The sequence below is a fragment of the Nitrosospira multiformis genome, from assembly GCF_900103165.1.
Lineage (GTDB): Bacteria > Pseudomonadota > Gammaproteobacteria > Burkholderiales > Nitrosomonadaceae > Nitrosospira > Nitrosospira multiformis_D.
In genome coordinates, this window is the sequence record NZ_FNKY01000001.1 from 1,557,129 (window position 1) to 1,614,512 (window position 57,384).

Below are 57,384 nucleotides of genomic sequence, written 5' to 3' on the forward strand. Positions count from 1 at the left end.
ATTATATTTTGGCCATGGCCGCAGCATGCAAGAAATACGTGAATTTTTTCAATATATTATGTATTGCTTGCAGCCGTTTTTGCCGCTCACCCGGCGTCCGTAGACCCAGTGATGGACTTCTCCCAACTGGCAAAACTATCTCGCAACCTGCCTCACCATCATCTCGCGTCCTGATGGATTATCTGGGTCCTCATCAGCATTGCCGGGCTGCCAAAGCAAAGTCGCCAAGTGTGGGCCATCCTGCCCCGGTTCCGGTAGAATTGGGCGCTGGATGGCACATCTCCCGGGTCTACCGGAACGCGGGAGTCCCATAGCATTCGCATCTCTGATAAAATTACCCGGTTAAGAAAATTAAGGAGTATGACGTGGCATTCTTGCAAAATAATATTATGCTGGTTGTGGCCGCCCTGATGAGCGGGGGTATGTTGTTATGGCCGTTGTTGCGGCGTTCCGGCAATGAGATAGACACGCTGGTGGCGGTTCAGCTCATCAATTATAAGGACGCGCTTGTTTTGGATGTGCGCGAGGGGAGTGAATACAATGCGGGCCATGTACCTAATTCCAAGCATATTCCCGCTGACAAGCTTGAGGAGCGCCTGCACGAACTGGAAAAATTCAAGAGCAAGCCGGTCATATTGATACATCGCAGTGGCGTTAATGCCACGGGTAAAGCCGGCTCGATTTTGCGCAAAAAAGAGTTTGCGCATGTACATAACCTTCAAGGTGGCATCGACGCATGGCGTCAGGCGAATTTGCCGATAGTGAAGAAATGAAGGTGGTCATGTACGCATCCGGTTTTTGCCCCTATTGCACAAGAGCGGAAAGCATGCTGCGTGCCAGAGGTGTGACAGAAATCGAGAAAATCCGTATTGATCTGGATCCTGCCATCCGCGCCGAGATGATAGAAAAAACCGGTCGTCGCACCGTTCCCCAAATTTATATTGGCGACACGCATGTGGGTGGTTATGACGATTTGGCGCGACTCGACCGCAATGATGGATTGGTAAAGCTCCTGGCGATCTGATTGCCGGCTGATCGGTTTGAGAATAATTGTATCCCCCGTAGTTCAGATTTTGTACGGTAACCTCCCATTTTGACTACTCCATATGGAATCCAACATGAGCGACCAGCAGCCGGTTTTCGGTATTGAAAAAATCTATGTCAAGGACTTGTCCCTGGAAATTCCAAATGCGCCAAGAATTTTTCTTGAGCGCGAAACACCCGAAGTGAACATACAGCTGCATACCAAGGGAGAGCGCGTCGACGAAGGTATGTATGAGGTATTGTTGACGGTAACAGTCACCGCGAAAGTCAAGGAGAAGACCCTGTTTCTGGTGGAGGTGGGCCAGGCGGGCATCTTTCAGATTCGCAATGTGCCGGAAGCTGAAATGGATCCCGTATTGGGGATAGGGTGTCCCAATATCCTTTTCCCCTACTTGCGCGAAGCCGTTTCGGATATCGTTACCCGCGCCGGATTTCATGCGGTCATTCTAAACCCGGTAAATTTTGAAGCGCTTTACCATCAGGGAAAACAGCAAGCCGAGATGAATGCCGCGGCGGCGGAGAAACTGGAAGAAGAGCAGAAAACAACGCACTGAAAATGAAACACGCCCACGACGCATGCGTCACAAATCCATTCCTGCGGTGCCGGGTTCTTGGGCTATTGATTGGCATACTGTTGTGTCCGGCGCATGCCATCGCGGCGTTTGAGTTCTTTTCGATAGCAGAGAATGCTACCGTCATGTATGACGCGCCATCGCTCAAAGCCGATAAATTGTATGTGGTGAGTCGTCATCTGCCCGTAGAGGCGGTAGTGAAAGTCGAAGGTTGGGTCAAGGTGCGCGATAGCGGGGGCGGGCTTGCCTGGGTGGAAGAAAAGGCATTAAGTGAAAAACGTTATGTAATTGTTACGGCGCTGCAGGCCGAAGTTTATCAGGCGGCGAATGCAAGTTCGACGCTGGTATTTCAAGCGCAACAAAACGTGGTGATGGAACAGCTTGAGCCTGCTGTGAATGGTTGGGTCAAGGTGCGCCACCGCGATGGACAAACGGGTTACATCAGAACGCAACAAATCTGGGGTTCATGAGAATAGGTGTTCTTGGCGCGGGCGCGTGGGGTACTGCGCTGGCCATCAGTCTCGGCACCAACACCCGTTCAAGCCACCAGGTGACGTTGTGGACCCGCGATCCGGTGCATCTTGCCGAGCTTGTTTCCCAGCGTGCCAACCGGCGCTATTTCCCCGGCTTTTCGTTACCGCCTTCTCTGCAGCTGACGTCCGTTCTCGATGTTGCCATCGAGGCTGCTGATCTTGTTTTGATCGTGGTCCCGGTTGCCGGATTACGTGAGACATTGCGTGGAATTGCTGCTTGCGGGAAAGGCGTGCCGGTGGTGTGGGGCTGCAAGGGATTCGAGGCGGAATCGGCAGCATTGCCTCATCAGGTAGCACAGGAGGAATATGGCGGGGTGGCGCCCTGTGGCGTATTGTCGGGCCCCAGCTTCGCCCAGGAAGTCGCACAAGGACTTCCCACCGCTTTGACCCTGGCATCGCATGATGAAGAATTTTCTCGTAGCATTGCGGCACAGTTGCACACCGCCCGGCTGCGGATTTACTCAAGCAGGGATGTTGCCGGCGTGGAAACCGGTGGCGCAGTGAAGAATGTCATATCGATTGCCGCTGGCATTTCCGACGGCATGGGTTTTGGTCACAACGCTCGCGCAGCCTTGATTACGCGGGGTTTGGCGGAAATTACGCGCCTGGGACTAAAACTCGGTGGTTGTATGGAAACGTTCATGGGGCTAGCCGGAGCGGGAGATTTGATACTTACCTGTACCGGGGATTTGTCACGCAATCGGCGGGTAGGTCTGTTACTCGCGGCGGGCCATTCGTTACCGGACATCCTGCGGGAGCTTGGACACACCGCCGAAGGCGTCCATACGGCGTCTGCAGTATTGCGGCTAAGTCAGACACTGAAAATTGAAATGCCGATTACACAGGCGGTATGCAGCGTACTCCACGATGGGGTGCCGGCGAGACTGGCGGTGGAAGCGCTACTTAACCGGGAACCGAAGGCGGAAACTTACTGATCTGAAGCTAATTGGTTTTCCGCAAAAGTTTTATGTACCTTTCTCGAAGCTCATCTGCCGCCACGCTTCGTAGACCACCACCGCGACTGTATTGGATAAATTAAGACTGCGATTGCCGGACACCATCGGTACGCGGATACGGCGTTGTTCAGGAAAACTCTCCAGTATTTCAGTCGGGAGCCCACGGCTTTCCGAGCCAAAAAGAAATGCGTCTCCTTTGGCATAAGCAGTCAAGTCATAGCGTTGCTTGCCCTTGGTTGAGACGGCAAAAAGACGATGCCCTTGAAAGTGTTCCGCACAGTTTATCCAGTTTTCATGAACTGTCATGCTGGCAAACTCGTGATAATCCAGTCCGGCGCGTAGTAATTGCTTATCTTCCAGGATAAAACCAAGCGGCTTGACAAGATGGAGTCTCGCACCGGTATTGGCGCATAGCCGTATAATATTACCGGTGTTGGGCGGGATTTCGGGTTGGAATAAAATTACATCGAGCATAAGCTTATCAACGGTCCGATTTTTGTTTTGTGATCCGAAAGTAGCGGATATTTCCGATCTGGAATCCAGGGCAGTTAGGAGTCGTGCGGCAGCACACGAGGCAGCGTTCTGGCGACCACCCATCCACTTACGTGCACGGCGCCATGTTTGCGTAGTACCTTTGCCAGTTCATTCAGGGTTGCGCCGGTGGTCATCACATCATCCAGCATGGCGATGTGCTTGCCGGTAAGGTCCGTTTCGCATGTGAGTGCTCCTCGTATATTTTTCTCGCGTTCTTTCCATGGCAGTTCAGCCTGCGAGACGGTGTCCTTGATACGTTTGCAGGCATCCGGCAATAGCGGAATACCGCATCGTTTTGACACTTTACGGGCGATTTCCAGCGCCTGATTGAAACCTCTTTCACGTAATCTAACGGGATGCAATGGCATTGGCACGATGAAGTCCGGGAAAGAGTCCTTATCAATCCGCGCCAATAGCAGATCAGCCAATACTGGCGCCATGGGAAGGTTTGTCTGGTATTTGAGTGAATGAATGAGAGCGTTCACCGGGAAAGCGTAGCTTAATGCCGCTACGGTACGATCAAATGCCGGCGGTTTTGCGAGACAGGCACCACAGACGCAAGATTCCGCCATAGGCAGCGCACATACCATACAATGATTAAATGGCAGGTGAGGCAGGCTATCGTGACAAGGTGCGCACAGATTTCCATTGCTGGCGGTACCGCAAAGCAGGCAGTATTTCCCGAATAGGGTCTGTATAATATTTGATCTGTCGTTCAATGATATAGATAAAAAAATTGACAACAATAATGGAATTCGTGATTATTCGTATTCCACGATGCGACTGATTCCAAATTATCGCGCTCATTGTAGCGCAGACCGATCAGCCAATCGCTTTACCCGAACAATAGCGATATATGGACAGGCTATGAGTCAGCTTTCCGGCGTGACGGTTAATTCCGGCATAACCACTGGGGGGAACGGTTCTCATACAGGCGGAATTTCAAGCGGAGTTACGCAACGACGCTTAGCCGGTTTCTTCCCTGGCAGGAAAGCGGCAGCGCGCGATGCGACAACGGTGCTGTCACAGTTGCGTGGACTCGGATGACAGCTTTACCTTGTATGACAAAATGATTTTTACAGTTACTTTTTAAATTCGAATCTCCAGTAAGTTCATTCTCCAACCGAGGAAGATGACAAAAGGTTATTTCATCACCGGCACCGGAACGGGTGTGGGCAAGACCCTGGTCAGTTGTGCCTTGCTGCACGCTTTTGGCGCGCGCGGCAGGACTGCCGTGGGTATGAAGCCGGTGGTGGCAGGATGCGATAACGGGCAATACCTGGACGTTGAATCACTCCTGGCGGCAAGCACTGTTACTGCCCCGCGTGAACAAGTGAATCCGTATGCGCTGATCCCACCGATTGCCCCGCATATCGCGGCGAGACAGGCGGGCATCATTATCGACGTGACAACCATTTGCAGCGCTTGTTTCGAATTGCAAAAAATAGCTAACCTGGTAATTGTCGAAGGTACGGGTGGTTTTCTTGTTCCGCTCAACGAGTATCAGGACGGTGCCGACATGGCGAGGGCTTTAGGTTTTCCCGTAATACTGGTGGTGGGAATGCAATTGGGGTGTCTTAACCATGCGCTGCTGACCGCAAAAGTGGTGCGAGAAACGGGACTGTTGCTTGCTGGATGGGTGGCGAATCGTATTGATCCAGAAATGGCTGCATTCGATGAGAATGTGCTTGCATTGGAGCAGAGGCTGAATTGTCCGTTGGTGGGGGTGTTACCATTCGAGCAAAATGCCGATGCGAAAATATTGTCGATGCTGTTGAATATCGAGGCGCTGGACCAAGGCTAACCTCATGAATGCTGATCGTATGTGGGGACGCTTCCGAACCAGATCAATGCTGACATGTTCACATGTTATCTTTTCCGTACCTTATCAGATCATCACACCTTGGCGCGCAGGAATGCTTATCGGATATTCTCCAGATTGGAATATGAACATACCCACAAATAAACTGAGAAATGTTACGAAAATGCTCGCAAAGAATGCCGTCCAGAATCCCGAAATTTTGAATCCCGGCACAAGTGACGATACCAGAAGCATCATAAGCGCATTAATCACCAACAAGAAGAACCCAAACGAAATGAGCGTTAATGGAATCGTTAAGATGATGACAATGGGTCTGATTACGGCATTAGCGAAACCCAGTAGCAGTGCCGATACGAACAACGATTTTTTACTGGAAAATGAAATGCCGTGAAAGATAAAGCCGGCAAGCCACAGAGAGAGGGCAGTTATGCCCCAATGCGCCAGAAATTCCATCATGTTATACAGCATGCTCGCCCTTGGTTTTCCTTGAAAATATTATTGTAAACACGCTTGCATATAATATTGGCGCAGATTATCGATAAATTTTACAACAGTTGTTCCTATTCCCGATAAATAAGCCACCTACACGTGCGGGAAGCCTCCCGCCAAGTTTTTCGTGGAGCGCATTGCTGCCAAGATGGGGATCCATATAAGACGTATAGAGAGATAATAAGATCATGGATTCGTTTAACGCAGCGGGGGTTAAGTTTCATGGAAGTCCTTATAAGACGGCATTTTGCGCGTGATCTTCTTTCCCGGCGTGCCAGAAAAGGTATCAGCCATTGATGCCAAATACTCCCTGGTTTCGGGTATTCAGTCTTACCGTATTCCCGCTGCTAATCCGAGGGTTTTATTCAGAGGTTCTGTGGACCCCATACTTTTTTAACCATTGGCACGAATCATGCTTATTGAATGTTAGGGCCGCTCGGGACATAAATGAGTGGCTAAGAGAATGTTCTGTGGTAACCCCGTTCTTGAACAGGGAGCTTTGGTTCGAGGACTAGCAATAATGACTATTTCATTAACGAATTTCTTTAGCAGGAATATTTCTCGAAGCGTACCATCCTGCTCAATCATGGAGTCGATAAGGATGAGTACGTATGGTGGATGGCATTCCTTGCGAAGCGAAGACAGGCGATGTGACTGTGTTGTGATGATAAAATGAGAAATATCAAGCATGAATGACATGATGTATCGTAAGGAAACTGACCAGCGATTACCGCAGCTCGCGCGTTATGATGCGCTTACCCGTCTTCCCAACCGCGCTCTATTTTATGAGTCGCTGAGAAAGATTATCAAACAGGCCGAAATAAATCAGCGAATTGTTTCGATTCTGTATCTTGATATTGATAACTTCAAAAGTATAAACGACACACTGGGACATGCTCTCGGCGATGAGCTGCTACGCCAGTTTAGTCTGCGCTTGCTGGAATGTTTGCGCATCAGGGATATGATTGCGCGCCTGGGTGGAGATGAGTTCGGGTGTATTCTGATTACTCCTGATGGCTCAGGGGATGCCGGAATTGTTGCAAGCAAGATCAGAGAAGCATTACGCGAGCCCTTCATGTTGCCAGGTCACCAGGTGACCGTGACCGCGAGTATCGGGATCAGTGTTTATCCGACGGATTCGCTTGATGCGGATACGCTTATCAGAAACAGCGACACAGCCATGTGCCGGTCAAAAAGCTCAGGCAAGGATACATATCGCTTCTTTACAGCGGAAATGAATGTACGCGCGATCAAGAAGCTGGATCAAGAAAATGCGTTGCGGCAAGCGCTCGATCGAAATGAATTCGTTTTATATTACCAGCCGAAAATGGAACTCTCGGAGGGAGGGAGAATCACGGGAGTGGAGGCGCTGATAAGGTGGAATCGTCCCGGATATGGATTCGTCGCACCTCTGGAGTTCATATCCGTCCTCGAACAAACAGGATTGATCAACCGGGTGGGGGCATGGGTTATTCATAGCGCGTGCAAACAGATCGCCGAGTGGAGGCATTCGGGAGTAGGAGAGATCCCCGTATCGGTCAATGTATCCGGAAGGCAGTTTTCACAAGGTAACCTGAGTCGCGATGTTATTCGAGCCACCCAGGAGAATAATGTCGAGCCGGAATTACTCGAATTCGAACTCCAGACGGAAAGAGCATTGAGGGAGAACAGCATTGGCTCTGATATGCTGGAATTGGAACTGACGGAAAGCTCGTTGATGACACATGCAAAAAAGACGATCGATATCCTCAGGAGGTTGAAAGCAATTGGTATCCGGATTTCGATTGACGATTTCGGGACAGGTTATTCGAGTCTGGCCTATCTGAAACGATTTCCTGTCGATGTGCTGAAAATCGATCGTTCCTTTATTATGGACGTGATGACAAATCCTGCGGATGCCGCAATTGCCACAGCAATTATTGGCATGGCGCATAGTCTTGACGTTAAAGTGGTGGCCGAGGGTGTGGAAACCGTCGAGCAGTTCAATTTTCTGCGAGTGCGAGGTTGCGATGAAATCCAGGGTTACTATCTGGCGCAGCCACTTCCCGCAATTGAGATATCCAAGCTATTTTTGAGAGGTAACAAGGTCCTCAAGCCGGTAAGATCCCCCATTCTGTAATATACAGCAAGGCGATTCGAGCTTGTCTTGCGTCGGGTCATAAGGACCGTGATCCCTTGTGGCCAAATGTTAATGAGTATTTTGATGGGGGTCGCAGCAGTGATGGTAGAATTTCAGATATGCCCTCACACAACGGTAGAATGTTTTTCCCATCGTCAGACTTGTTCATTGCAACATGCGCTTTGCCTGTTTAGGTAGCGGTTCCCAGGGAAACGGTCTCGTGGTCGAAGTGGCGAAGACCCGATTGCTACTGGATTGCGGCTTTACCCTGAGAGAAACCGTCGCTCGTCTTTCACGGCTCGGTCTCGATCCCACCATGATAGATGGAATTATAGTCACTCACGAACACGACGACCATATTGGCGGCGTGGCGCGGTTTGCGCGTAAATTCAATATCCCGGTGTGGTTGACGCATGGCACGCTGCGTGGTGTGGGGAAAACATTTTCCTTGTTGCCGGTGATAAACATCATAGATGGCTATCGACGTTTCTCCATTGGAGATATCGAGGTAGAGCCTTATCCAGTCCCGCATGATGCACAGGAGCCTGCGCAATTTGTATTCGGCGATGGTGCGTTGCGATTGGGCGTATTGACGGATACCGGATGTTCCACACCTCATATCGAGGCAGTCTTAAGCCATTGCCACGCGCTGGTGCTGGAATGTAATCATGATGCCCAAATGCTTGCGAACAGCGATTATCCGCAAAGTCTCAAACAACGCGTTGGCGGCCGTTTCGGGCATCTTGAAAACACCGCTTCCGCAAAACTTCTTGCAAGTCTCGATTGCACTCGCCTGCAACACATTATTGCGGCTCATCTGAGCCAGAAAAATAACACTCCGCTACTTGCGCAAACCATGTTGAGTGATACCTTGAACTGTGAGATAGATTGGGTCGGGGTGGCTGACCAGAGCGAGGGCTTTGGCTGGCGCCAGTTGATATGATTTTCAATCCCTTGAAAGATAATTAAGCTGGCTTCGTTTATCGTACTGTAAATACTCAAGCAATAAAAAAGGAAAAGCCGCTCCGGAGATAACGGGAGCGGCTTTTTAATGGCGTGTTCGGATTATTTCTTCAATGCGTCCAATGCGCCTTTTTTCGCATCAGCTGCGGTGTCTTTTACGGCATCCGCTCCCGCGCTCGTTTTCTCGCTTGCCGCATCTTTAGCATCTACTGCTTTCTCCTTGGCGGAGTCATATGTTTCTGCTGCTTTTTCCTTGGCGGAGTCGTATGTCTCTACCACTTTCTCCTTGGCGGAGTCGTATGTCTCTGCTGCCTTCTCCTTAGCGGAATCATATGTCTCTGCCGCCTTCTCTTTGACGGTATCAACGGTAGAAGGGGTGCTACTCGTATCAGAGGAGGTTGTGCCGCTGGCATCGGAAGCCGGCGCAGCGGGCTGGGAGGTAATTTTCTCGAAGTTTTTCTTTTCTTGTTCGGGGAGCGCCTGATTTGGCTTGCCGCAGGCAGTCATTGTCAGTGCCACCAGGGTAGCAGTGAGGAGCGTAAGTCTCATTATTTGTTTCCTCTAAAGAGTTGGTAAAAACGCTTAGTATATAACGAAGCTGCTTGATTCCTCAAAGCAGAAACTGGACGCGTTAAATGATGCGGTTGAATTGCTGCACCCAAGAAACGTGATTTACAATTAATCTACATGAGCCGTTCATTTGCAACAAAAAAGCCACCACTAAGGGTGGCTTTTGCTTCTACTCTACTGCCTTAGTGGCCAGCCGGGATGGCGCTTTGCCCTGGTTTTATGGGATTGCCGTTGCCATCAAGCGCATGTCCGGGAAGGACAGCCTGTCCCGAATATTCGTCCTCGTCATCCGCGGCCGCACTTTTTTCCTCTTTGGGAGTACCGGAGGCAGCACGTTCTTCATCCATTGTAGTGCCTTCTTCCGTTCTGGTTCCATATGTGGTTGAATTCTCGGGCAATGCCTGCTTGGGTCGATCACATGCTGTTAGTGTCAGAGCCACCAAAGCAGCGGCGAGGAGTGAAAGTTTCATATCTGGCTTCCTTAAATAAAATATTAAATAGGTTGTGACGGACCATAGTATATAACAAAAATACTCCGGACTAAAAAAAATACCCCGGACTACTCGAATTTGAAACAGTTAGTTGCTGCGCCCGCTTATTTGGTCTTATTTCGAGCAATAAAAGGCCACTCGAAGGAATAGCCTTTCATCCTCCGTTACTTGCTCGGTTCTTGCTTGTTAGCGCTGGTGCCAGCGCCGCTAGCCGCATCAGTCGCAGGCTTATCAAGTTCGTCAAAATTCGGGGCTGACTCACGTTCGATCGAGGCGGAGGGCGGAGGCTTGTCCATGGGATGTTTTTTGCCATCGCAAGCGGTCAATGTTAACGCCGCCAGGACGACAGCGAGGAACGAGTATTTCATTATTCAATGATCCTATAGTTCATTACAGGGAGTCATAGTATAACAAAAGCTTCGAGGTCATTCAAATCCGAAACCGCAAGCTGATGTGATTTCCCTTCACCTGCAAGCAGCATTCAATAAAAAAAGCCGCCCCGGAGGACGGCTTTCTTCAACGTTAGTTTATTCTTATTAATATATAAGCCCATTATTTCGGGGGTTCATTTTTCTTTGCCTCTGCTGCAGCTGCAGCTTCAGCCTCAGCCTTTTGGGCCGCTTCAATGTCCGCATCACTTACCTGTCCTTCACGTTTCTCCCAGAGGCTCGGGGGATATTGTCCCGGCTTCCCTTCTCCGGGTTCTTTCTGTCTCAGTTGGTCACATCCGGTTAGTACTAGTACCAGGGCGGCAGCGAGGAGCGAGTACTTCATTTTTTTAATCTCCTTTATATGGTTTATAACGAGTCACGGGTAAATATCAAAACATTTCGGCCATTCAAATCTGAAAAGACCACTATCTTAATAGCAGAATTAAGATATGTTGTCCAGTTTTTATGGCCCATCCCAGAGCCACGGGTGATAGTGGCAATGGCCAAGGGATAAGGCTTTCAGTGAATCATTAAAACAGTAGCAGATCATTTTTTCACCTTACGGCCACGAGGCGGCTTATTTGCCGGCTGAATTACGAACCATCGAAGTGAACATAAGTCAATGACAAAATTATGCGTCAATCCCGCCGGGTTGGCTTGCTATTTCAATATAACCATAGAGATACCATTGGTAGCACAGTGCAAGAGCCTCATCGTTAAAATGCTTTGCTGTCGGCAATATGAGGCGATCAGCGAGTTTTTCCAATGACCGGCGGGCGGTAGCACCGGGTGCATAGCTATCTCCATTCAGAAAAATAGTTTTCTTCCTGTACAGCATACGACTTTTTAGATCCAGTTGTAATCCGTTTTCTTTAATCTCATAAACAAATTTTTTCTCCGGTAGAGGATCCGATGGCGGCACAAAAAAAATGTGGGGTTTGGGTTCGGTAAGATAGGTCCCCATAAAATGTTCCACATCCATGCGGTTCCATTTGATTTTATCGAGTGCCGCGCCAGCTTGATCCACCATGGGCGAACCAATATGTCCCGGACGCGACTGCAAAGTGATATCGGGGTCACGATACATGCCTCTAATCGCGGCATTATCCTGCAGGTAAACGAGAAACTGGGTGGCAAGCTCCTGGTGAGCGGGTGCGCGAAAGCCGATCGAATAGGTCATGCAATCGTCTTTTGCCACGCCATTGTGAGCGTAACCGGGAGGTAGATACAGCATGTCGCCTGGTTCCAGCACCCACTCTTGTTCCATTCTGAAATCACGCAGGATTTTTACCGGTGCATCCTCAACCAATCTTTTGTCCCGCTGGGCGGATATCTGCCAAACCCTGCGCCCCATTCCCTGCAGTAAGAAAACGTCGTATGAATCAAAATGGGGTCCAACCCCACCCTCGCTGGGTGCATAGCTGACCATCAGGTCGTCGAGCCGTGAGTGAGGGATAAAATTGAATTTAAGCAGTAGTTCGCGGGCTGCTGGAAGGAAGTGATTGATATCCTGTACCAGCAGCGTCCATTGTTTCTTTGGCAGACGTGAAAAAGATCGAAGTGCAAAAGGACCGTGCCTGACTTGCCATTTGCCATTCTGCTGTGTGATCAGCCGCGATTGCGCATCGTCCCGGCAGGCGAGATCAATAAGCTCGCTGCGAGTCAGCAATCCCTGAAAGTCGGGCAGGGCGCCACGCACCAGCAAAGGTTTTTTCTGCCAGTAATCGCGTAGAAAATTTCTTGGTGAAAGACCACCCAGGAGCGCGGTTTTCATCTGCCTCGCATAAACATTTTATCGAGATCGGCAAGACTGATTTCAAACCATGTAGGCCTGCCATGATTGCATTGGCCGGAGCGTGCGGTGGCTTCCATTTCACGCAACAGCGCGTTCATTTCCGGAATAGTCAACATGCGATTGGCGCGAACCGCACCATGGCAGGCCATGGTCGAGAGAAGTTCGTTACGCCTGCTGGTCAACGCCTGACTGGCGCCAAATTCCCGGATCTCGCTGACTACATCATGCGCGAGTTTTATCACGTCGGCGTCCTTGAGCGTGGCTGGAACCGCTCGTACCACCAGCATGGTGGGGGAAAACACCGAGATTTCAAACCCAAGCTCACACAAGACGGCGCTGCTTTCCTCAACTGTCGCGATATCCAGGCTGTCCGCCTGAAATGTTGCGGGAATCAGCAAGGGTTGCATCGAGAGTTTGTGGTTGTCGAGCGCCGATTTGAGTTTTTCATACAGTATTCGCTCGTGTGCCGCATGCATATCCACAATCAATAAGCCGCGATCATTCTGCGACAGGATATAAATGCCGAGTAGTTGTCCCAGGGCAAATCCGAGAGGCGGAATTTCCTGTTTTTCGTCAACGATCGCCGCTGCCATCGAATCAACTGACGATTCCGTGCCGGTGCCAAACAGGGTTTGATAGAACGCTTGTGGTTGGGCCACCATCCCGGGAAGCGCAGGTGGCGCATCGGGCATTATCTGCGGCGCGAGCGGTATGACGCGCTGCCGTGCATAGGCGGAAAATGGGGCAATCGCCGCCCGGCTCCTGTTCCCCGGCACCTGATCCGGACTCGGAGATATGGAGGCCGCGGACACCAATTGCGGCGATGCCAGTGCTTTGTTGATTGTATGAAAAATGAACTGATGCAGTGCGCGCGAATCGCGGAATTTAACCTCGGTTTTAGTGGGATGCACATTCACATCCACGCCATCGGCATTCATCTCCAGGAAGAGCGCAAAAGCCGGATGCCGATCCGGATGGAGGATATCGCGATAGGCTTCGCGTAACGCATGAGTAATCAGTTTGTCGCGTACGAAGCGGCCATTGACAAAAAAGTACTGGTTATCGCGGGATGATCGTGAGTAGTTGGGCAACGCTGATGCACCCCACAACCGTAAGTCCGCCGCTCGTTCGTCGACGAATACCGAGGTCTGGGCGAACTCATCTCCCAGCATCGCCGCAATGCGGAGCCGTGCATCCGCGGGGCGCAAATACCTGCGTATGGTTCCGTTGTGTTGCAGGGTGAAGCCGATGTCAGCGCGTGACAACGCAATCCGCTTGAATGCTTCGTCACAATGAGCGTATTCAGTGGCTTCCGTCTTCAGAAATTTACGCCGTGCCGGCGTATTGAAGTAGAGGTCATGTATTTCCACCGTGGTGCCTGAGGCAAGAGCTGCGGGCTCAGGTGATGACAAATGACGATCTTTTGTTTGTATCTGCCAGGCGTGTTTTTCCCCCGCCCCACGGCTTGTCAGTGTCAAGCGCGATACAGCTGCGATACTTGCCAGCGCTTCACCGCGAAAGCCCAGGCTTGCCACTTTCTGCAGATCTTCCAATGTATTGATCTTGCTGGTTGCATGGCGGGTAAGCGCGAGCGGCAGATCATCCCGGGAAATTCCGGTTCCATTATCCGCGATACGGATCAGTTTGATCCCACCCTGGAAAAGCTGCACCGTTATTTCCGTTGCACCTGCATCCACGCTATTCTCCAGCAACTCCTTGAGTGCCGACGCTGGCCGCCCTATTACCTCTCCGGCGGAGATCTGGCTGATAAGCAGGTCGGGAAGAAGCTTGATCGCGTTCATGGCGGAAATGGAATGAAGATAAGTCGCATTATACCGTCCCGAGTTTCCTCATGTTATGCGCAAGACACCCGCAGCGCCGTCTTCAAGAACCGCCGCTTCATGAATGCTGTTTCATCGCGGTCTTAATTGCCGCATGGTCAAGGTGAGGTGCGAAGGTTTCTATAAAATCATAAACATAGCCTCGCAAGTAACTATTGCGGCTGATGCCGATGCGAGTGGTGCTCGACTCGAACAAATGGCTTGCATCAATGGATCGGAGATGCTTGTCACGCTTTGGCTCGAATGCCATTTGCGCCAGGATACCGACGCCCAACCCCAATTCCACATACGTCTTGATGACATCCGCGTCAATGGCCGTAAGCACCACGTTGGGAATCAGGCCTTTTGCGTCGAACGCCTGGTTGATCTTCGAGCGGCCGGTGAAAGCAAAATCGTAAGTAATGATCGGATACTGAGCGATGGCTTCCAGCGTCAATTTCTCAAGTTTAAGCAACGGATGTCTCGGCGTGACAATGATGCAACGATTCCACTGGTAGCATGGCAGCATTACCAGTTCCTCAAACAACTCGATCGCCTCGGTGGCGATCGCAATGTCCGCCTCCCCCGAGGTAACCAGTTCCGCTATCTGGGTCGGATTACCCTGTCGCAAAATTAATTTTACCTTTGGGTAACATGCGGTAAAATGTTTGATGGCGGCGGGTAGCGCATATCGTGCCTGAGTATGGGTTGTGGCGATAGTGAGAGAGCCGGTGGCTTCGTTAGCGAATTCCTGGCCAACCTGTTTCAGATTTTTTGCGTCTCTTAGCATTCTTCCGGCAATTTCCAGGATGGCTCGTCCCGGCGGCGTGACTCTAACCACGCGCTTGCCGTTGCGTACGAAGATATCCACTTCAAGCTCGTTTTCCAAGAGACGAATTTGTTTGCTGATTCCCGGTTGCGAAGTGTGCAGCATTTCCGCGGCCTTGGATAAATTCAGGCCCTGATTGGCAACTTCGCATAAATAGCGCAATTGTTGCAATTTCATGATTTCTACTCTAATAACGTTAGGTTATAATAATCTAACATAATATTCTTTCATGATATATATGTCCGTTGCTATTATGGTGTTTTCTAGGCACCATATCGAGTTATCCGCCCGGTAGGCGGCGGATGGATGCACGCGGACGTTATAGGGCCGGATTATGTTTAAGCAAAATGGCGAATTCTGTCTGACCTGACAGTTCGTCCCGGATTGGACACGGCCAATGCCGGATCGGTATATTGCAATAGTTATCGGTAATCTCTTGCCGCCGGCATCAAGATGATATGGCCATAAATTGTGGAGATTTCAGATGAGTCACTTGAATTACCTTGCCAACGATGAGGAAATAAATTCGTTCGATCAGGCGCTGCAGGATTATCAGGGCCTGCGCATGGATGTTGATCGTTTTACCGCTGCCCGTCTACAAATGGGGATTTATGGGCAGCGGCAGGAAGGTGTCAATATGGTGCGGATCAAGCTTCCGGGAGGGCGCGTGAACGGCCCGCAATTGAGCGTGATCGCCGATATGCTGGAGAAATATGTACGCCACGATGTCGTGCATATCACCACGCGTCAGGATATCCAGATGCATTACGTACCGCTGGAGCATACGCCGGCGGTGCTCCGCCATCTTGCTACAGCCGGATTGACGACGCGCGAGGCCTGTGGCAATACAATACGTAATGTCACGGCCTGTCCGCTGTCGGGCGTATGTCCTCGCCAGCATGTCGACGTCACGAAGCATCTCGACGGGGCGGTTCAGCATTTTCTGCGCAATCCGCTGACTCAGCAAATGCCGCGCAAATTCAAGATCAGCTTCTCGGCCTGTGAATCCGATTGCGCGCAGGGCATGATGCACGACATGGGAATCGTCGCGGTGCGCAACGGCGACCGCTTCGGTTTCAAGGTTCTGGCCGGAGGGGGTCTCGGACATAAGCCGCACGAGGCTATCGTCGTGGAAGAATTCGTGGAAGAAAAGGATTTGTTGCTTGTGATGGAGGCGGTTGTTTCATTGCACAATCGCTATTCCGATCGTATTAAGCGTGCCAAAGCACGGATTAAGTTTCTGGTTGACAAATTCGGTCCCGAAGGTTTCATCGAGAAGTATCGCGAAGAACTGGCTCGCACTAAAACGGCACTGGCAACCCAGGATTATCCAACGGGTGAATGGAGCGGTGGCGCTGACAGTGAAGTTCCCGGTATTGGTGCCCCGCGCCGTGTGTTCGCGCAAAAGCAACCCGGTTATCACGTATTTCCGATCAGTGTGCCGATGGGTAATTTAAACGTGGCGCAACTGCGCGGTCTTGCCCGTATTGCCGAGACTCACGAGTTGCATGAAATTCGTGCAACGCAGGATCAGAACATGTTTCTGCCGAATGTGCCGGAAGCCAAAATCGGGTCTCTGCGCGCTGCCCTGGCTGCGTTGGGTCTGGGTGAGCCCCTGGCAGGTGATGATGTGGTGGCTTGTCCCGGCACTTCAACCTGCCGTTTAGGGATAACTTCAAGTACGATCCTCGGACCCAAACTGAATGGCGGCAAACATGATCTGAAAATACGTGTTTCAGGGTGCCATAACGGCTGTGCTCAGCCCGAGACCGGCGACATCGGCATTTATGGTGAAGGCAAGCGCATGCATGGCAAGCTTGTGCCGCATTATCAGATGTATTTCGGCGGCGATGGCATGGCGCGCGGCGCGCTGGCGATCAAAGGTCCATCGATCCCTACGGCACGTGTCGAGACGGCGGTGGAACGCGTGAAATCGGCTTATGCATCCAATCGCGAAGCGGATGAAACGTTCTTTTCCTGGACCCGGCGTGTGGGCAAGGTCTATTTCACTGATCTGCTCGCGGATCTGGGCGAAGTAAAACCGGAGGAATTGGAATCGGTCTTGCGCGATCATGGCCGGGATGGTGATTTCAAGGTGTTGCAGCTGGGCGGTGGCGAGTGCGCGGGAGTGAGTCAGGTGAAGATCGGCTCAAGTTTTTTCGAAGCGGCTCACGAGCGAAATTACCGGGATGCGCTCAAGTTTCAGCGAAAATTCGAAGATTCGGTTAAGTGTGCCGAAGAGATCGCCCGCTTGATCGGCCAGGGTGTGACCGAACTGCTCAGTGGCCAGAAGCACGACGATTTGGCTGAGCAGGCGGAGGAGTTGCGCCGGGTATTGCCTACCAAACCGCGTTTATCCGGGCAGTTGGCTAAATTCGCGGAGGATTTTTCGAGTCCGGTCGAAGGGTTGAATGATGTTCGACTGACCGAATGGTTTTCCGACCTGGATGCGTGGACGATGGAGGTCGCGGAATTCTGCATCGGTTTCGACCGTCAGCTTGATCTGACTGGCGCGCTGCCGCTAAAGGCTTCAGCCAAGTCATTCCAGCAGACACAATCATCGGTCATGTTGTAATAAATCTTGATACCTGTTATTGAATCGGTACCATGAGCCTGGATCAAAAGATTGCTGACGTGCGGACACTGTTGGATAGGGTGCAGGCGGATTATGCACCGGCTGTTTTCGCCAACAGTTTCGGTGCCGAGGATATGGTGTTGACGGATATCATCGCCCGGCATTATCCCGGCATTGGAATGTTTACACTGGATACCGGCCGCTTGCCGGAAGAGACTTATAGTCTGATGAAAGAGGTGGCGGAGCGCTATGGCATTCGTGTTCCCGTATATTTTCCCGAGTCCGCCGCCGTGGAAGCATTTGTTGCGCAGAATGGCCCCAACGCGTTCTATGACAGCGTGGAGTTACGAAAAACATGCTGCCATATTCGCAAGGTGGAACCGCTGAAACGTGCCTTGCGTGGAAAGCGCGCGTGGGTCACTGGTCTGCGCCGTGATCAGGCACCGACCAGAAAGGATCTGACTGAAACGGAGTTTGATACCGGAAATGGCTTGCAAAAAATAAGTCCATTGCTGGATTGGAGTCTATCCGACGTTTGGGCCTATCTCAAACAATTCGATGTCCCTTATAACGCGCTGCACGACAAGGGATACGCAAGCATCGGTTGCGCACCCTGTACGCGTGCCATTACTCCCGGTGAGGATGTCCGTGCCGGACGATGGTGGTGGGAAAATCCAGAAATCAAGGAGTGCGGCTTGCATCCAGACAAGCGGCGTAAGGCTGCGGTAGTGACTCGTTTGGCGGTGGACTCGGCGGTATCGGGCCAGGCTCTAAGTGAAAAGAAAGAGAGTAGCCAGGCTCTGATAAAGCCCCGTGGTTCGTGAGATTATCAGGATTGAGCGATGGATACCCTATTGAGAAATGTGCAAGAATTTATTACTCCCGTTCCGGGTTCTATGATGAGAAGTGAACCGGCGGCCTCTAAACAACGTATCGCAAGGCAGTTGGGCCATCTGGATGCGTTGGAAAGTGAAGCTATTCATATTTTGCGGGAAGTAGCGGCCGAGTGCGCCAATCCTGCGCTATTGTTTTCCGGTGGAAAGGATTCCATCGTGCTATTGCGGTTGGCGGAAAAAGCCTTTCGTCCAGGGCGCTTTCCGTTTCCGTTGCTGCATATCGACACCGGCCACAATTTTCCGGAAGTGATTGAATTTCGTGACCGCCGGGCCCAGCAATTGGGTGAGCGGTTGATTGTGCGCAGCATGGAGGATTCCATCCGGCAGGGGAGAGTAGTGCTTCGCTCTGAAAATCAGAGCCGTAATGCGTTTCAGTCGATAACGCTGCTGGACGCCATTGCCGAATTTCGTTTTGATGCCTGTATCGGCGGTGCACGCCGCGATGAAGAGAAAGCGCGGGCCAAGGAACGTATATTTTCCTTCCGCGATGAATTCGGTCAATGGGATCCGAAGAGCCAGCGGCCCGAACTGTGGGATATCTACAATACTCGCGTACATCCGGGAGAAAATATCCGTGTGTTTCCGATTAGCAACTGGACCGAGCTTGATGTCTGGGAATACATTGCCCGCGAGGAACTGGAAGTGCCGCATATTTATTTTGCCCATAAGCGTGACGTAATCAGACGGGGTAGCGGTCTTTTACCGGTATCCCATCTGGTGCAGCCTCAGGAGGGGGAGCAAGCGGAAAACGTCATGGTGCGCTTCCGCACGGTAGGAGATATGAGTTGCACCTGTCCGGTGGAGTCTACCGCAGTCAGTATAGGCGAAATCATAGCTGAAACTGCGACCACCCGGATTACCGAGCGTGGCGCCACCCGCATGGACGATCAGACTTCGGATGCATCCATGGAGCTGCGTAAAAAAGAAGGGTATTTCTGAAGTAGCCTCATACAAATTGAGTCAGGCGATAACGGTGCGTTGTCTTTTCATGACTTTGTTGTGTCCGGATTTACGGATTTGAATTTATTAGCGTTATCCAAGTTCACTGGAACAGAGAAGAACGAGGAAATTCCAGGTGAAAAAATTTCCAGAAGGGCTGTAAATGTCAGCAGTTGAAAATATTTCGTTTGATCACACCGAGTTGTTACGTTTCATTACCGCCGGCAGTGTGGACGATGGGAAGAGCACGCTGATCGGACGCCTGCTGCATGATTCGAAATCCATCTTTGAAGATCAACTGAGCGCCATTACTCACACGACCCGCAGGCGCGGCATGGAGGGCGTCGATCTGTCGCTGCTCACCGATGGTTTGCAAGCGGAACGTGAGCAGGGTATTACCATCGATGTGGCCTATCGTTATTTTGCAACGCCTAAACGCAAATTTATTATTGCCGACACTCCTGGTCACGAGCAATACACCCGTAATATGGTGACGGGGGCTTCCACCGCCAATCTGGCCATTATCTTGATTGACGCGCGCAAGGGAGTGCTTACCCAGTCGCGCCGGCATGCCTATCTGGCCAGTCTGGTGGGGATTCCTCATCTGGTGGTGGCGGTCAACAAGATGGATCTGGTGGACTACTCACGCGAGGTATTCGAGCGGATCTGCGAGGATTTCGCCGCATTTGCCGGTGGGCTCAGGCTGAACAATATCGCATACATTCCAATGTCCGCCTTGAACGGGGATATGGTGGTGGAGCGCGGGGAAAAACTTGGCTGGTACAAGGGTATGGTACTGATGGATTTATTGGAGAATGTTCCTATCGATCATGACATCAATCTCGAAGATTTCCGGTTTCCTGTGCAGTTGGTGTGTCGTCCGCAAACCGAGGAAATGCACGATTTCCGCGGATACATGGGACGGGTCGAGTCGGGTTTCATCAGCGTCGGTGATGCGGTGAAGGTGCTTCCTTCCGGCCTGAATTCACGTATCAAGGAAATCGTGACTTATGATGGTACTATCGATCGAGCGGTCGCGCCCCAGTCGATAACACTGACTATTGAAGACCATCTGGATATTTCCCGGGGCGATATGCTGGTAAAAACCGAGGGAGACATCCCTCGGGTAACAAAGGAATTCGAGGCGATGCTGTGCTGGTTGTCGGAGCAGAGTCTCGACCCGAGGCGTAAGTATCTCGTCAAGCATACGACCCGTGTCGTAAAGGCGCTGGTGACACGCATAGACTATCGCGTGGATATCAATACACTCAATCATGAAGCGGTGGAAACCTTAAAAATGAATGATATCGGGCGGGTTGCGCTGAAAATGCACCAGCCCCTGGTATGCGATGAGTATCAGCGCAACCATGCCAACGGCAGCTTTATTGTTATCGACGAGGTGAATAACAACACGGTTGCCGCAGGCATGATCTGTCCGGCAAGGAATTCAGGTTGATTTGATCGGTTTGATTCGCTGCGGAGGATTCCGGCGCAAGGCTGTTCAGGTTGTGAAGCGACATTGCGGCTAGAGCGGACAACGCGGAGAGAGGTGGCGTTGCCGCTTTTGTATTTTTTAGCGGGGAAAAACATAAATTGAATAGGGATATAAAACTTTAATCACGGACGCGTTCTAATAAAAAATAGCGATTACGTTTGCAGTCTCTTTTTTGATTCATTTTCATATTATCGATGACCTTATGATGACAAGTTTACAATCGGCGCTTCACATTGAACCGGCAACAGCCGTTTTCCCCGTACTGGGATTCGAGATGACTTTTGCTGATCTGTATCGCCGCGATGGCCTGGTGAGACTGGATCAGGCATTTCTTGATTTCCTGCATGAAGGGGAACCTGGACTGCGCGTCCGCCTGGACCTTGCCCGCGCCAACCCCGATGGCCTGGATCGCAAAGACGAAGCCGCCCTGCTGATCGAGGTTGCGCCGTGGATGGAGGATTTCGTCGCCAGGTTGTTCGGTATCGAAAAAGAAGTCGGTGCGCTTGCCGCCCGCCATCATCAACTGGCTCCGCTTTATGCCTGCAAAAGACAGTTCGTACAGCGGCGGGCAACGAACAAGGTGAGCGAGGCGGAAGCCGCCGCGGTGGATGGGGTTGCACTGGAAGGAAAGCTGGTTGCTGAATTCGAGGAGCCCTTTTCCGAACTGGTTTTTGCAACCAAAGTCATAGAGTGGCTGTTGGACGAGAATGTGAATGAAGAGCGGCTCAGGATGGCGTTGCTCTATGCGGCCTGGGCGCTGAAAACAGCGCCAGGACGAGAACGCAATCAGGATGGCATATTGTTCAAGGCTCCCGCTAAACTTGATTATCTGCATCTCTTGTCAACGGATGCCGATACTACCGCCGGCTATACCGTTCACCGCCTTCATCATATACGCCGCCGGGAGGGGTTTGCGCTCACCGATTCCGGCACCGACCTGGCGGGCGCCCTGGATGAGGCGAATTACTGCATTTGGTGTCACGAGCAAGGCAAGGATTCGTGCTCAAAAGGATTAAAGGAGAAACCGAAGACGCCAGGGGAAGCGCCATCTTTCAAAAAAAGCCAATTGGGCGTCCTGCTCGCGGGATGTCCGCTGGAGGAGCGCATTTCCGAGTTTCACAAATTAAAGACCCAAGGGCTTGCCGTCAGCGGTCTGGCAATGATCGTTGTGGACAACCCCATGTGCGCGGGTACCGGTCACCGCATATGCAACGATTGCATGAAGTCCTGCATTTACCAGAAACAGGAGCCGGTTGATATCCCGCAGGCGGAAACCCGCACACTCAAGGATGTACTTGAATTGCCGTGGGGGTTTGAAATTTATAGTCTGCTTACCCGGTGGAATCCGTTAAACCTGCGCCGGCCGGTGCCAAAGGCCCCAACAGGCCGGAAAGTGCTGGTAGTGGGCATGGGACCCGCCGGATATACCCTGGCACACCACCTGATGAATGATGGTCATACAGTGGTTGGCATTGACGGTCTCAAGATAGAGCCTTTGGCTCCAGAACTTTCAGGCGTGAATAGTCAGGGCGAGCATGTTTCATTCAATGCCATTCGTGATGCCGGAGAACTCGAAGAGAATCTGGATGAGCGCATGCCTGGAGGTTTCGGTGGTGTGGCCGAATATGGAATCACCGTGCGATGGAACAAAAATTTTCTGAAGTTGATCCGGTTGCTTCTGGAGCGACGGGAAGAGTTTGCACTTTTTGGCGGTGTCCGTTTCGGCGGAACGCTTACCGCCGATGACGCCTTGGCGATTGGATTCGATCATGTGGCGCTGGCTGCGGGGGCCGGACGTCCCACTGTGCTCGATATGCCCAATGGTTTGGCGCGTGGCGTTCGTGCCGCATCCGATTTTCTGATGGCACTGCAGTTATCCGGCGCGGCACAAACCAGTTCCGTTGCCAACATGCAGTTACGCCTGCCTGTGGTGGTGATCGGTGGAGGCTTGACCGCCATCGATACAGCAACCGAAGCACTGGCTTATTATCCGGTGCAAGTGGACAAATTTCTTCGCCGTTATGAGATTCTTACCGCAGTGCAGGGTGAAACAGCAATTCGTGGCGCATGGGATGAGGAGGAGCGGGAAATTGCCGAGGAGTTTCTCAGTCACGGTCGTGCCATCCGCGCGGAGCGCAAGGAAGCGGAAAGAGAGGGGCGGGCGCCGCGTGTACTGGAATTGCTTCAATCATGGGGCGGTGCCACCATTGCGTATCGGAAACGGCTCATCGACAGTCCCTCCTACACACTTAATCACGAGGAAGTTGAGAAAGCGCTGGAGGAGGGCATCTGGTTTGCCGAAGGCCTTACACCTGTACGAGTGGAAGCCGACAAGTGGGAACATGCGAGATCTGTGAAGTTCTCAGTACAGATCCTGGATGAAACGGGTTCATGGCAAAAAACTGGGCAAGCTGAATTGCCGGCCCGTGCCGTTCTGGTTGCGGCGGGAACTCAGCCCAACACGGTGCTCGCCAGAGAAGACGAAAAAAATTTCAAGCTGAACGGACGCTATTTCGCGGCCTGCGATGAAAATGGCGATCCGGTGAGCCCCCCTCGGGGAAATCCCAAGCCGGATACCTCGATGGTATTGCTGAGCCGTTGCGAGGATGGACGTTTCATCAGCTTTTTCGGTGACCTCCATCCATCTTATTCGGGCAATGTGGTTAAAGCCATGTCCAGCGCAAAACAGGGTTATCCGGTGGTAAGCCGGATGCTCGGACGCGTCGCACCGGCATCCGCAAAGTCTGCCAGACTGTTTTTTGCCGAATTAAACGGGCGATTACGTGCCATTGTGCATAAGGTTGAACGGTTGACTCCCAATATCATTGAAGTGGTCGTGCATGCGCCAATGGCGGTGGAGCGTTTCCACCCTGGCCAATTCTACCGCTTCCAGAATTTTGCCACGCTCGCCACCGCCGTGGGCGATACGAAATTGGCGATGGAGGGCATTGCCCTGACGGGAGCTTCGGTTGATGTGTCTCGCGGCTTGGTATCGCTGATTGCCCTGGAAATGGGCGGGTCGGCGGATTTGTGCGCCAAACTCAATCCTGGCGATCCGGTAGTGCTGATGGGCCCCACCGGCACCCCCACGGAGATCCTGCCGGAGGAAACCGTTGTACTGGTGGGTGGCGGACTGGGTAACGCGGTTTTGTTTTCCATTGGTGCTGCGGCACGCGCTGCGGGATCAAAAATTTTATATTTTGCCGGTTACAAGAAACTGATCGATCGTTATAAAGTCGCGGAAATCGAGGCGGCGGCGGATGTAGTGGTATGGTGTTGCGATGAAGCCCCGGGTTTTACGCCATCCCGGCCGGACGATCTTAGCTACGCCGGTAATATCGTGGATGCGATGGCCGCGTATGGCAGTGGTGCGTTGGGTCCTCAGAAAATTCTGTTGTCGGATGCCGACCGTATCATTGCCATTGGCTCCGATCGAATGATGGCGGCGGTGGGTGCCGCGCGGCATAATAAACTTCAGCCTTATTTGAAGACGGATCACTATGCGATCGGCTCCATCAATTCCCCGATGCAGTGCATGATGAAAGAGATCTGCGCCCAGTGTCTGCAACCGCACAAAGATCCGGAGACAGGCGAAATTACTTACGTATTTTCATGTTTCAATCAGGATCAACCGCTTGATCAGGTTGATTTCGGCGGGTTGGCGTCGCGTTTACGCCAGAATAGTGTTCAGGAGAAGCTTACCACCCGGTGGATTAGCCATTGCTTAAAGGAAACGAACAAGGTTGGGGCTTGAGGTTACAGGGAATGGTTGCCAGGAATGAGCTATTTTCATTAATCCGGATAATTCATTGCACCCAGGTTCATTTATAATCCGGCTTTCGCGATTAAAGGGAAGTGATCGCCCATTTTCGCAAGTTTGCTGGAAAAAAATAGAAAATGTCCAAAAATAAGGGAGATTATCAATGCACATAGGCATACCGGCGGAGATTCGCGGGGGTGAAACCCGCGTTGCGGCCACGCCGGAAACGGTGAAGAAATTTACCGCTAAAGGCTTTCACGTTGTTCTGGTACAGTCCGGCGCGGGAAGCGGCGCGAGCATACCTGATGAGGAGTACCAGGCTGCCGGAGCAACCATTGTAGCCAGCGCAGCGGAGCTTTATGGGCAATCGCAAATCGTGCTGAAAGTGCGCGGGCCGGAACCCGGCGAACTATCAATGATGCGCAAGGATGCGGTGTTGCTGGGTTTGCTTTCTCCGCATCAGGCGGAAGGTATCGAGATACTCGCCCATCACGGCCTGACCGCATTTGCCATGGAGAAACTGCCGCGCATTTCCCGTGCTCAGAGCATGGACGTGCTGTCGTCGCAGGCCAATATCGCCGGCTACAAAGCGGTACTGATGGCGGCCAATGTCTATCAGAAATTCTTTCCCATGCTGATGACCGCGGCGGGTACGGTAAAGGCGGCACGGGTGCTGGTTCTGGGCGCGGGGGTGGCCGGCTTGCAGGCGATCGCTACGGCCAAACGGCTGGGCGCGGTGATCGAAGCGTTCGATGTGCGGCCGGTGGCAAAAGAACAGGTAGAGAGTCTCGGAGCCAAATTCATCGAGGTTCCATTGAGCGAAGAAGAGAAAGCGCAAGCGGAAACGGCCGGCGGGTACGCTCGTGAAATGTCGGATGATTATAAGCGCCGTCAGGGTGAACTGGTGCATCAGCGCGCGGCGGCAGCCGATATCATTATCACGACGGCGCTGATTCCCGGGCGCCCTGCGCCCGTTCTGATCAAGGAAGAAACTGTTCGTGCCATGAAACCTGGATCGGTGATCGTCGATATGGCGGTGGAAGCGGGCGGTAACTGTCCCTTGTCGGAATTGGACAAAATCGTAGTGAAGCACGGCGTGCATCTCGTCGGTATCGCCAATCTGCCAGGATTGGTGGCGGCGGATTCCAGCGCCCTGTATGCACGTAACCTGATGAATTTTCTTAACCTGATGCTGGATGCGAAGAGCGGTGAATTCAAAGTAAACCGTGAGGATGAAGTCATCTCCGGAACGCTGGTCTGCACGGACGGGGAAGTAACCGGTAAAACCTGAAAAGTCATAGAGGGAAAGCAAAGGAACCTGCCCGGTTTTGCACGTTTCACTCTCCCTGCTATAACTCAACACTCGGAATAATTAACGGATTGAAGGAGCACTCATGATCGGCGAAGTTGACCCAACCATCATTAACCTGACCGTATTCGTGCTGGCAGTGTTCGTGGGCTATCACGTAGTGTGGAACGTGACCCCTGCCTTGCACACACCGCTGATGTCAGTAACCAATGCGATTTCCGGCATAATTTTAGTCGGCGCAATGCTGGCTGCCGGCCCGGCGGAAACCGACTGGGGCGTATGGCTGGGAGCCGTGGCGGTGACGCTGGCCGCAATCAATGTATTCGGCGGATTTCTTGTTACCCAGCGGATGCTGGAAATGTTCAGAAAAAAAGATAAAAAAGGAAGCTAGTCAATGTCCGCAAATTTGGTCGCATTCGCGTATCTGATCGCATCGGTTTTTTTTATTCTGGCGCTAAAAGGCCTAAGCTCGCCGCTAACCTCTCGTCGTGGCAATCTGTTCGGTATGGTGGGAATGGCAATTGCCGTTGTCACCACGCTTACGATCACCAAGAACTGGATGTTGATACTCGCATGTATTGCCTTAGGTGGCACCATTGGTGCTGTTGTCGCACGGCGTGTGCAAATGACAGCAATGCCGGAGCTGGTCGCTTTCATGCACTCGCTGGTGGGTCTGGCAGCGGTTTTTATCGCTATCGCTGCCGTCAATAACCCGGTTTCATTTGGCCTGCCCGCGATATTGCCCATGGGCAGCAAACTGGAGCTGTTTCTCGGTACTTTCATTGGCGCCATGACCTGGTCGGGTTCGGTGATTGCATTCTTGAAGCTGTCCGGCCGCATGAGCGGCGCACCCATCACATTCGGCGGCCAGCATATGGTCAATCTGATTCTGGCGATTGTGATGGTTGTCTTTGGTTTGTGGTTCTTTTTTAGCGAGACCACCAACTGGACAGCCTTTGCCACAATGACCGCGATCGCCTTTGTGCTCGGTTTTCTCATTATCGTCCCCATCGGTGGCGCGGATATGCCGGTAGTCATTTCCATGCTTAATTCATACTCCGGCTGGGCCGCAGCAGGAATCGGGTTTTCGCTCGGCAACCCCATGCTTATCATTGCCGGATCGCTGGTGGGGAGTTCCGGGGCCATTCTGTCGTACATCATGTGCAAGGCCATGAACCGGCCATTTCTTTCGGTCATACTTGGCGGCTTTGGCAGCGAGGGAGGGGCTGTGGCTGCGGCGAGTGACGGGACACAGAAAACCCATCGCAGCGGTAGCGCGGACGATGCGGCATTTCTCATGGGTAATGCCGACAGCGTTATTATCGTGCCCGGTTATGGTCTGGCAGTGGCGCGGGCGCAGCATTCGGTCAAGGAGCTAGCCGAAAAACTGCACGAGAAAGGCGTCAATGTACGTTTTGCAATACATCCGGTGGCGGGACGCATGCCGGGACACATGAACGTACTACTGGCGGAAGCGGAGATACCCTATGAGCAAGTGCTGGAGATGGATGAGATCAACAGCGATTTTTCCACCACCGATGTGGTGCTGGTGCTGGGCGCAAACGATGTGGTAAATCCCGCGGCGAATGTTCCAGGCAGCGCGATATATGGCATGCCCATTCTGGATGCCCACAAGGCGCGCACCATAATGGTGGTCAAACGTAGCATGGCTGCCGGTTATGCCGGCCTCGACAATGACCTGTTCTACATGGACAAAACCATGATGGTATTCGGCGATGCCAAGAAGGTTGTTGAAGATATGGTCAAGGCGCTGTAACGCGTACATACCGTTTCACTTTGATACGTTCACATATAGCCTCAAGCTGGGTAACATCGCTTTCATAAAAGTACTGATCAGCTTATCCGTATTTGTCTGCTCCCTCGATTCGTGAGAATGCGTCGCACGTGGGGAGCGGGTACGCTGCGGGAGTGTGACTGACAGCAACGCAGTGCTTCAGTTTGTTGTCATGCCGGGAAACGCGCTCTATACCTCATCGATTACCCAATACCGAAGCGGTTGCGTATGCAACTGCCCGGTTCGAATGTGCTGGATCTTGCAGTAATGCAAAAGTCTCGCGCAGAATATTTATCCCTATCCGGCAATTGGCCATTGTCGGTATAACACTATCATTATTAAATGAGTTTCTGTGCCATTGATTCTCATCTTTTTGGTGAGTCCACTATGGCGAATTGTACAGCGCGGCACAGGGCTGCGTTGCAGCTCCCCGGAATGGAATGGCGCCCCGAAGCATTGCACGAGGGCTCCCGCAAAGCGGGGATCGGGCAGCGTAGGGGATGCCGCGATCGCGTTCCAGGTCCATGGAGCGCCCGCATCCCGCTTCGGGGTCGCACCTTCCTTCGCGGTCGAATTCCGCATCATTACGTCTCGCCATGTACCCTAAAAACCGTACACTGCACCCCGTCCAGCCCCAGGCCTAGGCTTATTTTTTTTCAGCGATCCTGGAATCGGGTTGTATACTCGGTGACAAAAGAAGCGGAACTATCGAGTTAGCGAATCAATAGTGCGGGAGTGCTCATTGTCATATGGAAAGTATGGAGTTATTGATAGAGGCGAGATTATCCGTAAGATTTTCGAATCAGGTTAATCTTTTGCAGAAGAACAGGTTCAATTTTATTCAGTCAGGAACAAAACCATGCTGATCGGACTACCCAAGGAAACCAAGGATCATGAAAATCGGGTTGGAATGACACCGAGTACAGTCAAAGCCTTGACGCGGCGCGGACACCGGGTGCTGGTACAGAGCGGGGCGGGGGAGGGAAGCTTTCTTTCAGATGCGGAATACCAATCAGCCGGAGCCATGATTGTTCCTCACGCCGAAGACGCCTGGGCGGCGCAGATGGTAGTTAAGGTCAAGGAACCCACTGCAGCGGAATATTCTTACCTGCATCGAGATATGATTCTTTTTACCTATCTACATCTCGCTTCGGATAAGCCTCTTACCATCGCGTTGCTGGAGCATGGCGTAACAGGCATCGCCTACGAAACAGTTCAAACCGAAGGGGGTCAATTACCCCTATTGACGCCCATGAGCGAGGTGGCGGGGCGTATGGCCACTCAAATCGGGGCAACGTATCTGCAAAAGACATACGGGGGCCGTGGCGTATTGATGGGCGGCGTGCCCGGTGTGGCTTCAGCTAATGTCGCAATTCTGGGGGCGGGTATTGTCGGCACAAATGCCGCTCGCGTTGCTGTTGGATCCGGCGCCCAGGTCACCGTGCTGGATATCAATCATGACCGCCTGAAGTATCTGGATGACATTTATCATGGGCAACTACAGACGCGCATCAGTGATGAGTATAATATTGAAGAGGTGGTCTACAATGCCGATCTGGTAATCGGTGCTGTTTTGATTCCTGGCGGACGGGCGCCCTGGTTGATTACAGCCGGTATGTTGCCGAATATGCGAAAAGGTTCCGTAATTGTCGATGTGGCGGTTGATCAAGGAGGGTGTGTCGAAACCACCCGGCCGACCACTCATAGCAATCCGACCTATGAACTCGATGGTGTGGTGCATTATTGTGTCGCCAACATGCCGAGCGCGGTCCCGCGCACCAGTACCTTTGCGCTGAACGCGCAAACGGCTTTTTATACACTGCGCCTGGCGGATGAAGGATTAGATGCCGTAAGAAATAGTCTGGCGCTACAATATGGTCTTAACACCCACCGGGGATTGACCACTTATCCCGCGGTGGCAAAGGAATTTGGTCTGAGTTATATTGATCCATTACAAGCATTGGAGCATACCCATTGAACGGTTCAACCACCAGGAGTCAAGCAAGATGAAATTCGCATATCCTGTATTCTTCTGCGCATTGCTCGCTGCCGGTCAACCCGCATTGGCCAATATTGATATCCAATTTGATTATCGTTACGACAGTTCAGGCTTTTTTACCGGCGCTAACAGTTCGCGCCAGAATTTATTGAATGCCGCCGCCGCCACATTCGAGAGCAGCTTTGAGGACAACCTGGCCGCAATCACGTCATCCGGATCGGATAGTTTTGATGTGAGTTTTTTTCAGCCGAATAACGGTAGCAAGACTGTTATTCCCAATTTTAGCGTTGCCACGAATCAAATTGTGGTTTTTGCCGGCGCCCGTAATTTGAGTGGCGCAGTGGCGGTGGGTGGTCCAGGGGGATTCTCCAGCAATGGTTCCGCCGATTTCATTAACAACGCATCCAGCAGAGGCCAGTCAGGAGCCCTTGCGCCCATCGAGACTGATTTTGGGCCGTGGGGCGGGGCGATCTCCTTTAACAGTACCTCCAACTGGTATTTTGATTCCGATCTCACTAGAGATGAATCCTTTTCCGGCTTCGATTTTTATTCGGTGGCCATACATGAGTTGGCGCATGTGCTCGGTTTTGGCAGCGCCGATTCTTTCAAAAACCTGATCTCGGGTGGCAAATTTACCGGCCCTGCCGTTCATGCCTTGCTTGGTAACAATCCGCCCTTGGCGGGCGATAGCCACTGGGCTAACGGACTCAGTTATCTCGGCCAGGAAGCCGCGATGGATCCTTCCATTGCGGGTGGGCAACGCAAACATTTTACAGCGCTTGATGCCGCAGCTATGAAAGACATTGGCTGGCAAGTCTCGGCCGTGCCCGAAGCTGAAACCTGGACCATGATGCTTGCCGGCTTGGGATTGCTTGGCTGGCGCTTTCGCACATTCCAGCGTAGAGGCTGAGCGCGCGAGGGGAGAGAGATATCCGTACCTGCTGAACCTGAAACTAGCAGTTGCTCGCTTATATTTTAAGTTAACTATGATCTAAAAAGCTTTTTTATATCATTAATATTATTCCCTAAATATTCTATTTTTTCATATTGGCGGACGCGGAATCCGAAACAAATTTGCGTTCTCATGCCACTCTGGAGTTTCGCGCCGTGGTCCACGCAAACCCATCGGGTCGGTGGCTAACCCATTTGTCTAAACGGCACGACACATGCCCCATAGCGTTACCCTGATCACCACGATTGCCGTCAGTTTCGGTCTCGCTTTGCTCATGGGGCTTATTGCCAACCGCTTGAAATTACCGGTATTGGTTGGCTATCTGGTTGCAGGTGTAATCCTGGGCTCCAATACGCCGGGCTTTGTGGCTGACATGGAGCTTTCGGCCCAGCTGGCGGAAATCGGCGTTATTCTGTTGATGTTCGGAGTCGGGCTGCACTTCTCCCTGGATGATTTGCTGGCTGTCCGGCGGATTGCTTTGCCTGGCGCCCTCGTACAAATCGGGGTGGCAACCGCTCTCGGTGCGGCGGTTGCTGTTGCCTGGGGCTGGGATTTGAGTGCGGCCATCGTGTTTGGCGTCGCGCTATCCACCGCGAGTACAGTCGTGCTCCTGCGGGCATTGGAGCAGCGTGGTGTGCTCAAATCCGTCAATGGATCGATTGCGGTGGGCTGGCTGGTGGTCGAAGATCTGGCAATGGTTATGGTTCTCGTTCTTTTGCCGCCACTTGCCGGATGGCTTGGAACCTCTGCCGGTAGTCCAGTGGATGGGCCCACCCCGGATCTGCTGGTGACGCTCCTGCTCACTTTTGGCAAGGTGGCGATCTTCATCGCGCTAATGCTTATTGTCGGAAAACGGGTTTTTCCCTGGTTGCTATGGCATGTCGCGAGCACCAACTCGACCGAACTCTTTATCTTGAGTGTGATTGCAGTGGCGATAGGTATTGCCTACGGCTCCGCGATGCTCTTCGGTGTTTCCTTTGCGCTCGGCGCTTTCTTCGCCGGGATGGTTATGAGGGAGTCCGATTTAAGTCATCGAGCCGCTCAGGAATCCCTGCCGCTCAGAGATGCTTTTTCGGTATTGTTTTTTGTCTCCGTTGGAATGCTGTTTGATCCGAACGTCCTCATCGATCAGCCACTCCGCGTTGTCGCCACGCTTGGGATTATTATTATCGGCAAATCCCTGGCAGCCTTTCTCCTGGTTCTTGCTTTTCGCTACCCACTCAATACGGCATTAACCGTGTCGGCCAGTCTTGCTCAGATTGGCGAGTTCTCATTTATTCTTGCAGCGCTCGGTGTTTCACTCGGACTCCTGCCGGTCGAGGCACAGAGTCTTATACTCGCGGGGGCTTTTATCTCGATCACGCTCAACCCCCTGGTATTTCAGGTAATAGAGCCAGCACAGGAATGGATACGTTCCCGTTCCAGGCTTGCCCGCGTCCTGGAGCGTTCTGACGATCCCCTGGCCGAACTGCCCATGTCGGTTGCCTCAAGCTATGTGACCAACCACGTGGTGCTTGTGGGTTATGGCCGGGTCGGCCGGCATATTGGCGAAGCGCTGATTGAACAGGGACTGGCGCTCGTTGTGGCGGATCAGAATCGCGAGATGGTTGAGGGGTTACGCAAGCATGGAATCCATGCCGTAGTGGGTGATGCCGCTGAACCGGCTGTGCTTATACAAGCGCATATTGCGCGAGCTAAAATGCTGGTGATTGCGGTCCCCGATGCACTACGAGCCCGCCGGATGATAGAAACCGCCCGTATGCTTAATCCGCCGATCGAGATTATCGTGCGTACCCATAATGAAGAAGAAGCTGCACTGCTACGAAGAGAAAGCGGAGGTACGGTGCTTCTGGGTGAGCATGAGCTTGCTCTCAGCATGACACGCCATGTACTAAAAAAATTTGGTAAATAAGGAAAGAGCAGCGCAGCGGCAAAGCAGAGTATGGATGAAGGTGAATGGAAACCGCTCAGTGGATGAGAGGCATCTTTGGGATTCCACGTATCATTTTTTTAATTTTTATCAATAACTTACGCGGGCACTAGGTCATATCGCCGGTTTTTTTGATTCTTGTGGGGTGTTTTAGTCACGAACTTGTAAGTATTTGCTAAAGTAGCGGCTATATAAAAGGGCGCCCACTCGTGTGCATCATCCGGCATTTTGCGATGATTCGATGTCATGCGAGATTTTACAAGCAGCCTCCAGAGCCCGCAGCAATGCGGATCAAGCTTGACAAGACTCGGGGTTGAGACAGGAGAAAATTGCATGAGTAACAAGATTACCGTTTATCATAAACCCACATGCAGTAAATGCCGTGCCACGCTTGCACTTCTCAAGGACAGTGGCCAAGAGTTCGATGCGGTCAATTATTATGAGATGCCTCTAACCGTCGCGGGATTGCGTGAACTGATCGAAAAACTGGGGGTGCCGGTACGTGATGTACTACGTAGCGACGAACCACTGGCACGCAGCCTGAAGCTGGCTGAACAGCAGCTAGCCGATGATGAATTAATAAAGATCATGGTGGACAACCCGGACCTGATTCAGCGGCCCATTGTCGTGCGTGGTGACAAGGCCGTATTGTGTCGCCCACCGGAGAACGTGATGAAGTTGTTGTAGCGAATTATTCAGCGATTGAGAGATTGAAGCCGCGCCGAACGGTTGGGGCGACAGTGTGGCGGAGTGCGGTGGAGCATGGTGATACTTGATAGGGAAGGCGAAATGATATGAATATGAGATCAATCGATATGTTGCGGCGGATTTGTCCACTTGTCCTTGCATTGCTGCTGGGAGTATTCGCTACCCTGGTGCAGGCGGAATGTACTGGATGCCTGTGTCCGGGTAACCCATGTAAATTATGTTCATTGCCGCCCACAAAAGATACTTCTCCTGCGGGGGATGAAGCGGCGGCGTGTCTCAAAATCCGGGAGAAAGTGCCGCCAGTTTCAAAGAATACGGAGCCAAATGAGCATTATGCGAGTCTGAACAATGCGATGCGGGAGTGTGTAAAAAATGGTGGTGATGTTATTGTGAATTCGCGCCGGAATAAGGAATTTCCTTCCAAGCACTATTGCAAGCCTTACGTTGCCTCAACGCCATAGACATCACAAGCTCGATGATGGGTGTCGTGACATGAAGGGTTACGACCAATAAGACTATTCAGATTTTCTGAATTATCAGCATAATCTACGGATTATCTACGGATAAAAAAATAATCGGATATTAACTCAGGCATCGGCCCTGGCAGGTTTGTCGGTCAAAGGATAAAAATGGTTGTTCATGGGGATACCGTAAGACAGGAGAATGGTACTGGCGCCACTTCTTCGTCTCGGTTACGGCGTAAGCCCAAATCTTTTCTGAAACTGATTTTGTTTGGATTTGCACTGGTGGGTCTGCCGCTTATCATCGCACTCATCAACAGCGCATTCTCCATCGACCGGTTGGCGGATCAAAGCCGCAGGGCTGTATATCAGGCGGCGCAAATTGCGCATGGCAGTCGTGTCCTGGCGGACGAAATTGCAGCCATGGAGCGTGCCGTGCGGCAGACACATATCCTGGGTGACACATCCCTGCTCGAAAATTACTTTAGGGCGCACAAGAAATTCGAGAGCACCGCGACGAGCCTTTTTGAGCTTTCCTTGCATACCGAACAGAAGCAATTACTGGAGCAGATGCAGTTATTGGAGGAATCGATTTTCGGGAACGTGTCGGCTATGAAGCAATCACCGGAAGCACTCCGCGATCTGGTTGGCAAATTTGTGCCTCTGCGGGATTCAGCGCGAACATTTTCAGCGGTCGGTTATGCGTTGATTGAACGTGAAGTGGGTGAAATGCAGGATATGGCGGGGGATGCCCGCTTTACCGTCGGATGGCAGTTGCTTGCCTTGATTCCATTCGCGATTCTACTGGCATTTATCTTTTCATTACGGATTGCGCATCCAATACGTCAGATTGACGAGGCGATTCGTACCATGGGGGAAGGCGCGCTATTTAAAGCCATACGGGTGGATGGTCCTCAGGACTTAAGGTATCTTGGTGAACGCCTGGATTGGCTACGCCGCAGGTTGCTGAAACTGGAAGAACAGAAGACCCGGTTTCTGCAGCACGTTTCTCACGAACTCAAGACACCACTTACCGCCATGCGCGAAGGTGCCGACTTGCTTGCGGAAGGCGTAGCGGGGGAACTGACGGAAGAACAACAGCGTATCGCAACTATCCTGTACAACAACAGCATACAATTACAACGGCGCATAGAAGATTTGCTGAGTTACAGTGCGCTTCAGACCGAGAAAGCGGCTCTGGTGAAACGACCGGCGAATCTGGCAAAAATTCTGGATGCCGTGTTACAAGACCAGAATCTTATCATTATGAGCAAAGGCTTGAAAATTGATGTTTCCTGCCCGGAACTGATGGTTGATTGCGATAAACAAAAAATTAAAGTCATTGTGGATAATTTGCTATCGAACGCGGTCAAGTTCTCTCCTGCCGGTGGATGTATAAAAATCTGGGCGAGTGAAGTGGATGAGATGGTGCGATTCGATATTCTGGATGCCGGTGCCGGTGTTGACGAGGTGGATCGTGAGAAAGTATTCGAGCCTTTTTATCAGGGACGACAAGTCCTCGACAGTCATATAAAGGGAACAGGACTGGGATTATCCATCGCTCGTGAGTACGCGCTCGCGCATGGTGGCACGATAGAGCTTGTGCAGCAGGCCACTAATGGCGCCCATTTTCGCCTTACCCTGCCGATTCGTGATATGGAAGGAACCTTATGAGCGCACGCCGGAAATTCTGGATTCTGCCGGTAGTTATATTGGCGTTGCTGGCCGCCTGCTCCACTGTTCCTGAAAATCAGCAACCTGCAGAGCCGTTGCCATTCGACTTAATCGTAACCGGTCAGATGGAAGATCTGATGCAATACTACGATGCCTTGCGTAAGCAGCCCGCGGCGGACCTTGCTCGCGTGTACGACAAGGTAAAACAGAATTTCGTACAAAACAAAAGCGATGCAAATCGAGCCAGGCTGATATTGCTTCTTATCTTGCCCAACACTCCTTTCCGTGACACCACTTCAGCGCTTTATCTGCTTAACGAATGGCCACGCGATGCAAAACCGGCAACGGGTTTGCAAAGTTTCAGAAACCTGCTGGCGGCACTCCTCACGGAACAGCAACGGTTAAGCAATAGCGTGGATGAATTATCACTAAAATTGAAAGAAGAACAAAAACGTACGGAAACTTTACAAAATCAGATTGAGGCCATTAAGAGCATGGAAAAAAATCTCATTCTCAGAGAACTGTAAACCTTCAAAAAAATATGCCTGACTCCAATCCAAGAATCCTCATCGTCGACGACGATACCGATCTGCTGGAATTACTCACGATCCGGCTTACCGCCGCTGGCTACAAAGTGGAAGCCGTGCCAAGCGCGGAGATGGCACTTAATTATCTGGATGTATCGCGCCCGCAACTCGTCATTAGCGATATGCAGATGAGCGGTATGGATGGGATGGCGCTATTCGAACAAATTCACCGCACGTTGCCCACCTTGCCAGTGATAATCCTGACAGCGCATGGCACCATTCCCGATGCGGTGGCAGCTGTTCAGCGGGGCGTATTCGGCTATCTCGCCAAACCTTTTGACAGCAAGACGCTACTGGCTAACATTAGCCAAGCCCTCAGGCTTGCCCCCGGCACTGCGGGACAAACCGAGACGTCACAAGCATCGTGGTCCAAGACTATTATTACGCAAAGTGCGGTAATGGAGGATCTTCTCACCAAAGCGGGACTGGTGGCGGAAGGGGATGCAAGTGTACTGATTTATGGTGAGAGCGGTGTTGGCAAGGAACTGTTTGCTCACGCCATACATGAAGCATCAAAACGTCGCCATCATCCATTTGTGGCGATAAATTGCGCGGCGATTCCAGAGCAATTGCTGGAATCCGAGTTATTCGGACACGTCAAGGGAGCGTTTACAGGTGCTGTGAGGGATCACAAGGGCTTGTTGCAATTAGCGGAAAAAGGGACACTGTTCCTGGATGAAATCGGAGACATGCCGCTCTTGCTCCAGGTCAAATTATTGCGCGTTCTCCAGGAAAGGCAAGTGCGCCCAGTTGGGTCCATGCAGACAATTCCTGTGAATGTCCGCATTATTTCCGCAACTCACCGTGATCTCAAGGTCGAAATCGCTAATGGCAGTTTTCGGGAAGATCTCTATTACCGACTGGATGTCGTGGCATTAACCATTCCGGTCTTGTCGCAGCGGCGGGAGGATATTCCTTTGCTGGCGAATCATTTCCTTGGTACATTTTCTGTGAAATACGATAAGAATATCAATGGATTCTCTCCCGAGGCGATGGAAATGATGGTGGGTGCTTCATGGCCCGGTAACGTGAGGCAACTGATGAATGTGGTGGAGCAGTGCGTTGCCTTGAGTACCGCTCCCCTGATTTCACCGGTCCTGGTGTACGATGCCATGCATAAAGAAGAGGAGCAACTCGTTTCTTTCGAGGATGCGCGCAAGAGTTTCGAGAGAGATTATCTGGTGCGCGTGCTCAAAATCACGGGTGGCAACGTGACCCAGGCAGCGCGTCTCGCAAAACGCAATCGCACCGAATTCTACAAACTTCTCCAAAGATATCAGCTCGACCCCTCCGTTTTCAAGCAACCTCAAGGCTGACCTTCCTATCTAAGACTGGCCATCTATGGGATTACGCTCATCCTCAACAAATTTTTCGCCTTTCTTTACAACAAAGCCAAGTTCCGTCCACCACCGGACCATATCCCCGTAGTCTTGTATGCCTCGCGAGAATGGCTGAATCCGCCCCGATGCGGTAACGACATCGACCGGGCGCTGAGCGGGCCACCATAGCTCACCGCAAGCCAGAAAGTCGGCCTGCCAGGGCAATGCCATGCGTTCGGTCAGAAACCCGGGAGGGAGGGTGTGTTTGATTCGAAATGATCCTTCGTAGGTCGCAGCCTGCGCGATAACGTAGGTCACCTCGATACCGGGAAAGAATGGCGCGCCAATGCAACCTTCCAATGATGCTCGCGTCAGGGCATCGGGTCTTAGTTTCAGCGGCAATTCATCGAACGGAACGGGTACCGGCTCTGCCGTCCAGTCGGCTTCGAAATTGCCCTGCGACCATTTTTCCATCATGGTGTACTGATACTCCGTCAGTGCCGTGTACTCGCCCTGCTCGGGGTTGTCCGGATCGAGACCACTATTCACTTTTGGCATGGCCGGCGGAAGTTGTGGCGGTGGTGTATTGGGATCGACACGCGTATTCGGTTTCATCAACCACCTGAAGACCGATTCGCGTGCGGACTTTCCGTTTTCACTCTTGTCCGCCAACTTACTCAATCGCGCAACGTTCAGAAAATTACCAGCAGTGCCATGATGACGATTTTCCTGCTCGACTACCCAATGCAGCATTACTGTTCGTTTCAGGATGGGATAGATATCCCGTGTAAATGAGGGCACATTTTTTATGAGGCGCGGTGAGAAATTCCTCGCGGCGACATTTAGCGCCTGGTCATACCAGGTTGTGACGTTTTCGATGCCCGGGGCATACGACGGGGGAGCAACCACAACCCATGCACCCCCTTCCGCCGTGACGGGTATTTCACCATCGACTTCCACCACAGCGCTTACAGGACCATCGGAAACGCCATCATACCAGCCATCATTGTTCGCAAAACTATCCAGGCCCCGGCCGGTCGGAGAGCCTGATTTGCCTGGGCCGCCAACAACGATGAGCCGACCTTTTTCATCGGTCAGGAGCCGTCCAAGCTCAACCTTTTCACTACCTTCGACATTTCCGTTTCTGATGAAGTGAATTTCTCCACTTAGCGCCAAAGCAGTTTTATTTTTCCCGGATACCGATTGCAACGAAGCATCCACGACTAATCCGGCGCGGTCGTAACCAGCATTTCTTGGGGAAGAAGACGGACCCCCTGGGGGGAAATTTCCTCCCGCCGCTTTACTATTGGCAAGATGAACGCTCCAGGTGATTTTTGTCTTCTTATCCAGCATAACTTCGTTGTTGAGCGATTCCTTCCCAAATTCATCGCGGGTGAATTTATAGATTCGGAACCGGACACCTTGCGGTTTTATTTTCCCCGGTGATGAATCGTCACGATAAGGTCCCTCCGGTACGATGCCTGGAGATTCCGGGCCCAGGAAATAGCCGGTCTCACTGTTTCCTATCCGCGCGACTCCTATCGCCGGGTAGATCCGGTAAATCGTTTTCATTTTTACTTGCTCCCTATAAAAATTGAGAAAGAAATCTGTGCCACCCTTTAAATAATAGTACGAGCCCATGACAATTTCCGTGATTTTTTCGTGCTGGGCAGCCGCAATCCCATTCCGGTGGCCTAAATATCAACCGAGTTCCGTCATGCCAGCTCCGCAATAAGAAACATCCAGCTATGTTCGGAATCGCACGGAAATCGCACGGAACTTCCATCAAAGTTATTTCATTCCATTCGTTTGGATAATCAGTAAAACGTAGTTGATGCCTATCTTGATTGCCCTGTCCGCCTGTTCCATAAAATTGGGATCATAAGAAATCCTATGCCCGCCCGTTCGATGCATGATGCTCACGAGACTACGGCTCTACGCATACCGGCGGGTGGTGTGCTGTTGAGTGCGGATTTAACTGTACCTGCGGGCGCGGAGGCCATTATTGCCTTCGCTCATGGGAGCGGCAGTAGCCGGCACAGCACCCGAAACCGTTATGTCGCGGAAACGCTGAACGGATATGGATTTGCCACGCTTCTCGCCGATCTTCTGACGGAAGAAGAGGAGATCATCGATTTGCGGACACGTCATCTGCGCTTCGATATTCCAATGCTGGCGGGCAGGCTGGTTGATATCGCGGCATGGTTGCAAGATCAAGCGAAGATGAAACAGTTGAAAATCGGCTGGTTTGGGGCCAGTACCGGGGCTGGCGCTGCGCTGATTGCCGCGGCGCGGTGTCCGGAAAATATCATGGCTGTCGTTTCACGTGGCGGCAGGCCGGATCTGGCCGGGGATTATCTGCGGGACGTTACGGCGCCTGTATTGCTGATCGTGGGAGAAAACGATCCTCAGGTTCTGGATCTCAATAAATGGGCACTTGCGCAGCTCAATGCCCAGTCAAAACTGGAAATTGTGCCCAATGCAACGCATCTGTTTGAAGAGTCCGGCACGCTTGAAGCCGCCGCGTTTCTGGCGGCCCAATGGTTCCGCGATCACTTGAAATAGCCGGGGGGATCAATCGGGTGGTGGCTACCTTTTACCGTTTTGCAAACAGAACAGAAGCTGGGAAGCGGCTTGCGGATGCACTATCCGGTTATACCGGTAGAAGCGATATCCTCATTCTGGCGCTGCCGCGGGGGGGTGTTCCTGTTGCTTATGAAGTGGCGAAAGCCCTGTCTGCGACGATGGATCTGTGGCTTGTCCGCAAGCTTGGTGTGCCGGGACACGAAGAATTGGCGCTAGGTGCGCTGGCAGGGAAGAGTATCCGTATTTTCAATCAAGATATTATTGATCTTCTCAATATTGACGAGACGGTTATCGATGGCATCGTAGCCAGGGAACAGGCCGAGTTGGAAAGACGCAACACGCTCTACCGGCAGGGTAAATCGCCGCCAGGTATAGAAGGGAAAACAATCATTATTATCGATGACGGTCTGGCTACCGGTGCGACCATGCGTGTTGCGATTGCATCCCTCCGTCAGGCGGGCGCGGCACGGATCATCGTGGCTGTTCCGGTTGGTGCGGCATCCACCTGCGGCAAAATCGGTAAAGAAGCGGATGAGTTTATATGCCTGCACGCGCCGGAGCCTTTTTACGGCGTCGGACAATGGTATAGCGATTTTTCCCAGACCTCGGATGAGGACGTGCTGGCGCTTCTAAACGATGTCACAACAAGCCTTGGGTGAACTCTATATTCGTAGATCCTCCACCAAAACCGGTTTTTTCAGAAGGCTCGAATGGAGCAGATGGGGCCAATGACCGCACACTTTACCCCGCTTACTACCGGATTCAGGATAAATGGTTGTACCACTAACGGGGGGTCGTGTATCACACGGCCCCGTTTAGCTTGATCGGCCCGGAATTTGTAAACGTGAGCGCTTATCGCAAGATTAAAGACGATCGTGATTTTTACACAACCTCCAATACGATTCAGCTTCAGCTTCAGCGGCGTGCAGCCTGGTAGAGAGGCGTAACGATTGGCAGCAATGATTCGATCTGCTGAACCCGGGTTGAGTCGGCTGGATGGCTGCTCAGAAATTCGGGTGGCTTCGAGCCGTCGCTAGCGCTCATCATCTTTTGCCACAGGGTTATCCCGGCGCGTGGATTGTAACCCGCACGGGCGCTCAGCTCCAGACCGATACGATCGGCCTCCGCCTCGTCAGTACGGCTAAAATGGGTGGCTATCAGCGCTTCATAACCAACATTGGCGAGTTGCGCCGCATTCTGACCGAGGCCAAGCAATGCCGATCCAACGCCCATGGCGGCCTGTGCGGCAATCGCCTGGGAGACCTGTTCACGTGAGTGTTCGCGTAAGGCATGGGCGATTTCATGCCCCATTACGACCGCAATCTCCTCATCGGTCAGCTTCAGGCGATTAATCAGTCCCGAATAAAACATGATTTTGCCGCCGGGCATGCAGAAGGCATTGAGCTCATTGCTATCAATAATATTGACTTCCCACTTCCAGCCGGGCGCATCCCGGCGGAATACGCCGGTTTGCGGTTCGATCCGGCGGGCTATGGCCTGCACTCGCTGCAGCAGCTTGCTATCCTGGTTTAGCGCGCCTTTTTCTGTTGCGTCCGCTTTCATCTTGGTATAACCCTGCGCCGCTGTCTGCTCCAATTGCTCCGAGGAAATAAGCATGAGCTGAGAGCGGTTGGCCCCAACCGCCCCACCTGTGGTGGTGGTTGCGCATCCGCTGAGCACCGCTAACCATAGACTGATTGATATGGCTGCAAGAAGTCGAAGAATGGACATGATTTCTCCCGATAAAATATTTTGTCATACGTATTCAGAGAACCCCGGCGACTGATTCCTCAATACTTCCGGCGGCGTATAACTACGAGTGCGGTGGCAGCCAGGCCAATCAAAGCAAGTATTCCCGGTTCGGGAACGACGGCGGAGGAACGGAAATTAAGTGCTTCCACGGCATCGAGTGTATAGGCTTCGGGAAAACCTTGCCCGCTATTGCCTGCCGCGGTTATCCTGAGATAGCTGATCTCGCTGAGTCCCGTACCGGATATGTCCACATTCGTAATGCACGGGAATGCGAGAGAGCACGAGAAATTCAACAGATCTCCGGCGAGGGAAAACGCGTGAATGAAGCTGGACCCATTAGCGCTGATATCCAGACTGAATCCGTCCAGAAAGCTGAAAGTATCGTAAAACCGGAGATCCGGGCCGGCTCCGTCAAGCACCTCGCCACTGCTGAAACGCATGGTGATAGTACCTGGAGTCCCCGTGGCGCCGCCCAGGGCAACTATTGTTCCGTCCAATGCCTTTATCGCAGCCGTTACCGCCTGCAGGTCATCAATACCCTCTCCGTCGATAATTCCATCGTCAATCCCGAAACCGGCGCCCCCATTGAAACTGATCACGGAGTCGGCAAAGGGGAGGGCATGGAGCATGGCGGAGGATATGCCCAGCACCGCGGCAAGGCAGAATGAAAGAAAATTTTTGTTCATGGACCCCCCGCAACGATTCCGCTATTGAACGACTTCCGCTTTCTGCACTACCACATCCTCCAAAGGCACGTTCTGGTGCCCGCTTCGATCGGCCGTTTTTACTTTCTTGATCTGGTCTACCACATCCTTGCCTTCCGTGACTTTGCCAAATACACAATAGCCAAAACCCTGAGAAGTCGATGAAGTGTAATTGAGAAAATTATTATCGGCGACATTGATGAAAAACTGTGCGGAAGCGGAGTGGACATCGGAGGTGCGTGCCATGGCGACCGTATATTTTTCGTTCTTGAGCCCATTGGCGGCCTCGTTCTGAATCGGCGCGCGGGTCTGTTTCTGCTTCATGCCCGGCTCAAAGCCGCCTCCCTGAATCATGAAGCCGTCAATCACGCGATGGAATATCGTATTGTCATAATGTCCGCTGTTTACATAGTCGATAAAATTCTGGGCGGTCAATGGCGCTTTCTCGCTGTCGAGTTCAAGTGAAATGATGCCGTGATTGGTATGCAATTTGATCATGTTTGTCCTTATTTGGTGGGGGTGCTGGCTGCGGCAGAGGGTTCCGCCGCGATGAGTCTGACTTCTTCGATGACCACGGTTACCTTAGGGACATCGCTTGGGAAAGGTCCCGCCGGACCGGTGGGCGTGTCTGCGATCTTGTTGACGATCTCCATTCCCTTCACGACTTTTCCAAATACGGTATAACCATAGCCCTGTGGCGTAGGCGCGGTATGGTTAAGAAAAGCGTTATTGGCGACATTGATAAAAAACTGTGCCGAGGCCGAATGCGGATCCGACGTGCGGGCCATGGCAACGGTCCCAATCTCGTTCCTGAGGCCATTGGCCGCTTCATTCTCAACGGGTTGTCTTGCCGGCTTTTGTCTGAGCGTCTTATCGAAGCCGCCGCCCTGAATCATGAATCCAGGGATGACCCGGTGAAACACGGTGCCTGTATAGTAACCATCCTTCACGTAGCTTAAGAAATTTCCTACCGTCTTCGGTGCTTTATCCGGATAGAGTTCCAGCACTATAGTGCCGAAATTGGTCTTGATTTCAACCTGGGGATTGGCAGCGTAAGCCGTTGTGATAGTACTGAAAAGAAGTGAGAGAGCAGTGAGAAGTTTGATGATATGCATGGGCTGCCTGTAAAAAAGGGAAATCAATCGATTATTTTTATCATAATACTGAAACTATGCCGCACTTTCATAGATAATTTTCCATGAGCCTTCTTTGTTTTCCTTCATCCAGTATTGGCGTTTTTTCATTTTGTTGGACAGGTTGTTGCTGGAATATTCCTGATCGAAATTGACGACTACCAGGTCGTCCCTGCCGGGGTAAAGAAACATGCCGACATTGCTGATACCCACCTTGATCCAGCTTTTGGCGGCATTCACCTGGCGTTTGTGCTGTATCCATTCAGCCAGGCCCTGGTCGCCGCTGGAGAAATTCCGTCCATAGTGCCTGATATATGCCTCGATATTCCCACTCTCCCAATCACGCCGCCAGCTTTCCAGTTTTTGCGTCAATCTGTTGCGGAGTATGACTGTATCATCAGGTTTTACCCATTCCATTTCGTCACTGATGATGATGGGAGTGATGCCGACTTGCAAGGTCGCACCCACCGCATTCAGATCCTGATTGGAGAGTACTACGCACCCATCGCTGGCGCGAGGCGGGCGGCTGTAGGTGTTTGAGGGCGTTCCATGCAGCCAGATGCCATAACCATTGCGCCCGTGGCGCTTATCCCACTCGTTGGGATAATTGATAGGAAATGCACCGCTGCCGTAGAAATCCGTAAGTTTTTCACGTGGCAGATTGGCAGTGATGAAATACACTCCGACAGGCGTTTTCTTGTCACCTTCCTTCAGTTTCTGTGAGCCATTCTTGCCGCTGCTGATGTAATAATCGGCAAGATAACGGGCTTCCCCACGAACATTCTGGTACATATAAAGCCGGGATCTGCGGGTATCGGCAATGATTGCGTATTTTTGCTCCGGCTGCATTTGCAGCAGATATTTAGGTGTCGCATTACGCGGGACCGATTCCCGGTGATGCTGCATTCTGGCGCGCGCCTCCTCACGCAGATCGGCAATGTCCTGTTGTGGCATCCCTCCCGTATCGCCCATATTATTGATGGGGCGGGCACGAGCCAGCAGCAGGTCACCCTTGATCAATTGCGCAAGCCGGAAATTGGGGTTGGTCTTGAGTAATTGCTCGATTCCGTTCAAAGCGGAATCCATGCGGCTCTCGGCGATTTCCTGCAAGCTTTTGACGAGCGCCGTTTCCGGCCCGGCCATGGGGAGTTCCGTCAAGATTGAGTTTTCACTTGCGAGTACGCCGGGGATTGCGAGACAGTATGCTGCCAGTGCGGCTGTGGTAATCGTGGTTTTTACGGATAGACGATCCCGTTTCAGGGAAACAGGGCAATTTTGCGATTTCATCGTCCGACCTGCTCCTGCTGTATCAGCCACTTTTCCCCTGTCTTGACCATCTCAATGGTTTTGGTGGTGGTGCTTTTGATCGCATCCGAGTGATACGATTGCCTGAAGCTTACCGTGGCGTGCGCGGTATTGGTGAAGCTGATTTTGGGATGGGTGATTTCGACATGGATAGACTTTGGCTTGCCGATGCGCTCCCGGCGGCTTTTCTCCCATGCCGGGCGCGAGGTGCCACGGGGGGTATGGAAGTCACTTGCGTAAAATGCGAGGTACGTGCTGGCATCCTTATCCGACCATGCCTTGGCCCAGGCATTGATTGCCTTAAGGATTTCTTTAGAGTCGTTATCCGCGACTGCTGGTTTTTCCGAAGCCGGTTTTTCAGCAAGAGGAGCTTTTTCGGGCACCGGTTTTTCGGCGGTTGCCGAAATATTGTCCGGAACCTTCTCCGGCGCTTTCCCCGCAATTTTTTCAGGACCTGTTACCGATGGCTTGCCTGCTGGCAGGGCGGCGGGTTGAACGCCTTTGGGCCGGTTCGTCGTGACCAGCTCTTTGATCATTGCGAGCTTGGTCTGCGCGGTGGCATTACTCTTGTCCAGCTGTAAAGCCTTGCCATATGCCTGACTCGCCATCTTCGCGTATATGTCACCGAGATTCTCGTGCGCGGTGGAATAACTGGGATGCGTGCGTATCGCTGCTTCCAGCGCACTCTTGGCCTTGTCATACTGGCCCTGGCTGGCGTAAAGCACGGCAAGATTATTATAGGGCTCGGGCAGATCCGGATACTCTTCCGATAGTGAAGAAAATACCTTGGTGGCATCGGCAATCCTGTTTTGCTCGGTAAGGATCAACCCCTTCTGGAAGCGCATTTGGGCGTCCTTGGGCCGGGTGGCAAGATAGGCATCTGCTTGTTCCAGCGCTTTGCCCAGATTACCCTGCTTATAAAGTTTGGCAACTTCCTCGCTTTCATCGGCAAACGTGGCAGCAGCCGCCATCAGCAAGACGACGGCACAGGCGGTCATGGACGCATTGGCCCGGTGAAAATTTAGCGATTTCATTGTGCTATACTGCTCCGGTTTTTGTTGAGCCAGCTCGGAATATTCTGGCTTCCGCCAAGATGCCTGCCGATTCTACCAAGAAGCCTGTCTATTTCACAATCTCGCCAGATGCTCAAGATTCATAATTCGCTCGTAAGAGAAAAACAGGATTTCGTTCCCCTGACGCCCGGCAGCGTTAGAATATATGTCTGTGGCATAACAGTCTATGATTATTGCCATCTCGGTCACGCACGCATGATGGTGGTATTCGATATGGTGGTGCGCTGGTTGCGGGCCAGCGGCCTTGATGTCACTTATGTGCGCAACATCACTGATATTGACGACAAAATCATCAAACGTGCGCAGGAAAACAATGAGCCCATCGAAACCCTGACTGCTCGTTTTATTCAGGCGATGGAGGAAGATGCCGTCGCGCTCGGAGTCGTGCCACCTACTTGCGAGCCGCGAGCTACCGGGCATGTGGAAAGAATGGTCGCCATGATCCATACCCTGCTGGATAAGGGTCTCGCCTACGCCGCAGCCAATGGCGATGTATATTATGCTGTGCATCGATTCCCGGGTTATGGAAAGCTTTCGGGGAAATCGCTTGACGATTTGCGAGCGGGGGAGCGCGTGATCATCGATCCATACAAGAAAGATCCGCTGGATTTCGTGTTATGGAAAGCCGCCAAGCCCGGCGAGCCCCGGTGGGATTCGCCCTGGGGCAGGGGGCGTCCCGGCTGGCATATCGAATGCTCGGCAATGAGCGAACATTTTCTGGGCGAGCATTTCGACATACACGGCGGGGGCCAGGACTTGCAGTTCCCGCATCATGAAAACGAAATTGCGCAAAGCGAAGGCGCGCATGATCATCCTTTCGTCAACTACTGGATGCACAACGGTTTCGTGCGTGTCGATGATGAGAAAATGTCCAAGTCGCTGGGCAATTTTTTCACTGTACGTGAAATACTTGATCGCTACCAACCGGAAGTGGTGCGTTTCTTTATTTTGCGTGCGCATTATCGCAGCCCGCTGAATTATTCCGACCAGCATCTGGAGGATGCCAAACGTGCACTCGACCGGCTTTACACGGCCCTGAAAGGAAGTGAGCAGGGAGGTGAGATAAGCGAGTCTGCCGAGGTAATAGACTGGAGCGAGGCTCCGGCACGGCGTTTCAGGGAAGCGATGAACGACGACTTCAACACCCCGGACGCCATCGCTGTACTGTTTGATCTTGCCAACGAAATTAACAAGACCGGTTCACCCGTGGATGTGGTATTGCTGAGAGCCTTGGGCGGTGTACTGGGGCTGCTGCAACAGGATTCACAGCAATATTTCCAGGATGCCGTGATTATGAGAGATCCCGCCTTTACCCAGGAACGCATTGAACGAATGATTCAACAGCGCCTCATCGCCCGTACCAATAAAGATTATGGTGAATCCGACCGTATCCGCAAGGAACTGCTGGATGCCGGCATTATTCTGGAGGATGGATCTCAGGGCACCGCTTGGCGGCGAGCATAAGTTTTGTCACCTTTTTGAACCGGAAGGTTCTTGACCTTGCCATCCGCAATTCAAGGCGAAATATTTCTCGCCTGTCCATCCTGTCGTTATTTTTTTGACACTAGTCCAAAGGTGGCTGACGACGGTATATCTGCTTAACTCCTTTACGTTCTATGCCATTGATCCAGTAATAGCCAGACAAAAATAGTGAAAACAATTCAAATATATACTATTTTTAAAGGACGAGGAGAAAGCGCGGGGAGGAAATGGGGCGACATCATTCCTGCCGCATAATAAAAAAGGAGAGATGAAAATGGAAATACGGGTAGAGAGAACAGATTTTTCGGAGAATAGCACGATCGGCAAGCTATACGTGGATGATCAATTTGAGTGCTACACGTTGGAAGATAAAGTCAGGCCGGTTAAGATCAAGGGGAAGACAGCCATCGCTGCGGGACGCTATGAAGTCATTATTAATTACTCACAGCGATTTGGCCGCCTGCTGCCACTTCTTCTGAATGTGCCCAACTTTGAGGGGGTGCGGATACACCCCGGAAATACAGCCGCGGATACGGAGGGATGTATACTGGTGGGGCAGACGAAGGATGCGGGATTCATCGGCCAAAGCCGACTCGCTTTCGAGCAGCTTTTCACTAAATTGAAAGCCGCATCCGAGACCGAAAAAATATTCATCGAGATAGCATAGCCGTATCGTCTGAGTAATGTTAAGTCTTCTGAAAGTACTGCTTTTCAGCTTCACCGCTGCATTGTCCTTCGTATCCCTGGATGCCTTGGCGTACACGGAAGCCGTTCCGTTCGTGCACGAGAAAATATCCGTGCTGTCCTCCGGCAAGAGAGTTGCCGTTTCATTCCGGGAGCGCCCATGCAAGAGCGGCGAGTGCCGTGAAGCCGATGCGGGTATGTGGGGCATCGATGGAGGTATTCCACGGTTTATCACCGAGGTTTTCCTTGTTTCCATCGACGGCAAGGAATTCGTCATTCCCAGGAAATTCTATCAGGATCTCACCAACACTTATCAACTGCGCATCTTTGAACAAAATGCACGCGTTATTATCGAACTTAAAGGCGGGGAAGCCGCAGGTGCCTATACGGCGCGTTTCAAGTTGGGCGGAATGTGCGGGTTCGAGCGGGAAGTCTGCGCCGAGGTGTGCAAGGAAATCTGGGAGCGGACCACTTGGTACAATGCGTTTGCCTACGAGGCGGATCCGCGATGCGGAAGTGGAATTCAATGAGTTTCGCCCTGAGAAGGAGAATTATCCATGATCCCCGTACTCGATGCGCTTTCGCGCGCCTTCCGCGATTTGTTCCGGTTTCAGGTCTTGTGGATTGTCATCTGGCCAATCCTGGTGGCCGCTTTGCTGTGGTTTATTCTGGGTGTGGTTTTCTGGAGCACTTTCTCGGGATGGATCGCAAGCGGGCTCACGGCGATCGGCATTCAAACCTGGCTTGAAGGCGTAGAACCGAGGTGGATTGCATATGGAATTCAGGGTGTGGCACATCTGATTCTTTTTGTGCCACTGGTTTTTATTACGGCGCTGGTGATTACCGCCTTGTTTGCCATGCCAGCGCTGGTTCATCTGGTAGCGGATCGTGATTACCCGCAACTTGAACGTGAAAATAACGGCGGCATTACAGGGAGCCTGCTCAATGCCCTGCTCGCCATCGGCATCTTTATCGCCATATGGCTTGCCACCATTCCATTGTGGCTGGTCGGCGCGGGGGTAGTTGTGCCATTTATTGCCGCAGCATATCTGAACCAGCGTTTGTTCCGTTATGACGCGCTCGCGGAGCACGCGCGCCGCGAAGAGATGGGGACGATATTTTCAACCTGTCGCCCGTCGCTTTGGTGCCTGGGTCTGCTAACCGGTCTGGTACAATTCATACCATTTTTCAATCTGTTTGCGCCAGTGCTGGCGGCCCTGGCTTTCGTTCATTTCGGTCTGGCGCGCCTCGTGGAACTGCGTCATCGACCGGGTGCAGGATAGTCAAGAATCAGGAGGGAATATCCATGCAATTGCGCATACTTTATAGCATGATGTTGGGGCTGGCGGTGACGGCAGGCGGGGTTACCGGTACATTCGCTCATACGGGCGAGAATGCTTCGGCATCCACGGTATCCGGGGCTGCCCACAAGCATCATGCGCAGGCGGTCCAGGATGATCAGGCTACACCCAGACTGTTAAACCTTGGGTCACATGCATTTCCGGTCAGCACCAGGAACAAGTTAGCCCAGCAATTCATTAACCAGGGACTGAATCTCTCCTACGCGTTCAATCATGCCGAGGCGGGCCGCTCGTTTCGGGAGGCGGCGCGGCTCGATCCCTCGCTTGCGATGGCATACTGGGGCCAGGCACTTGTGCTTGGACCCAACATCAACGCAATGATGGAGCCGAAGGATGAGGCGACGGCTCTGGATTTCGTACGGAAGGCTGCCTCGCTCATGGCGAAGGCATCTCCGCGCGAACAGGCGCTTATCAGTGCGCTGGAAAAACGTTATACCGGCAGCCCCGAGCAGCGCAAGGCGAGCAATAAGGCTTATGCGGATGCGATGCGGGAAGTCCATACACGCTTTCCGGATGATCTTGACATCGCGATGCTCTATGTCGAGGCGATGATGGATCTCAACTCCTGGGGTTACTGGATGCGGGACGGTTATCCGATCGGAGGGACCGCCGAAATTGTCGCGCTTACCGAGAACGTGATACGGCGCAACCCCAAACATCCGGGTGCGGTGCATATGTATATCCACCTCGTCGAGCCGACGAGTACGCCCGAACGGGCGGAGAAGGCGGCCGATACCCTTCTTACGCTGATGCCGGCGGCCGGACATGCAGTGCACATGCCGTCGCATATCTATCAGCGTGTGGGCCGCTATGCCGACGCGATAAAGAGTAATCAGCTTGCCATCGCGGCTGATGAGGAGTATCTGTCGCATAGCGATGTGCAGGGAATGTACCCCATTATGTACACCCCCCATAACATTCACTTTCTGTGGTTTGCCGCTACGATGGATGGGCAAAGCCGGCTTGCGATCGAATCGGCGCGAAAGGTAGCCGGCACGATAGATGATGCGGCACTGGAGGCTGTGCCGGGAACGGGAATATTCCGTGTCACACCGTATTGGGCATACGCGAAGTTCGGGAAGTGGAACGAGATTCTGCAGGAACCGCCGCCACCGGCTACCAACGCTTTCCTTAAGGGGGGCTGGCATTATGTGCGCGGCCTGGCGTTCGCGGCAACCAGGCAGTTGCCGCAGGCTGAGCAAGAGCTGGAAGCGTTGCGCGGGATCATGAAGAACGGGTCGCTGGATTGGCCGCTTATGTCGCTAAATACCGCACGCGACGTATTGAGTATCGGTCCCGAGGTGCTTGCTGGCGAGATTGCCACCGCCCGTGGACAGTTTGATTCGGCCATCGCACACCTTGACCGGGCGGTTCGTCTGGAAGATGCGTTGGTTTACACGGAGCCGTCGGAATGGCAGTCTTCCCCACGGCTGGTACTGGGTGCCATTCTGCTGGAAGCTGGGCGCGCGGCTGAAGCGGAGACGGTGTACTGGGAAGATCTGCGGAGAAATCGTAATAATGGCTGGGCGCTTTACGGATTGCTGCAGACGCTACGCGCGCAAAAGAAGGACGACCAGGCGGCATTAATCGAGGCACGTTTCAAAAAGGCGTGGGCGCGTGCCGATGTGGCGCTTAACGCATCGCGGTTCGGCTGCATTGCGGCGCCCCCGGCAGAAGTAGCACCATAGGTTTATTGCCAATGTTTTTTGCGGCTATCGTCAATGATGAACGAGAGCAGGGCAAACATCATAGGGAAAAAGCGGCCGGTGGTCGGTCTCCTGCGTCATGGCCACGAGTGGATGGCCTGAAGATCAGTTATCCTCCTCAAGCAACAGCCAGGATCTGTCGATAAGTAAATGTAGCTAAATTTTAAATAATCGGATCATCCCTGGCCCACCGGTGTTAGTTTATCGGAAACGCAAGCTAAACATCAATTGTAAAGGAGTACACATGAAAATCTTCTGGACAGCGTTTATCGCCCTTGCCGTGCTGGGTTTTCAATCCGCTGCCATGGCATATCAAGATGCTTTCTCGAAACAGCGAGAACCAGGAACGAATGCGGCGAGGCAGCAAGCGCAGAAAAATAGTCAACCGGGATTGGGACTGGAGGGCAAGCAGCAAGGTCAGGAACCGAAGCCGTGGGAGGTGAGGCCGTGGGAGCAGCAGAATGCCACGGACGCGATAAAACAGCAGAAGGCTGTGGATGAAAGGCGCCGGGTGGGGAGAAAAGCCCGGAAAGAGCAGCTTGAACAAGAGAATAAGCAATCCCAGGAGTCTGGTTATTCAAGTCGCCGCGGGACGCACCAGCAGAGCAAATGGCAGAGGTATCAGCAGATGGAAAGTGAACGGTATGATCCCATCACGGGATTCCCACCAAGGTGATGGGGGTACCTGGCAACTGTTTTCTGGCAGGCTGCCCGACGTGACAAGATGTTGAGAAACGTGGAAGCGTGCGAAGTCCGACAGGCTGCTAGCAAATCAGATTCTCCGGTATACTTTACAACACAATGCCCGAAACCCTGCTGATTATCACCGCCGTCGCCATTCTACTGGTAACCATGGCTTTTCTGGTGATCAGGCTCGGCATGCTTTCGTCAATGATGCGTGACCTGCTGGGACAACAAGCAAGGATGATGGAAGACAAGCACCGCGACATGCTCAAGGACTTGCATGAAGGACTCGCGAATCAGGGTGACCGGATATCCGAAGCGCTTGCTAAAACTTCCGAGCAGTTGCGTGGAACGATGGAAGCGCGACTGGACCAGATCAGTGGGCGTGTCACCGAGCGGCTTGACGAAGGGTTCAAGAAAACCAACGAAACTTTTATCAGCGTCATGACGCGGCTTGCGACCATCGACGAAGCACAGAAAAAAATAGATAGTCTTACCACCAATATGGTGAGCTTGCAGGAATTGTTGGGCGACAAACGCTCGCGCGGTGCATTCGGCGAGGTGCAATTGGAAGCACTGGTGCGCAATATTTTGCCAGTGGCGGCGTACAGCATGCAGTACACGCTTTCCAATGGCAGCCGCGTGGATTGCGTTTTGCGGCTGCCTCCACCCACGGGCATGGTGGCAGTAGATTCAAAATTTCCGCTGGAAAACTTTCATCGCATGTTCGATCGCGATGCGGATGAAGCCAGCCGGACATCGGCGCAAAGACAATTCAAGGCGGACGTGAAAAAACACGTGGATGATATCGCCGGCAAATACATCCTGCCGCCGGAAACCTGTGACGGCGCAGTCATGTTTGTCCCAGCCGAAGCGGTTTTCGCCGAGATCCATGCGTATCACTCCGATGTGGTGGACTATGCCATGCAGAAGCAGGTGTGGATAGTTTCGCCCACAACGCTGATGGCGGTGCTGAATACCGCGCGCGCGGTGCTGAAGGACATGGAGACTCGCGAACAGGTACATATCATCAAGCACGAGCTTTCCCGGCTCGGCAAGGATTTCGTGCGTTTCGACGAACGCATGAAAAAGCTCGCCGATCATATCCGTCAAGCCAACCAGGATGTGGAGGAGGTGCATATTTCCAGCCGCAAGATCAGCCAGCGCTTTGCGCGAATAGACGCGGTCGACGTGGATGTTCCGGAATTGGAAGGCAAGCATGCGCTGGAATCCGATGAGAATTGATTTAAAAACCCTGCCATCGCGCCCCTTGCTGGTAATTTCGGGGACTGATTCAGAGGTTTCTTAATGTCCTGGAACTTCAAAGACTGGTACCGCCGCCGCATTCTTGATAACGAATCCATCCCGGACGATCTCTGGAAAAGAACGATAGCGCAACTGAGATTTCTGCGGGGCCTGAGCCCGATCGAGCTGAAGCGCTTGCGGGAATGCGTCACACTGTTTCTTCATGCCAAGCAAATAAGTGGAGCACATGGACTGATTGTCACCGAGGAGATGCATGTGGTGATAGCGGCCCAGGCCTGCATTCTGATTCTGAATCTTGACCTGGATTACTACGACGGCTGGGTCGAGATTATTGTTTATCCCGGTGAATTCATTCGCGACTACGAATATGCCGATGAGGCTGGCGTGGTGCATCACGCCAGCGAGCCGGTATCGGGCGAATCCTGGCTCGGCGGGCCGGTGATTCTTTCCTGGGAAGATACCGTCGCAGCGGAGGCGGGTGTCGGCTACAATGTGGTCATACACGAATTCGCTCACAAACTCGATATGCTGAACGGTGACGCCAACGGATCACCTCCGCTGCATGCCGGCATGAGCCAGCAAGCCTGGAGTGAAGTATTCAGCAAAACCTATGCGGATTTCTGCGTGAAGGTGGATGCAGTAGAGGCAATGATTATCGATTCTCATATCGACCATGAAATCGATCCTTACGCAGCCGAGAGCCCTGCGGAGTTCTTTGCTGTGATGAGCGAAGCATTTTTTGAGATGCCGCTGGTGGTGAAATTAAATTTTCCGGCGGTATATGAACAACTGGCACTGTTTTACCGCCAGGATACGGCACAACGGTGGATCGAATCATGAATGAATATTTTGTCAGCGCCGATATTGGCGGCACCAAGGTCTTGCTGCAAGCAGCGGAGGCGACAGGTGGCTGCATGCAGGTACGCTACGAACGCCGCTATCCCAGCCGCGACTATCCGGATTTTTCCGATATGCTCCGGGATTTTCTGGATGGGGTCGCGATGGCTGGAGTGGCCGGAAATCCGGCATCTGCCTGTTTTGCAGTGGCGGGGCCGATCACGCAACAGCGGGCAGTTCTTACCAACTTGCCATGGGTGATGGATAGCGCGGTAATCGAAAAAGAATTCTCCATTCCCGCCGTCAAGCTCATCAATGATTTTAAAGCTGTGGCATTGAGCATCCAAATTTTGTCCCCGAGCGATTTGGTAACGTTGCAGGCGGGAGGGACTTACGATAACGAGATGGGTGTTGTGCTCGGTGCGGGCACCGGCATGGGCGTGGCATGGCTGATATGGCAAGGCGACCGCTATATACCGTTACCCAGCGAGGCGGGGCATGTGGATTTTGCTCCCACCGATGAATTACAGGATCACTTGCTTCAATATTTACGGAAGAAATTTGGCCATGTATCGGTCGAGCGGCTACTATCCGGGCCGGGATTGACCAATATTTTCGAGTTCCTCGAATTCCATCATCGGAACGATTCTCCGGAACTGGCGCAAGCCAGTCTGGGGGACACCGACGCGGCGCGAGTGGCGGATCTCGCATTTAATCATAAGCATCCCCTTGCGGTAAAAGCGATGGATTTATTTATTGAAATATACGGTGCTTATGCCGGGAACCTGGCGCTGTCGACGCTGAGCCGCGGTGGCGTATATGTGGCTGGCGGCATTGCACCCAAAATCATCGACAAATTGGAAGAAGGCGGCTTCATGAAGGCATTTTGCGACAAAGGGCGTTTTTCCGCCCTGATGAGTGAAATTCCCGTGCATGTCGTCATGAACCCAAGAGCCGGGTTGCTAGGCGCCGCATACGAAGCGCAGCGCATGCTGCTAAAAAATGACTAGATTGTCGTCATGCTGCACTGCTTGTTGTTGCGTAGAAATACTATGCCCCTCCTCGTGCCTTGTCTGACGTCAATCCAGGCATTTTTGACGTTTCGCATCTGTCATTGTTGATCTGAATCCAAACAAACTTTTGATATTATTAGCCCGATTTGCCATCAACTCGCGGCCGCCAGTAAATGGGTGCGTAGCGACCTGCCCAGAAGGTAAGGCAGATCACTCAGGCTAGTCCCCGCCAGCAGGTACAAGTGCCAATGAGAGGTGCGCGGTTGGACATTTGGAGGGGCCGGATTAAGTGGATCGTTTTCCTGGATAGAAAATTGTCAGCAGATGAATAAAGCATTTATAAAAGAACCAGAATCGGGCGACGGCCTGGATGAAGACGAGGCCATTGACCGATCACCTCCTATACCTGCGGGTAGCAAAAACTACATCACGCCGGGTGGTCATGGGCGGTTGATGGATGAATTTCTATGGCTGATGAACAAGGAGCGCCCTCAAGTGACGGCGACGGTGTCGTGGGCCGCCGGGAATGGCGATCGTTCGGAGAATGGCGATTATATCTATGGCAAAAAGCGTCTGCGCGAAATCGATCGGCGTATTCGTTTTCTGACCCGGCGCCTGGATGTGGCTGAAGTCGTGGACCCCACCGCACCGAGGGAAGATGACGAGCGAATTTTCTTCGGTGCTACGGTCACATTCACCAATCAGAAAGGCGAAGAAAAAACGGTATCCATTGTGGGTGTTGACGAGATTGACACCTCAAAAGGCTACATAAGCTGGATTTCACCGATGGCGCGTGCGTTGATCAAGGCGCGGGAAGGCGATGTGGTGACGCTGCACGCACCGGGCGGGGTTGAAGAACTGGAAATTCTGGAGGTCAAATACCAGACTATTCCCATGGAATTATTCGGTCAGCGGATCGACGCAGGAAATGAGGAGATGTAGAAATGTAGAGTGCAATAAGCGAAGCGCATTGCACCGTACGAGAATCCATGAAATACCGCGACTATTGCCAGTTTCATACGGCGCAATGCGCTTCGCTTATTGCCGCCCTACTTTTTATGTTTGTTGACAGATATAGCAAGCCAGCAACGCTTCTGTGAGGGATTATTCAGATATACCCTTGATTGACGATGAAATCTCTCACTTCCCGCGATAATCCATTCTTCAGACAACTCATCAAGCTGGAAGATTCCGTCCGGCAACGTAGAGCAGTTGGCCTGACGCTGCTTGACGGTATTCATCTGATCAGCGCTTATCGTCTTGCGCTAGGTCCGCCGAAAACCCTTATCGTGAGCGAATCGGGTTGCGAGAACATGGAGATAAAACGTTTGCTGGCGGAGCGGGGAGTGGACGTGGACTTGGTTGTGCTGAGCGATGTATTGTTCCGTGAGGCCTCCCCGGTAAAAACACCCACCGGCATCATGGCGCTGATATCCATCCCTCCCGCCGCAACTATACCCGTGCATAAGGATGGAAAGGGTGAAAGGGGCGAACCTTTTTGCGTGCTGCTCGAAGCCATGCAAGACCCCGGAAATTTGGGTTCCATCCTGCGTTCCGCCGCCGCTGCGGGCGCAAGCGACGTCTATCTCTCTGATGGTTGCGCCGATGCCTGGTCGCCCAAAACGCTGCGTGCCGCCATGGGCGCACATTTTCTGCTGCGCATACACGAACGGTCCGATCTGGTCGAAGTGGCGCGGGCGTTCAACGGCAAGGTCATTGCAACCACCTTGAAAGCTAGAATAAGCCTTTATCAGACCCAATTAACCGGCTCGATCGCGTTCGTGTTCGGCAACGAGGGTGCGGGGCTGTCGGATGCGGTGCTGCGAGCCACCAGCGAACAAATCAACATTCCCATGCTCGGAGGCACGGAATCATTGAATGCGGCTGCTGCGGCGGCGGTATGTTTTTTCGAGAGGGTGAGGCAGATGAAGAAAATTCCAAGATCTGTGTTTTAGATCGCTTGACTTAAGAATTTCGGATTGAGTTGCTCTTTCATTGCCGATGCTGATGATCAGCCACTGATCGGGTCGCACTAAGTGTAAAATTGACACATGACATTGTAGCATCGGGCTCAATAATGGCGAGCGAAGTCTTAATGCTATTGTGTCCTTTGTCTGATAAATAACGATAATCTTTCCGATCGTTCATTAAATTGAAGTAGGACCATATTGAAACAGAATCAAGATAATTTTGCCGAGTCAATTCCGACTGATGACGCGCACGGCACACCTCGTTCACGAAAACTTACTCAAGAAAAAATTGAATGGGGACTTACTAATAAACGCGCATCAATTCGATACGATTATGCTGGGCGCAAAAGCTATACGCCCACGTCAGAACAATTGGAACGAGGGCTTGCTGATAAAGATAGTCAGGTTCGATGGAGATTTGCTACTAGTGTAGTGAGTTAGAAATTCGTTGAATTATTTTG

General features: G+C 52.3%; 54 protein-coding genes. 37 read left to right on the forward strand and 17 right to left on the reverse strand.

Translation table 11 applies throughout. The features are described from left to right. Positions 1 to 365: 365 nt before the first annotated feature. The 5 genes from BLR00_RS06990 (at position 366) to BLR00_RS07010 (ending at position 3,084) form a co-directional block, all read left to right on the forward strand. The gene (locus BLR00_RS06990) at positions 366 to 773 is read left to right on the forward strand and encodes a rhodanese-like domain-containing protein (protein ID WP_074631711.1); all 408 of its coding nucleotides are present in this window, start codon (positions 366 to 368) and stop codon (positions 771 to 773) included. Further along, positions 737 to 1,024 carry a glutaredoxin 3 gene (gene grxC, locus BLR00_RS06995; protein ID WP_256324078.1) on the forward strand — a complete coding sequence of 96 codons (288 nt, stop codon included), beginning with the start codon at positions 737 to 739 and terminating at the stop codon, positions 1,022 to 1,024. The genes BLR00_RS06990 and grxC overlap by 37 nt, the downstream gene beginning before the upstream one ends. A 94-nt stretch (positions 1,025 to 1,118) precedes the next feature. Next, positions 1,119 to 1,598 (forward strand): protein-export chaperone SecB, encoded by a 480-nt coding sequence (gene secB, locus BLR00_RS07000; protein WP_074631713.1) that lies wholly within the window; start codon positions 1,119 to 1,121, stop codon positions 1,596 to 1,598. Positions 1,599 to 1,600: 2 nt separating this feature from the next. Beyond that, a complete protein-coding gene (locus tag BLR00_RS07005) occupies positions 1,601 to 2,086 on the forward strand; it encodes an SH3 domain-containing protein (protein WP_074631714.1) in 486 nt (161 codons plus the stop codon). Continuing rightward, positions 2,083 to 3,084 (forward strand): NAD(P)H-dependent glycerol-3-phosphate dehydrogenase, encoded by a 1,002-nt coding sequence (locus tag BLR00_RS07010; RefSeq protein WP_074631715.1) that lies wholly within the window; start codon positions 2,083 to 2,085, stop codon positions 3,082 to 3,084. The genes BLR00_RS07005 and BLR00_RS07010 overlap by 4 nt, the downstream gene beginning before the upstream one ends. 30 nt (positions 3,085 to 3,114) lie before the next feature. Here BLR00_RS07010 and trmL read toward each other — a convergent pair whose 3' ends face one another. Next, positions 3,115 to 3,579 carry a tRNA (uridine(34)/cytosine(34)/5-carboxymethylaminomethyluridine(34)-2'-O)-methyltransferase TrmL gene (gene trmL / locus BLR00_RS07015; protein ID WP_074631716.1) on the reverse strand — a complete coding sequence of 155 codons (465 nt, stop codon included), beginning with the start codon at positions 3,577 to 3,579 and terminating at the stop codon, positions 3,115 to 3,117. A gap of 74 nt (positions 3,580 to 3,653) precedes the next feature. Then, positions 3,654 to 4,385, reverse strand: a complete 732-nt coding sequence (locus BLR00_RS07020; protein WP_074631717.1) for a ComF family protein — start codon at positions 4,383 to 4,385, stop codon at positions 3,654 to 3,656. A 386-nt stretch (positions 4,386 to 4,771) separates the two neighbouring features. Between BLR00_RS07020 and bioD the strand changes: the two genes are divergently transcribed. Then, entirely contained in the window at positions 4,772 to 5,443 is a 672-nt protein-coding gene (gene bioD, locus BLR00_RS07025) for a dethiobiotin synthase (RefSeq protein ID WP_074631718.1), read from the forward strand. An 84-nt stretch (positions 5,444 to 5,527) separates the two neighbouring features. Here the strand turns inward: bioD and BLR00_RS07030 are convergent, their stop codons facing one another. Beyond that, entirely contained in the window at positions 5,528 to 5,929 is a 402-nt protein-coding gene (locus tag BLR00_RS07030) for a phage holin family protein (RefSeq protein ID WP_074631719.1), read from the reverse strand. 709 nt (positions 5,930 to 6,638) lie between these two features. Between BLR00_RS07030 and BLR00_RS07035 the strand changes: the two genes are divergently transcribed. After that, positions 6,639 to 8,069 (forward strand): putative bifunctional diguanylate cyclase/phosphodiesterase, encoded by a 1,431-nt coding sequence (locus tag BLR00_RS07035; protein WP_074631720.1) that lies wholly within the window; start codon positions 6,639 to 6,641, stop codon positions 8,067 to 8,069. A gap of 175 nt (positions 8,070 to 8,244) precedes the next feature. After that, a complete protein-coding gene (locus BLR00_RS07040) occupies positions 8,245 to 9,012 on the forward strand; it encodes an MBL fold metallo-hydrolase (RefSeq protein WP_074631721.1) in 768 nt (255 codons plus the stop codon). Positions 9,013 to 9,134: 122 nt separating this feature from the next. Here BLR00_RS07040 and BLR00_RS07045 read toward each other — a convergent pair whose 3' ends face one another. The 7 genes from BLR00_RS07045 to cysB all read right to left on the reverse strand — a co-directional run bounded on the left by BLR00_RS07045 (position 9,135) and on the right by cysB (position 15,145). Then, positions 9,135 to 9,581, reverse strand: a complete 447-nt coding sequence (locus BLR00_RS07045; protein ID WP_074631722.1) for a hypothetical protein — start codon at positions 9,579 to 9,581, stop codon at positions 9,135 to 9,137. Positions 9,582 to 9,784: 203 nt separating this feature from the next. Further along, entirely contained in the window at positions 9,785 to 10,072 is a 288-nt protein-coding gene (locus BLR00_RS07050; RefSeq protein ID WP_074631723.1) for a hypothetical protein, read from the reverse strand. Between the two features lie 185 nt (positions 10,073 to 10,257). Continuing rightward, positions 10,258 to 10,461: a hypothetical protein gene (locus BLR00_RS07055; protein WP_107797719.1), complete on the reverse strand. Its 204-nt coding sequence runs from the start codon at positions 10,459 to 10,461 to the stop codon at positions 10,258 to 10,260. A gap of 184 nt (positions 10,462 to 10,645) precedes the next feature. Next, on the reverse strand, positions 10,646 to 10,867 hold the full coding sequence (locus BLR00_RS07060; protein ID WP_004179210.1) for a hypothetical protein: 222 nt from the start codon (positions 10,865 to 10,867) through the stop codon (positions 10,646 to 10,648). 288 nt (positions 10,868 to 11,155) lie between these two features. Beyond that, positions 11,156 to 12,298 carry a cupin domain-containing protein gene (locus BLR00_RS07065; RefSeq protein ID WP_074631725.1) on the reverse strand — a complete coding sequence of 381 codons (1,143 nt, stop codon included), beginning with the start codon at positions 12,296 to 12,298 and terminating at the stop codon, positions 11,156 to 11,158. Further along, positions 12,295 to 14,121 (reverse strand): DNA mismatch repair endonuclease MutL, encoded by a 1,827-nt coding sequence (gene mutL, locus BLR00_RS07070; protein ID WP_074631726.1) that lies wholly within the window; start codon positions 14,119 to 14,121, stop codon positions 12,295 to 12,297. The genes BLR00_RS07065 and mutL overlap by 4 nt, the downstream gene beginning before the upstream one ends. 97 nt (positions 14,122 to 14,218) lie before the next feature. After that, positions 14,219 to 15,145, reverse strand: a complete 927-nt coding sequence (gene cysB, locus BLR00_RS07075) for an HTH-type transcriptional regulator CysB (RefSeq protein WP_074631727.1) — start codon at positions 15,143 to 15,145, stop codon at positions 14,219 to 14,221. Between the two features lie 307 nt (positions 15,146 to 15,452). Here cysB and BLR00_RS07080 point away from each other — a divergent pair, with 307 nt between their 5' ends. The 16 genes from BLR00_RS07080 (at position 15,453) to BLR00_RS07160 (ending at position 37,364) form a co-directional block, all read left to right on the forward strand. After that, positions 15,453 to 17,543, forward strand: a complete 2,091-nt coding sequence (locus tag BLR00_RS07080; RefSeq protein ID WP_074631728.1) for a nitrite/sulfite reductase — start codon at positions 15,453 to 15,455, stop codon at positions 17,541 to 17,543. Positions 17,544 to 17,575: 32 nt separating this feature from the next. Continuing rightward, positions 17,576 to 18,367, forward strand: coding sequence for a phosphoadenylyl-sulfate reductase (locus BLR00_RS07085; protein ID WP_074631729.1), 792 nt, complete (start codon positions 17,576 to 17,578; stop codon positions 18,365 to 18,367). 75 nt (positions 18,368 to 18,442) lie between these two features. Next, on the forward strand, positions 18,443 to 19,378 hold the full coding sequence (gene cysD / locus BLR00_RS07090; RefSeq protein WP_074634184.1) for a sulfate adenylyltransferase subunit CysD: 936 nt from the start codon (positions 18,443 to 18,445) through the stop codon (positions 19,376 to 19,378). A 163-nt stretch (positions 19,379 to 19,541) separates the two neighbouring features. Beyond that, a complete protein-coding gene (gene cysN / locus BLR00_RS07095; protein WP_074631730.1) occupies positions 19,542 to 20,834 on the forward strand; it encodes a sulfate adenylyltransferase subunit CysN in 1,293 nt (430 codons plus the stop codon). Positions 20,835 to 21,075: 241 nt separating this feature from the next. Beyond that, positions 21,076 to 24,627 (forward strand): FAD-dependent oxidoreductase, encoded by a 3,552-nt coding sequence (locus BLR00_RS07100; protein WP_081346836.1) that lies wholly within the window; start codon positions 21,076 to 21,078, stop codon positions 24,625 to 24,627. 169 nt (positions 24,628 to 24,796) lie between these two features. After that, positions 24,797 to 25,924: a Re/Si-specific NAD(P)(+) transhydrogenase subunit alpha gene (locus tag BLR00_RS07105; protein WP_074631731.1), complete on the forward strand. Its 1,128-nt coding sequence runs from the start codon at positions 24,797 to 24,799 to the stop codon at positions 25,922 to 25,924. A gap of 103 nt (positions 25,925 to 26,027) precedes the next feature. After that, complete coding sequence (locus BLR00_RS07110) at positions 26,028 to 26,333, forward strand: NAD(P) transhydrogenase subunit alpha part 2 (RefSeq protein ID WP_025041967.1); 306 nt, start codon at positions 26,028 to 26,030, stop codon at positions 26,331 to 26,333. Positions 26,334 to 26,336: 3 nt separating this feature from the next. Further along, on the forward strand, positions 26,337 to 27,719 hold the full coding sequence (locus tag BLR00_RS07115) for an NAD(P)(+) transhydrogenase (Re/Si-specific) subunit beta (RefSeq protein ID WP_074631732.1): 1,383 nt from the start codon (positions 26,337 to 26,339) through the stop codon (positions 27,717 to 27,719). Between the two features lie 877 nt (positions 27,720 to 28,596). Beyond that, positions 28,597 to 29,715: an alanine dehydrogenase gene (ald, locus tag BLR00_RS07125; protein ID WP_074631734.1), complete on the forward strand. Its 1,119-nt coding sequence runs from the start codon at positions 28,597 to 28,599 to the stop codon at positions 29,713 to 29,715. Positions 29,716 to 29,743: 28 nt separating this feature from the next. Next, on the forward strand, positions 29,744 to 30,646 hold the full coding sequence (locus BLR00_RS07130) for a PEP-CTERM sorting domain-containing protein (protein WP_074631735.1): 903 nt from the start codon (positions 29,744 to 29,746) through the stop codon (positions 30,644 to 30,646). 256 nt (positions 30,647 to 30,902) lie between these two features. After that, positions 30,903 to 32,600 carry a cation:proton antiporter domain-containing protein gene (gene ybaL, locus BLR00_RS07135; RefSeq protein WP_074631736.1) on the forward strand — a complete coding sequence of 566 codons (1,698 nt, stop codon included), beginning with the start codon at positions 30,903 to 30,905 and terminating at the stop codon, positions 32,598 to 32,600. A 351-nt stretch (positions 32,601 to 32,951) separates the two neighbouring features. Then, the gene (arsC, locus tag BLR00_RS07140) at positions 32,952 to 33,305 is read left to right on the forward strand and encodes an arsenate reductase (glutaredoxin) (protein WP_074631737.1); all 354 of its coding nucleotides are present in this window, start codon (positions 32,952 to 32,954) and stop codon (positions 33,303 to 33,305) included. Between the two features lie 107 nt (positions 33,306 to 33,412). Next, the gene (locus tag BLR00_RS07145; protein ID WP_074631738.1) at positions 33,413 to 33,787 is read left to right on the forward strand and encodes a hypothetical protein; all 375 of its coding nucleotides are present in this window, start codon (positions 33,413 to 33,415) and stop codon (positions 33,785 to 33,787) included. A gap of 168 nt (positions 33,788 to 33,955) precedes the next feature. Further along, positions 33,956 to 35,461 (forward strand): sensor histidine kinase, encoded by a 1,506-nt coding sequence (locus BLR00_RS07150; protein WP_081346665.1) that lies wholly within the window; start codon positions 33,956 to 33,958, stop codon positions 35,459 to 35,461. A 38-nt stretch (positions 35,462 to 35,499) separates the two neighbouring features. Continuing rightward, positions 35,500 to 35,988 (forward strand): dihydrolipoamide acyltransferase, encoded by a 489-nt coding sequence (locus BLR00_RS07155; protein WP_254773428.1) that lies wholly within the window; start codon positions 35,500 to 35,502, stop codon positions 35,986 to 35,988. Between the two features lie 14 nt (positions 35,989 to 36,002). Further along, positions 36,003 to 37,364 (forward strand): sigma 54-interacting transcriptional regulator, encoded by a 1,362-nt coding sequence (locus tag BLR00_RS07160; RefSeq protein WP_074631740.1) that lies wholly within the window; start codon positions 36,003 to 36,005, stop codon positions 37,362 to 37,364. Positions 37,365 to 37,373: 9 nt separating this feature from the next. On the opposite strand, the gene BLR00_RS07165 is transcribed toward BLR00_RS07160, so the two are convergent. Beyond that, on the reverse strand, positions 37,374 to 38,939 hold the full coding sequence (locus tag BLR00_RS07165; protein WP_074634187.1) for a LodA/GoxA family CTQ-dependent oxidase: 1,566 nt from the start codon (positions 38,937 to 38,939) through the stop codon (positions 37,374 to 37,376). 321 nt (positions 38,940 to 39,260) lie between these two features. Between BLR00_RS07165 and BLR00_RS07170 the strand changes: the two genes are divergently transcribed. Together BLR00_RS07170 and BLR00_RS07175 are read left to right on the forward strand one after the other, a co-directional pair. After that, a complete protein-coding gene (locus BLR00_RS07170; protein WP_074631741.1) occupies positions 39,261 to 39,932 on the forward strand; it encodes a dienelactone hydrolase family protein in 672 nt (223 codons plus the stop codon). Next, positions 39,908 to 40,612: a phosphoribosyltransferase gene (locus BLR00_RS07175; protein ID WP_081346837.1), complete on the forward strand. Its 705-nt coding sequence runs from the start codon at positions 39,908 to 39,910 to the stop codon at positions 40,610 to 40,612. The genes BLR00_RS07170 and BLR00_RS07175 overlap by 25 nt, the downstream gene beginning before the upstream one ends. Before the next feature lie 256 nt (positions 40,613 to 40,868). On the opposite strand, the gene BLR00_RS07180 is transcribed toward BLR00_RS07175, so the two are convergent. Genes BLR00_RS07180 through BLR00_RS07205 form a run of 6 tightly spaced genes read right to left on the reverse strand, consistent with a single transcriptional unit; the run spans position 40,869 to position 45,881 of the window. Next, positions 40,869 to 41,684, reverse strand: coding sequence for a M48 family metallopeptidase (locus tag BLR00_RS07180; protein WP_074631742.1), 816 nt, complete (start codon positions 41,682 to 41,684; stop codon positions 40,869 to 40,871). A 59-nt stretch (positions 41,685 to 41,743) separates the two neighbouring features. After that, positions 41,744 to 42,391 (reverse strand): PEP-CTERM sorting domain-containing protein, encoded by a 648-nt coding sequence (locus tag BLR00_RS07185; protein ID WP_074631743.1) that lies wholly within the window; start codon positions 42,389 to 42,391, stop codon positions 41,744 to 41,746. 21 nt (positions 42,392 to 42,412) lie between these two features. After that, positions 42,413 to 42,907 carry a peptidylprolyl isomerase gene (locus tag BLR00_RS07190; protein WP_074631744.1) on the reverse strand — a complete coding sequence of 165 codons (495 nt, stop codon included), beginning with the start codon at positions 42,905 to 42,907 and terminating at the stop codon, positions 42,413 to 42,415. Positions 42,908 to 42,915: 8 nt separating this feature from the next. Further along, positions 42,916 to 43,524, reverse strand: a complete 609-nt coding sequence (locus BLR00_RS07195) for a peptidylprolyl isomerase (RefSeq protein ID WP_074631745.1) — start codon at positions 43,522 to 43,524, stop codon at positions 42,916 to 42,918. A gap of 54 nt (positions 43,525 to 43,578) precedes the next feature. Then, complete coding sequence (locus BLR00_RS07200) at positions 43,579 to 44,829, reverse strand: L,D-transpeptidase family protein (RefSeq protein ID WP_074631746.1); 1,251 nt, start codon at positions 44,827 to 44,829, stop codon at positions 43,579 to 43,581. Then, a complete protein-coding gene (locus BLR00_RS07205) occupies positions 44,826 to 45,881 on the reverse strand; it encodes a nuclear transport factor 2 family protein (protein ID WP_074631747.1) in 1,056 nt (351 codons plus the stop codon). Before BLR00_RS07205 ends, BLR00_RS07200 begins: the two co-directional genes overlap by 4 nt. Before the next feature lie 108 nt (positions 45,882 to 45,989). Between BLR00_RS07205 and cysS the strand changes: the two genes are divergently transcribed. The 11 genes from cysS (at position 45,990) to BLR00_RS07260 (ending at position 56,908) form a co-directional block, all read left to right on the forward strand. Then, entirely contained in the window at positions 45,990 to 47,384 is a 1,395-nt protein-coding gene (gene cysS, locus BLR00_RS07210; protein WP_074631748.1) for a cysteine--tRNA ligase, read from the forward strand. Positions 47,385 to 47,676: 292 nt separating this feature from the next. After that, the gene (locus BLR00_RS07215; RefSeq protein WP_074631749.1) at positions 47,677 to 48,069 is read left to right on the forward strand and encodes a DUF5675 family protein; all 393 of its coding nucleotides are present in this window, start codon (positions 47,677 to 47,679) and stop codon (positions 48,067 to 48,069) included. 16 nt (positions 48,070 to 48,085) lie between these two features. Further along, positions 48,086 to 48,616 carry a hypothetical protein gene (locus BLR00_RS07220; protein ID WP_074631750.1) on the forward strand — a complete coding sequence of 177 codons (531 nt, stop codon included), beginning with the start codon at positions 48,086 to 48,088 and terminating at the stop codon, positions 48,614 to 48,616. Positions 48,617 to 48,643: 27 nt separating this feature from the next. Continuing rightward, positions 48,644 to 49,369: an EI24 domain-containing protein gene (locus tag BLR00_RS07225; RefSeq protein ID WP_074631751.1), complete on the forward strand. Its 726-nt coding sequence runs from the start codon at positions 48,644 to 48,646 to the stop codon at positions 49,367 to 49,369. 23 nt (positions 49,370 to 49,392) lie between these two features. Beyond that, positions 49,393 to 51,135: a tetratricopeptide repeat protein gene (locus BLR00_RS07230; RefSeq protein ID WP_074631752.1), complete on the forward strand. Its 1,743-nt coding sequence runs from the start codon at positions 49,393 to 49,395 to the stop codon at positions 51,133 to 51,135. Positions 51,136 to 51,397: 262 nt separating this feature from the next. Further along, positions 51,398 to 51,829, forward strand: coding sequence for a hypothetical protein (locus BLR00_RS07235; RefSeq protein WP_074631753.1), 432 nt, complete (start codon positions 51,398 to 51,400; stop codon positions 51,827 to 51,829). Between the two features lie 125 nt (positions 51,830 to 51,954). Beyond that, positions 51,955 to 53,082, forward strand: a complete 1,128-nt coding sequence (locus BLR00_RS07240; RefSeq protein ID WP_074631754.1) for a DNA recombination protein RmuC — start codon at positions 51,955 to 51,957, stop codon at positions 53,080 to 53,082. A gap of 63 nt (positions 53,083 to 53,145) precedes the next feature. Further along, positions 53,146 to 53,943: a M90 family metallopeptidase gene (locus BLR00_RS07245; RefSeq protein ID WP_074631755.1), complete on the forward strand. Its 798-nt coding sequence runs from the start codon at positions 53,146 to 53,148 to the stop codon at positions 53,941 to 53,943. Beyond that, positions 53,940 to 54,950, forward strand: a complete 1,011-nt coding sequence (locus tag BLR00_RS07250; protein WP_074631756.1) for a glucokinase — start codon at positions 53,940 to 53,942, stop codon at positions 54,948 to 54,950. Before BLR00_RS07245 ends, BLR00_RS07250 begins: the two co-directional genes overlap by 4 nt. Positions 54,951 to 55,277: 327 nt before the next feature. Beyond that, positions 55,278 to 55,895 (forward strand): transcription elongation factor GreB, encoded by a 618-nt coding sequence (gene greB, locus BLR00_RS07255; protein ID WP_074631757.1) that lies wholly within the window; start codon positions 55,278 to 55,280, stop codon positions 55,893 to 55,895. Between the two features lie 188 nt (positions 55,896 to 56,083). Continuing rightward, positions 56,084 to 56,908 (forward strand): TrmH family RNA methyltransferase, encoded by an 825-nt coding sequence (locus BLR00_RS07260; protein ID WP_074631758.1) that lies wholly within the window; start codon positions 56,084 to 56,086, stop codon positions 56,906 to 56,908. Positions 56,909 to 57,384: the final 476 nt, after the last annotated feature.

What these genes read in the sequence shown, in the direction of transcription:
- BLR00_RS07040 (WP_074631721.1), top strand. Translation starts at nt 8,245, where the DNA reads ATGCGCTTTGCCTGTTTAGGTAGCGGTTCCCAGGGAAACGGTCTCGTG.
- BLR00_RS07030 (WP_074631719.1), bottom strand. Translation starts at nt 5,929, where the DNA reads ATGCTGTATAACATGATGGAATTTCTGGCGCATTGGGGCATAACTGCC.
- BLR00_RS07060 (WP_004179210.1), bottom strand. Translation starts at nt 10,867, where the DNA reads ATGAAGTACTCGCTCCTCGCTGCCGCCCTGGTACTAGTACTAACCGGA.
- cysN (WP_074631730.1), top strand. Translation starts at nt 19,542, where the DNA reads ATGTCAGCAGTTGAAAATATTTCGTTTGATCACACCGAGTTGTTACGT.
- BLR00_RS07055 (WP_107797719.1), bottom strand. Translation starts at nt 10,461, where the DNA reads ATGAAATACTCGTTCCTCGCTGTCGTCCTGGCGGCGTTAACATTGACC.
- BLR00_RS07225 (WP_074631751.1), top strand. Translation starts at nt 48,644, where the DNA reads ATGATCCCCGTACTCGATGCGCTTTCGCGCGCCTTCCGCGATTTGTTC.
- cysS (WP_074631748.1), top strand. Translation starts at nt 45,990, where the DNA reads ATGCTCAAGATTCATAATTCGCTCGTAAGAGAAAAACAGGATTTCGTT.
- bioD (WP_074631718.1), top strand. Translation starts at nt 4,772, where the DNA reads ATGACAAAAGGTTATTTCATCACCGGCACCGGAACGGGTGTGGGCAAG.
- BLR00_RS07240 (WP_074631754.1), top strand. Translation starts at nt 51,955, where the DNA reads ATGCCCGAAACCCTGCTGATTATCACCGCCGTCGCCATTCTACTGGTA.
- BLR00_RS07045 (WP_074631722.1), bottom strand. Translation starts at nt 9,581, where the DNA reads ATGAGACTTACGCTCCTCACTGCTACCCTGGTGGCACTGACAATGACT.
- BLR00_RS07105 (WP_074631731.1), top strand. Translation starts at nt 24,797, where the DNA reads ATGCACATAGGCATACCGGCGGAGATTCGCGGGGGTGAAACCCGCGTT.
- BLR00_RS07195 (WP_074631745.1), bottom strand. Translation starts at nt 43,524, where the DNA reads ATGCATATCATCAAACTTCTCACTGCTCTCTCACTTCTTTTCAGTACT.
- BLR00_RS07130 (WP_074631735.1), top strand. Translation starts at nt 29,744, where the DNA reads ATGAAATTCGCATATCCTGTATTCTTCTGCGCATTGCTCGCTGCCGGT.
- BLR00_RS07185 (WP_074631743.1), bottom strand. Translation starts at nt 42,391, where the DNA reads ATGAACAAAAATTTTCTTTCATTCTGCCTTGCCGCGGTGCTGGGCATA.
- BLR00_RS07190 (WP_074631744.1), bottom strand. Translation starts at nt 42,907, where the DNA reads ATGATCAAATTGCATACCAATCACGGCATCATTTCACTTGAACTCGAC.
- BLR00_RS07215 (WP_074631749.1), top strand. Translation starts at nt 47,677, where the DNA reads ATGGAAATACGGGTAGAGAGAACAGATTTTTCGGAGAATAGCACGATC.
- cysB (WP_074631727.1), bottom strand. Translation starts at nt 15,145, where the DNA reads ATGAAATTGCAACAATTGCGCTATTTATGCGAAGTTGCCAATCAGGGC.
- cysD (WP_074634184.1), top strand. Translation starts at nt 18,443, where the DNA reads ATGAGAAGTGAACCGGCGGCCTCTAAACAACGTATCGCAAGGCAGTTG.
- BLR00_RS07165 (WP_074634187.1), bottom strand. Translation starts at nt 38,939, where the DNA reads ATGAAAACGATTTACCGGATCTACCCGGCGATAGGAGTCGCGCGGATA.
- BLR00_RS07260 (WP_074631758.1), top strand. Translation starts at nt 56,084, where the DNA reads ATGAAATCTCTCACTTCCCGCGATAATCCATTCTTCAGACAACTCATC.
- greB (WP_074631757.1), top strand. Translation starts at nt 55,278, where the DNA reads ATGAATAAAGCATTTATAAAAGAACCAGAATCGGGCGACGGCCTGGAT.
- BLR00_RS07145 (WP_074631738.1), top strand. Translation starts at nt 33,413, where the DNA reads ATGAATATGAGATCAATCGATATGTTGCGGCGGATTTGTCCACTTGTC.
- BLR00_RS07005 (WP_074631714.1), top strand. Translation starts at nt 1,601, where the DNA reads ATGAAACACGCCCACGACGCATGCGTCACAAATCCATTCCTGCGGTGC.
- arsC (WP_074631737.1), top strand. Translation starts at nt 32,952, where the DNA reads ATGAGTAACAAGATTACCGTTTATCATAAACCCACATGCAGTAAATGC.
- BLR00_RS07200 (WP_074631746.1), bottom strand. Translation starts at nt 44,829, where the DNA reads ATGAAATCGCAAAATTGCCCTGTTTCCCTGAAACGGGATCGTCTATCC.
- BLR00_RS07010 (WP_074631715.1), top strand. Translation starts at nt 2,083, where the DNA reads ATGAGAATAGGTGTTCTTGGCGCGGGCGCGTGGGGTACTGCGCTGGCC.
- BLR00_RS07220 (WP_074631750.1), top strand. Translation starts at nt 48,086, where the DNA reads ATGTTAAGTCTTCTGAAAGTACTGCTTTTCAGCTTCACCGCTGCATTG.
- mutL (WP_074631726.1), bottom strand. Translation starts at nt 14,121, where the DNA reads ATGAACGCGATCAAGCTTCTTCCCGACCTGCTTATCAGCCAGATCTCC.
- BLR00_RS07230 (WP_074631752.1), top strand. Translation starts at nt 49,393, where the DNA reads ATGCAATTGCGCATACTTTATAGCATGATGTTGGGGCTGGCGGTGACG.
- BLR00_RS07170 (WP_074631741.1), top strand. Translation starts at nt 39,261, where the DNA reads ATGCCCGCCCGTTCGATGCATGATGCTCACGAGACTACGGCTCTACGC.
- ybaL (WP_074631736.1), top strand. Translation starts at nt 30,903, where the DNA reads ATGCCCCATAGCGTTACCCTGATCACCACGATTGCCGTCAGTTTCGGT.
- ald (WP_074631734.1), top strand. Translation starts at nt 28,597, where the DNA reads ATGCTGATCGGACTACCCAAGGAAACCAAGGATCATGAAAATCGGGTT.
- grxC (WP_256324078.1), top strand. Translation starts at nt 737, where the DNA reads ATGGCGTCAGGCGAATTTGCCGATAGTGAAGAAATGAAGGTGGTCATG.
- BLR00_RS07150 (WP_081346665.1), top strand. Translation starts at nt 33,956, where the DNA reads ATGGTTGTTCATGGGGATACCGTAAGACAGGAGAATGGTACTGGCGCC.
- trmL (WP_074631716.1), bottom strand. Translation starts at nt 3,579, where the DNA reads ATGCTCGATGTAATTTTATTCCAACCCGAAATCCCGCCCAACACCGGT.
- BLR00_RS07085 (WP_074631729.1), top strand. Translation starts at nt 17,576, where the DNA reads ATGAGCCTGGATCAAAAGATTGCTGACGTGCGGACACTGTTGGATAGG.
- BLR00_RS07110 (WP_025041967.1), top strand. Translation starts at nt 26,028, where the DNA reads ATGATCGGCGAAGTTGACCCAACCATCATTAACCTGACCGTATTCGTG.
- BLR00_RS07245 (WP_074631755.1), top strand. Translation starts at nt 53,146, where the DNA reads ATGTCCTGGAACTTCAAAGACTGGTACCGCCGCCGCATTCTTGATAAC.
- BLR00_RS07050 (WP_074631723.1), bottom strand. Translation starts at nt 10,072, where the DNA reads ATGAAACTTTCACTCCTCGCCGCTGCTTTGGTGGCTCTGACACTAACA.
- BLR00_RS07160 (WP_074631740.1), top strand. Translation starts at nt 36,003, where the DNA reads ATGCCTGACTCCAATCCAAGAATCCTCATCGTCGACGACGATACCGAT.
- BLR00_RS07205 (WP_074631747.1), bottom strand. Translation starts at nt 45,881, where the DNA reads ATGAAATCGCTAAATTTTCACCGGGCCAATGCGTCCATGACCGCCTGT.
- BLR00_RS07175 (WP_081346837.1), top strand. Translation starts at nt 39,908, where the DNA reads ATGGTTCCGCGATCACTTGAAATAGCCGGGGGGATCAATCGGGTGGTG.
- BLR00_RS07115 (WP_074631732.1), top strand. Translation starts at nt 26,337, where the DNA reads ATGTCCGCAAATTTGGTCGCATTCGCGTATCTGATCGCATCGGTTTTT.
- BLR00_RS07250 (WP_074631756.1), top strand. Translation starts at nt 53,940, where the DNA reads ATGAATGAATATTTTGTCAGCGCCGATATTGGCGGCACCAAGGTCTTG.
- secB (WP_074631713.1), top strand. Translation starts at nt 1,119, where the DNA reads ATGAGCGACCAGCAGCCGGTTTTCGGTATTGAAAAAATCTATGTCAAG.
- BLR00_RS07080 (WP_074631728.1), top strand. Translation starts at nt 15,453, where the DNA reads ATGAGTCACTTGAATTACCTTGCCAACGATGAGGAAATAAATTCGTTC.
- BLR00_RS07035 (WP_074631720.1), top strand. Translation starts at nt 6,639, where the DNA reads ATGAATGACATGATGTATCGTAAGGAAACTGACCAGCGATTACCGCAG.
- BLR00_RS07065 (WP_074631725.1), bottom strand. Translation starts at nt 12,298, where the DNA reads ATGAAAACCGCGCTCCTGGGTGGTCTTTCACCAAGAAATTTTCTACGC.
- BLR00_RS07235 (WP_074631753.1), top strand. Translation starts at nt 51,398, where the DNA reads ATGAAAATCTTCTGGACAGCGTTTATCGCCCTTGCCGTGCTGGGTTTT.
- BLR00_RS07180 (WP_074631742.1), bottom strand. Translation starts at nt 41,684, where the DNA reads ATGTCCATTCTTCGACTTCTTGCAGCCATATCAATCAGTCTATGGTTA.
- BLR00_RS07100 (WP_081346836.1), top strand. Translation starts at nt 21,076, where the DNA reads ATGATGACAAGTTTACAATCGGCGCTTCACATTGAACCGGCAACAGCC.